At 63.5% G+C, this 57551-nt stretch carries 52 protein-coding genes and 3 pseudogenes (1 of these 55 only partly in view); 35 read left to right on the forward strand and 20 right to left on the reverse strand.

What is annotated here, in order from left to right:
• From E3N85_RS03850 to E3N85_RS17080, 6 genes are all read left to right on the forward strand, one after another.
• Positions 1-184: the end of a LacI family DNA-binding transcriptional regulator gene (locus E3N85_RS03850; RefSeq protein WP_134459574.1), read on the forward strand. It extends 449 nt beyond the left edge of the window; only the last 184 of its 633 coding nucleotides appear in the window; its start codon lies beyond the left edge, outside the window; the stop codon is at positions 182-184.
• 544 nt (positions 185-728) lie between these two features.
• Positions 729-1304, forward strand: a complete 576-nt coding sequence (locus tag E3N85_RS03860; protein WP_198412048.1) for an RNA polymerase sigma factor — start codon at positions 729-731, stop codon at positions 1302-1304.
• Positions 1291-1899 (forward strand): hypothetical protein, encoded by a 609-nt coding sequence (locus E3N85_RS03865; protein WP_134459580.1) that lies wholly within the window; start codon positions 1291-1293, stop codon positions 1897-1899. Before E3N85_RS03860 ends, E3N85_RS03865 begins: the two co-directional genes overlap by 14 nt.
• 772 nt (positions 1900-2671) lie before the next feature.
• Positions 2672-3175, forward strand: coding sequence for a hypothetical protein (locus tag E3N85_RS03870; RefSeq protein WP_134459582.1), 504 nt, complete (start codon positions 2672-2674; stop codon positions 3173-3175).
• A 1049-nt stretch (positions 3176-4224) separates the two neighbouring features.
• Positions 4225-6213 carry an aconitate hydratase gene (locus E3N85_RS03875; protein WP_134459584.1) on the forward strand — a complete coding sequence of 663 codons (1989 nt, stop codon included), beginning with the start codon at positions 4225-4227 and terminating at the stop codon, positions 6211-6213.
• Positions 6214-6580: 367 nt separating this feature from the next.
• Positions 6581-7234 (forward strand): DUF2249 domain-containing protein, encoded by a 654-nt coding sequence (locus E3N85_RS17080; protein ID WP_166783847.1) that lies wholly within the window; start codon positions 6581-6583, stop codon positions 7232-7234.
• 414 nt (positions 7235-7648) lie between these two features.
• Here E3N85_RS17080 and E3N85_RS03885 read toward each other — a convergent pair.
• A pseudogene (locus E3N85_RS03885) lies at positions 7649-7776 on the reverse strand (transposase); the annotation flags it as partial.
• 152 nt (positions 7777-7928) lie between these two features.
• Here E3N85_RS03885 and E3N85_RS03890 point away from each other — a divergent pair.
• From E3N85_RS03890 to E3N85_RS03900, 3 genes are all read left to right on the forward strand, one after another.
• Positions 7929-10406 (forward strand): molybdopterin oxidoreductase family protein, encoded by a 2478-nt coding sequence (locus E3N85_RS03890; RefSeq protein WP_134459587.1) that lies wholly within the window; start codon positions 7929-7931, stop codon positions 10404-10406.
• A gap of 275 nt (positions 10407-10681) precedes the next feature.
• Entirely contained in the window at positions 10682-11005 is a 324-nt protein-coding gene (locus E3N85_RS03895) for a hypothetical protein (protein WP_134459590.1), read from the forward strand.
• A 474-nt stretch (positions 11006-11479) separates the two neighbouring features.
• Positions 11480-11956, forward strand: coding sequence for an N-acetyltransferase (locus E3N85_RS03900; protein ID WP_134459593.1), 477 nt, complete (start codon positions 11480-11482; stop codon positions 11954-11956).
• A 484-nt stretch (positions 11957-12440) separates the two neighbouring features.
• On the opposite strand, the gene E3N85_RS03905 is transcribed toward E3N85_RS03900, so the two are convergent.
• Positions 12441-12848, reverse strand: a complete 408-nt coding sequence (locus E3N85_RS03905) for a MarR family winged helix-turn-helix transcriptional regulator (RefSeq protein WP_134459751.1) — start codon at positions 12846-12848, stop codon at positions 12441-12443.
• Between the two features lie 123 nt (positions 12849-12971).
• Between E3N85_RS03905 and E3N85_RS03910 the strand changes: the two genes are divergently transcribed.
• Positions 12972-13781 (forward strand): TspO/MBR family protein, encoded by an 810-nt coding sequence (locus tag E3N85_RS03910; protein ID WP_134459595.1) that lies wholly within the window; start codon positions 12972-12974, stop codon positions 13779-13781.
• A complete protein-coding gene (locus E3N85_RS03915) occupies positions 13778-15436 on the forward strand; it encodes an MFS transporter (RefSeq protein ID WP_134459597.1) in 1659 nt (552 codons plus the stop codon). The genes E3N85_RS03910 and E3N85_RS03915 overlap by 4 nt, the downstream gene beginning before the upstream one ends.
• Positions 15437-15882: 446 nt before the next feature.
• On the opposite strand, the gene E3N85_RS03925 is transcribed toward E3N85_RS03915, so the two are convergent.
• The gene (locus E3N85_RS03925) at positions 15883-16719 is read right to left on the reverse strand and encodes a bacteriorhodopsin-like (RefSeq protein WP_198412049.1); all 837 of its coding nucleotides are present in this window, start codon (positions 16717-16719) and stop codon (positions 15883-15885) included.
• 232 nt (positions 16720-16951) lie between these two features.
• Here E3N85_RS03925 and E3N85_RS03930 point away from each other — a divergent pair, with 232 nt between their 5' ends.
• Entirely contained in the window at positions 16952-18157 is a 1206-nt protein-coding gene (locus E3N85_RS03930; RefSeq protein ID WP_134459603.1) for a lycopene cyclase family protein, read from the forward strand.
• A gap of 80 nt (positions 18158-18237) precedes the next feature.
• The gene (locus tag E3N85_RS03935; protein WP_166783848.1) at positions 18238-19116 is read left to right on the forward strand and encodes a Brp/Blh family beta-carotene 15,15'-dioxygenase; all 879 of its coding nucleotides are present in this window, start codon (positions 18238-18240) and stop codon (positions 19114-19116) included.
• Positions 19117-19286: 170 nt separating this feature from the next.
• On the opposite strand, the gene E3N85_RS03940 is transcribed toward E3N85_RS03935, so the two are convergent.
• Positions 19287-19760, reverse strand: a complete 474-nt coding sequence (locus tag E3N85_RS03940; protein WP_134459608.1) for a hypothetical protein — start codon at positions 19758-19760, stop codon at positions 19287-19289.
• 551 nt (positions 19761-20311) lie between these two features.
• Here E3N85_RS03940 and E3N85_RS03945 point away from each other — a divergent pair.
• On the forward strand, positions 20312-21226 hold the full coding sequence (locus E3N85_RS03945) for a hypothetical protein (RefSeq protein ID WP_134459611.1): 915 nt from the start codon (positions 20312-20314) through the stop codon (positions 21224-21226).
• Positions 21223-21612, forward strand: a complete 390-nt coding sequence (locus E3N85_RS03950; protein WP_134459614.1) for a GntR family transcriptional regulator — start codon at positions 21223-21225, stop codon at positions 21610-21612. Before E3N85_RS03945 ends, E3N85_RS03950 begins: the two co-directional genes overlap by 4 nt.
• Positions 21613-22036: 424 nt before the next feature.
• Here E3N85_RS03950 and E3N85_RS03955 read toward each other — a convergent pair whose 3' ends face one another.
• A complete protein-coding gene (locus E3N85_RS03955) occupies positions 22037-23014 on the reverse strand; it encodes an ornithine cyclodeaminase family protein (RefSeq protein ID WP_134459617.1) in 978 nt (325 codons plus the stop codon).
• Positions 23011-24021 (reverse strand): proline racemase family protein, encoded by a 1011-nt coding sequence (locus E3N85_RS03960; RefSeq protein WP_134459620.1) that lies wholly within the window; start codon positions 24019-24021, stop codon positions 23011-23013. Before E3N85_RS03960 ends, E3N85_RS03955 begins: the two co-directional genes overlap by 4 nt.
• Before the next feature lie 94 nt (positions 24022-24115).
• Here E3N85_RS03960 and E3N85_RS03965 point away from each other — a divergent pair, with 94 nt between their 5' ends.
• From E3N85_RS03965 to E3N85_RS04035, 15 genes and pseudogenes are all read left to right on the forward strand, one after another.
• Entirely contained in the window at positions 24116-24787 is a 672-nt protein-coding gene (locus E3N85_RS03965) for a GntR family transcriptional regulator (RefSeq protein ID WP_134459623.1), read from the forward strand.
• A 126-nt stretch (positions 24788-24913) separates the two neighbouring features.
• Positions 24914-26089 (forward strand): branched-chain amino acid ABC transporter substrate-binding protein, encoded by a 1176-nt coding sequence (locus tag E3N85_RS03970; RefSeq protein WP_134459626.1) that lies wholly within the window; start codon positions 24914-24916, stop codon positions 26087-26089.
• A gap of 79 nt (positions 26090-26168) precedes the next feature.
• Complete coding sequence (locus E3N85_RS03975; RefSeq protein ID WP_134459629.1) at positions 26169-27062, forward strand: branched-chain amino acid ABC transporter permease; 894 nt, start codon at positions 26169-26171, stop codon at positions 27060-27062.
• Between the two features lies 1 nt (position 27063).
• Positions 27064-28104: a branched-chain amino acid ABC transporter permease gene (locus E3N85_RS03980; RefSeq protein WP_134459632.1), complete on the forward strand. Its 1041-nt coding sequence runs from the start codon at positions 27064-27066 to the stop codon at positions 28102-28104.
• Between the two features lie 44 nt (positions 28105-28148).
• A complete protein-coding gene (locus E3N85_RS03985; RefSeq protein WP_241978291.1) occupies positions 28149-28895 on the forward strand; it encodes an ABC transporter ATP-binding protein in 747 nt (248 codons plus the stop codon).
• Positions 28888-29592, forward strand: coding sequence for an ABC transporter ATP-binding protein (locus tag E3N85_RS03990; RefSeq protein ID WP_174722458.1), 705 nt, complete (start codon positions 28888-28890; stop codon positions 29590-29592). The genes E3N85_RS03985 and E3N85_RS03990 overlap by 8 nt, the downstream gene beginning before the upstream one ends.
• 12 nt (positions 29593-29604) lie before the next feature.
• On the forward strand, positions 29605-30897 hold the full coding sequence (locus E3N85_RS03995) for an aconitase X catalytic domain-containing protein (RefSeq protein WP_134459641.1): 1293 nt from the start codon (positions 29605-29607) through the stop codon (positions 30895-30897).
• Positions 30878-31342, forward strand: a complete 465-nt coding sequence (locus E3N85_RS04000; RefSeq protein WP_134459644.1) for an aconitase X swivel domain-containing protein — start codon at positions 30878-30880, stop codon at positions 31340-31342. The genes E3N85_RS03995 and E3N85_RS04000 overlap by 20 nt, the downstream gene beginning before the upstream one ends.
• A 52-nt stretch (positions 31343-31394) precedes the next feature.
• Positions 31395-32588 carry an FAD-binding oxidoreductase gene (locus tag E3N85_RS04005; RefSeq protein WP_134459647.1) on the forward strand — a complete coding sequence of 398 codons (1194 nt, stop codon included), beginning with the start codon at positions 31395-31397 and terminating at the stop codon, positions 32586-32588.
• 49 nt (positions 32589-32637) lie between these two features.
• Positions 32638-32934, forward strand: coding sequence for a (2Fe-2S)-binding protein (locus E3N85_RS04010; protein WP_241978292.1), 297 nt, complete (start codon positions 32638-32640; stop codon positions 32932-32934).
• Entirely contained in the window at positions 32931-34391 is a 1461-nt protein-coding gene (locus E3N85_RS04015; protein ID WP_134459653.1) for an NAD(P)/FAD-dependent oxidoreductase, read from the forward strand. The genes E3N85_RS04010 and E3N85_RS04015 overlap by 4 nt, the downstream gene beginning before the upstream one ends.
• Positions 34388-35323: a dihydrodipicolinate synthase family protein gene (locus E3N85_RS04020; RefSeq protein ID WP_134459656.1), complete on the forward strand. Its 936-nt coding sequence runs from the start codon at positions 34388-34390 to the stop codon at positions 35321-35323. The genes E3N85_RS04015 and E3N85_RS04020 overlap by 4 nt, the downstream gene beginning before the upstream one ends.
• Positions 35324-35353: 30 nt before the next feature.
• Positions 35354-36355 carry a proline racemase family protein gene (locus tag E3N85_RS04025; RefSeq protein WP_134459659.1) on the forward strand — a complete coding sequence of 334 codons (1002 nt, stop codon included), beginning with the start codon at positions 35354-35356 and terminating at the stop codon, positions 36353-36355.
• 7 nt (positions 36356-36362) lie between these two features.
• Positions 36363-37892 carry an aldehyde dehydrogenase (NADP(+)) gene (locus E3N85_RS04030; RefSeq protein ID WP_134459661.1) on the forward strand — a complete coding sequence of 510 codons (1530 nt, stop codon included), beginning with the start codon at positions 36363-36365 and terminating at the stop codon, positions 37890-37892.
• Between the two features lie 119 nt (positions 37893-38011).
• A pseudogene (locus E3N85_RS04035) lies at positions 38012-38167 on the forward strand (IS3 family transposase); the annotation flags it as partial.
• A 55-nt stretch (positions 38168-38222) separates the two neighbouring features.
• Here E3N85_RS04035 and E3N85_RS04040 read toward each other — a convergent pair.
• Both E3N85_RS04040 and E3N85_RS04045 read right to left on the reverse strand, forming a co-directional pair.
• Entirely contained in the window at positions 38223-38639 is a 417-nt protein-coding gene (locus tag E3N85_RS04040) for a Rho termination factor N-terminal domain-containing protein (RefSeq protein WP_134459664.1), read from the reverse strand.
• A gap of 129 nt (positions 38640-38768) precedes the next feature.
• Positions 38769-39524: a ParA family protein gene (locus E3N85_RS04045; protein ID WP_134459667.1), complete on the reverse strand. Its 756-nt coding sequence runs from the start codon at positions 39522-39524 to the stop codon at positions 38769-38771.
• Between the two features lie 137 nt (positions 39525-39661).
• On the opposite strand from E3N85_RS04045, the gene E3N85_RS04050 reads away from it, so the two are divergent.
• Complete coding sequence (locus tag E3N85_RS04050) at positions 39662-39940, forward strand: hypothetical protein (protein WP_134459670.1); 279 nt, start codon at positions 39662-39664, stop codon at positions 39938-39940.
• A 129-nt stretch (positions 39941-40069) separates the two neighbouring features.
• On the forward strand, positions 40070-41092 hold the full coding sequence (locus E3N85_RS04055) for an arsenic resistance protein (RefSeq protein ID WP_370289025.1): 1023 nt from the start codon (positions 40070-40072) through the stop codon (positions 41090-41092).
• Positions 41093-42433: 1341 nt separating this feature from the next.
• Here E3N85_RS04055 and E3N85_RS16910 read toward each other — a convergent pair.
• Positions 42434-42562, reverse strand: a complete 129-nt coding sequence (locus E3N85_RS16910) for a hypothetical protein (protein ID WP_255453856.1) — start codon at positions 42560-42562, stop codon at positions 42434-42436.
• Positions 42563-42700: 138 nt separating this feature from the next.
• Between E3N85_RS16910 and E3N85_RS04075 the strand changes: the two are divergent.
• Positions 42701-43275, forward strand: a pseudogene (locus E3N85_RS04075) (transposase); the annotation flags it as partial.
• Between the two features lie 43 nt (positions 43276-43318).
• Here the strand turns inward: E3N85_RS04075 and E3N85_RS04080 are convergent.
• The 9 genes from E3N85_RS04080 to E3N85_RS04120 all read right to left on the reverse strand — a co-directional run bounded on the left by E3N85_RS04080 (position 43319) and on the right by E3N85_RS04120 (position 54933).
• The gene (locus tag E3N85_RS04080; protein WP_134459676.1) at positions 43319-44740 is read right to left on the reverse strand and encodes a rhamnulokinase family protein; all 1422 of its coding nucleotides are present in this window, start codon (positions 44738-44740) and stop codon (positions 43319-43321) included.
• 106 nt (positions 44741-44846) lie between these two features.
• Positions 44847-46886, reverse strand: coding sequence for a bifunctional aldolase/short-chain dehydrogenase (locus E3N85_RS04085; protein WP_134459679.1), 2040 nt, complete (start codon positions 46884-46886; stop codon positions 44847-44849).
• 53 nt (positions 46887-46939) lie between these two features.
• The gene (rhaI, locus tag E3N85_RS04090) at positions 46940-48106 is read right to left on the reverse strand and encodes an L-rhamnose isomerase (protein ID WP_166783849.1); all 1167 of its coding nucleotides are present in this window, start codon (positions 48104-48106) and stop codon (positions 46940-46942) included.
• Positions 48103-48483 (reverse strand): L-rhamnose mutarotase, encoded by a 381-nt coding sequence (locus E3N85_RS04095; protein WP_134459682.1) that lies wholly within the window; start codon positions 48481-48483, stop codon positions 48103-48105. The genes rhaI and E3N85_RS04095 overlap by 4 nt, the downstream gene beginning before the upstream one ends.
• Before the next feature lie 106 nt (positions 48484-48589).
• Positions 48590-50074, reverse strand: a complete 1485-nt coding sequence (locus E3N85_RS04100) for an L-fucose/L-arabinose isomerase family protein (protein ID WP_134459685.1) — start codon at positions 50072-50074, stop codon at positions 48590-48592.
• A gap of 102 nt (positions 50075-50176) precedes the next feature.
• On the reverse strand, positions 50177-51241 hold the full coding sequence (gene rhaS, locus E3N85_RS04105) for a rhamnose ABC transporter substrate-binding protein (RefSeq protein WP_370289029.1): 1065 nt from the start codon (positions 51239-51241) through the stop codon (positions 50177-50179).
• Positions 51238-52365, reverse strand: coding sequence for an ABC transporter permease (locus E3N85_RS04110; RefSeq protein ID WP_134459688.1), 1128 nt, complete (start codon positions 52363-52365; stop codon positions 51238-51240). Before E3N85_RS04110 ends, rhaS begins: the two co-directional genes overlap by 4 nt.
• Positions 52358-53401, reverse strand: a complete 1044-nt coding sequence (locus E3N85_RS04115) for an ABC transporter permease (RefSeq protein WP_134459691.1) — start codon at positions 53399-53401, stop codon at positions 52358-52360. The genes E3N85_RS04110 and E3N85_RS04115 overlap by 8 nt, the downstream gene beginning before the upstream one ends.
• A complete protein-coding gene (locus E3N85_RS04120) occupies positions 53398-54933 on the reverse strand; it encodes a sugar ABC transporter ATP-binding protein (RefSeq protein WP_134459694.1) in 1536 nt (511 codons plus the stop codon). The genes E3N85_RS04115 and E3N85_RS04120 overlap by 4 nt, the downstream gene beginning before the upstream one ends.
• A 230-nt stretch (positions 54934-55163) precedes the next feature.
• Here E3N85_RS04120 and E3N85_RS04125 point away from each other — a divergent pair, with 230 nt between their 5' ends.
• A complete protein-coding gene (locus tag E3N85_RS04125; protein WP_134459696.1) occupies positions 55164-56174 on the forward strand; it encodes a LacI family DNA-binding transcriptional regulator in 1011 nt (336 codons plus the stop codon).
• On the opposite strand, the gene E3N85_RS04130 is transcribed toward E3N85_RS04125, so the two are convergent.
• A complete protein-coding gene (locus tag E3N85_RS04130) occupies positions 56135-56743 on the reverse strand; it encodes a hypothetical protein (RefSeq protein ID WP_134459699.1) in 609 nt (202 codons plus the stop codon). The two genes, E3N85_RS04125 and E3N85_RS04130, sit on opposite strands and share 40 nt — an antisense overlap.
• Positions 56689-57132, reverse strand: a complete 444-nt coding sequence (locus E3N85_RS17085; protein ID WP_370289032.1) for an IS30 family transposase — start codon at positions 57130-57132, stop codon at positions 56689-56691. The genes E3N85_RS04130 and E3N85_RS17085 overlap by 55 nt, the downstream gene beginning before the upstream one ends.
• Positions 57133-57158: 26 nt before the next feature.
• On the opposite strand from E3N85_RS17085, the gene E3N85_RS16490 reads away from it, so the two are divergent.
• Positions 57159-57527, forward strand: a complete 369-nt coding sequence (locus tag E3N85_RS16490) for a nidogen-like domain-containing protein (protein WP_174722457.1) — start codon at positions 57159-57161, stop codon at positions 57525-57527.
• The last annotated feature ends 24 nt before the right edge of the window (positions 57528-57551 follow it).

Below are 57551 nucleotides of genomic sequence, written 5' to 3' on the forward strand. Positions count from 1 at the left end.
CACCACGATCGATCAATTCGCAAGCGAACAGGGCAAAAAAGCAGTCGGAACCCTCTTGGCACGTCTTGGCGAACACCCCGATCAAAACACCGCAACAGAGTCGACGACGATCAGCATGCCGATCAAAATAGTGGCACGTTCATCTACTGCTGCACCTGGATGCACCGGGCCATCAGGTCGGTGACACTCGCTTGAGGGGGGGTAGTTCCGATGCCCGAGTGGTGAGCTTCCGCGAGCATTTCGGACAGGGAGAATGAGTGGATTCTTCTGCCCAGCCAATGCTGGGCAGCCGAACACGCGCTGAAGTGTCCTGGCGGATCTCGGACCACTTACCGTTGTGGGCGGAGTCGCAACTGCCTCGGGAAGTCATTCCCTTTAATGCAGCCTGGGCGGTGCGGACAGGTAGACCCGTCTGGGCACCAACTCGTCGACCGTGTCGACGGGCGGTGCTCCTGGCCAGGCGGTCTGCCGAGTCGGCCGGTCGCGCTCCAGCCGCGTTCCCGATGCGGCCACCCAGCCGCGGAGGTGGCGGGCATCCGCGAAGCCACCCGAAGGGGCTGACCCGTGCTGGTCGGGCCAAGGGGCTGCCCAGGCCGCTCTTCGCCGCAAGGCCCACGTCGAGAGGCATTGACGTTGCCACGCGCGGGAAGCTGACAGGGTAAAACGGTGCGAGAGCATTTCGCATGAAATCCCCGCGCCCCTGCCGGACATGCCTCAGTATGAGAGTTGTGACCGACACCGACACCGAGCGCGAGAAGCGGATGCGCAACCTCGTCGTGCTCGTCGTCGACCCTGTGCGCCGCTACCTGCACCGCCGCACCGACGCAGCGACGGCCGATGACGTGATCGGCGACACCCTGCTGGTGTGCTGGCGCCGCCTCGACGAGGTGCCCGACGACGCCCTCCCTTGGGCGATCGTCGTCGCTCGACAGTGCCTCAGCAACGCCCGACGCGCCGAGCGTCGTCGCACCCGTCTCATCGGCCGCATCATCGCCATCGACCCGCCGCCGCCGGTTGCTGCGGACGAGAATGCCGCAGCATCCACTGTCGATGGCACCGCCGAGGCGGCCCGCGTGACCACAGCCCTGGCCGGCCTGCGTCGAAACGACGCCGAGATCCTGCGGCTGTGGGCGTGGGACGAGTTGAAGAGCCCGCAGATTGCCGTTGTGCTCGGCATCAGCGCGAACGCAGCGGCGATCCGCCTTCACCGTGCGAAGGCTCGGCTCAAACAGGAGCTACTGAAATCCGACGCCCCGACCGGACATGTAACTCACGACGAAGGGAGCGAAGATGCACGACGATGACCGTGCACTGCGCGATCAGCTGCGCGCCGCCGATCCGGCCCGTGCGCTGCCCCCTGCCTCGCCGACGTGGCTCGACCACAGAATGGAGCAGATCATGACCAATCAGTCCGCTACCACCACGACCCGCACCCCCGAGGCGCCGCGAGGCACCTTCCGGCGGTGGATGCCAATGGTCGGTGTCGCCGCCGGCCTTGCCATCGCCGCTGCAATCGTCGCGCCCCTCGTCCTCGGCGGCCCGGAACCCACCGTCGAGGCGCTGCAACCTCCCATGGGCGACGGCCTCGCGAGTGGCAGCTGCCTCGCGCTCGAGCCGGCGACCGTCGCAGCGCAGGAGCAGGCGTTCGCCGCGACGGTGCTGCCGACCCAAGGTGACACCGTGATGCTGGAGGTCACGGAGCGCTTCACCGGCGACGTCGCTGACCGCGTGGAGGTCGCGCAGGGCGACGCGATGACCTCCGACTCCTCGGGCGTGCTCTTCACGGTCGGCCAGAGCTACCTCATCAGTGCAGTCAATGGAACGATCACCGGCTGCGGCGTCACCGGGGCCGACAGTGCCGAGCTTCGCGCGGTCTACGACGCAGCGTTCCCCGGCTGATCGAGGCCCGCGAGAGCGGCTGGCGGGAACAGTGCGTGGAATCGTCCCATCTGGTCTCGGAACGCCACGGTGGTCAGGGCGACCGCTGTGGCGCTCCCCAGAAGCACCACGATGTCGGCGCCGTGCCCTGGCGGCTGGTCGTTTGGAGTTGTGACGCTGACACAGGATGACAACGGAGGCTATATCTTCCTTACCCTCGCCGGCAAGTGAGGCTTATCTGTCCCAAAATCGCCAGGCCGGCGCCGTCGTCGGACGCCAACGTGACGGTGTGCCGCGGTACAGCATCGGTCGCTGACTATCGCAGCGATGTCTCGCAAGTGTTCGGATGTTCGTCGTTGGTTCTGCTGGTCCCAGGGGATCAGTGGTTGAAAAGTTGGGTGTTGATCACGGCCAGCGATCAGCACCAGGTTCCAAATGAGAAGGAAAAAGTGGAGGGGTGTTTCCAGCGCTACTTCGAGGTTTGGCATCGCTCATCTGGTCAGTGAAAAGGTCAGAGCGCCACTCTGGCCGTGCTCCGCAGAACAAGTTGCACAGCCGTTTCAGCAGCAAGTATCGGAAGGGTTGCGAGCGGAACCGGTCACGTTCTTTGCGGGGACGCCGGTGCGCTTTGTGATGATGTGTCGGCCTTGAATGAGTGGCCAGCGCAGGTCAAGATTTCGTCACAAAAAAACCTGGGGCGTTTTTTTGTGAATTTTCATGACATTTCAGGACGAGGAAACGTCTTACTGATGACCGCGTGACACGCACACCCGACGATTCAGAGGAACACATCTTGTCGCAACGTAACACTCTCGTTCGAAGCTTGCATGACATCGGATTGGCTGCCTGGTTCGGCGGTTCGCTCATGGGTGCGGTCGGGCTTAACGGTGCAGCTGCAACGGTCAAGGATCCGAAAGAACGTATTCCGGTGGCTACGGCGGGTTGGAAACGCTGGGCTCCCGTGCAGTTGGCAGCATTTGTTGCACACGGTGTCGGCGGTGCGGGGCTAATTTTGGGCAACGAGGCCCGTCTCGCCGGTCAGCCGGAAGCGCGAGCGAATACCGCGGTGAAACTCGCCTTCACGTTCGTCGCCGTCAGCTCATCCGTCTATTCGGGCTTCCTCGGCGCCCAAATGGCCGCGCACGCGGGCCAGGGAGCCCAAGGCGTTACCGAGCCGTCGTCAGCTTCGTCGTCGGAACTGGCATCCGCGCAGGCGCAGCGGCAGCGTCCGGTTGCAAGCTGGATGAAGCGCACTTCACAAAGCCAACCGCCCCGCTCCAGCCGCCGTTTCGGATGATGGTCCGTACCTTTTTAACGAATAGAGCCGTGATGTTAGCTGACACCCGCAACACCAAGAAGTCGGTCGAGGTAGGGCCGGTCCAAATCGCTCACAACGATGGGGACGCAGCGTCGATTCACTATCAGGATCCGTGCGCGATGGACGATCTCGAGGTCCGCAATCTGTCCGATCATGAGTGGCGTGTCGGCGATCGGCGATGCCACGAGAGGTCGCCAGCGAAGGTGCTGGGGTACATTGAGAAACGTGGTCCTGTTTTTGAAGTCCTGAATATACGAGAGCCACGACTACTTCTCATATTCGATCGGTTTCAAGCCGCGGTCGCATCGTTTGCGGCACCCTTCCCGACATAAATTTTGTCCGCGGCATTGACGCCAATTCACCGATGCATTTGTTCGAGTCGAAATTCATGACCACGCCCTCAGTAGCTGCGCCAAACCGTGTCACTTGGCTGTTTGCATCCGTCTCGTCTTCTGCGGCGGAATGTCTCACTGAGGTCGGACCCGGCAGTGGGTTTGCCCGCCCTCACGTTGGTGACGGGGATCTGTGCGCCCGGCGGCGCGTCGGACACGGCGATTCCCAAAGCCGAAGAGAGCTCGAGCGGAACGTTTTGCGTCCAGAAGCTGTAGTAACTGTAACTATGCCGGAATTGACCGGCAGCGCCTCCCGCTGGTCGAGGGATGGTGTTATTCCGTCCGGCAGTCAGCCAACTGGCGTGCTGGCCGGTGACGTTGGAGCCGTAGGCTACGGCCGGGGTTTCCGTGGTCACGCCGGTGCTGCGGGTCACGGCCGCCGTGTTGCCCGTTGCTGGCTGTATCGACGTCGTGCCGGCCGTCCGAGCCTCCGTGTTACCGTCTCCTCGCGGTAGCTCGCCTGTCCCAGAGCTCCGTCTTCCCGGTCCATCTTTTCGGTCCGCGGACGTCCATTCGCCCTGAGAAGGCTAGCACCGACGTCACGAGTGGCCTACCGTGGTATCAGTTGCATGCCCCGGAGGCCAATTCATACCGACGAATGCCGACGGGCACCGCTATCGAGTAAGGAAGCTCACCGTGGGATACAACGTCGCACAGAAACTCATCGCATCGCACCTGGTCTCAGGGGAGATGGTGCCGGGGACCGAAATCGGCCTGCACATCGACCAGACCCTCACCCAGGACGCGACCGGGACCCTGGTCATGCTGGAGTTGGAGGCGTTGGGACTGGATCGCGCGCGCACGGAGGTTTCCGTGCAGTACGTCGACCACAACCTGTTGCAGGCCGACAGCAAGAATGCGGAGGACCACGACTTTCTCCGCTCCGCCTGCCAACGGTTCGGCCTGTGGTTTTCGAAGGCCGGCAATGGGGTGTCACACCCCACGCACATGCAGAGGTTCGGCATCCCCGGCAAGACCATGGTTGGCTCCGACAGCCACACCCCGGCCGCTGGCTCGCTGGGGATGCTGGCCATCGGCGTCGGCGGCACCGAGGTAGCCCTAGCCATAGCCGGTGAGCCTTTGTACATCAGGATGCCTGAAATTTGGGGCGTGAAGCTCACCGGACAACTGCCGCCGTGGACCAGCGCCAAAGACATCATCCTCGAACTGCTGCGCCGGCACGGCGTCAAGGGCGGCGTCAATCGGATCGTCGAGTACTACGGCCCCGGCCTCGCCGCCCTGACCGCGATGGATCGGCACGTGATCGCCAATATGGGCGCCGAACTGGGCGCGACCACCACCGTTTTCCCGGCCGATGATCAAGTGCGAACATTCCTGCGCGCCGAACAGCGCGAGCAGGATTTCACCGAACTGCTCGCGGACGAGGATGCGACCTACGACGTGACCGAGGAGATTGACCTGGCTGAGATCGTGCCGTTGATCGCGCTTCCCAGCTCGCCCGGCAACGTCGTGCCGGTACGCGAAGTGGCTGGGCGCCCGGTGGAACAGGTCGTGATCGGGTCCTCCGCGAATCCGGGCCTGCGTGATTTCGCGATCGTTGCCGCGATCACGAAGGGGCGGCAGGCGTTCCCCGGCCTGTCCCTCGACGTCAATCCCAGCTCCCGGCAGATTCTGCAAGACCTGACCATCATGGGGGCCACCCTGGATCTGATCGGGGCGGGCGCCCGGCTGCATCAGTCCGGCTGCATGGGCTGCATCGGCATGGGCCAAGCCCCCGCGAATGGCAGCATCAGCCTGCGCACGATGCCGCGCAACTTTCCCGGTCGCTCGGGCACCCAGGAAGACTCGGTCTACCTGTGTTCGCCGGAGACGGGAGCCGCCGCCGCGCTGACGGGACAGATCACCGATCCGCGGGACCTGCCCGGGCTCTTCGGCTTGGAATATCCCCAGATCACACTTCCGGCAGTGTCGAGCGTGAACCTGGCGATGCTCGAGAAACCTCTACCGCCGGAGGAATCCATCGGGGTACATCTGGTCAAGGGTGAAAACATCTCCTCGCTGCCGGTCTTCGGACCGCTCTCCGAGCACATCGAGGCACCCGTCGCCCTGATCGTGGGCGATGACATTTCGACGGATGAGATCCTGCCGGCGGGTGCGCGCGTGCTCCCTTTCCGCAGCAACGTCCCCAAGCTCGCCGAATTCACCTTCGACCAAGTCGACCCGACCTACCCGACTCGCGCCGCCCTAACCCGAGATACGACCGGCCATATGATCGTCGCCGGAGCCAATTATGGGCAGGGCTCCTCTCGAGAGCACGCCGCGATCACCCCGCGCTTCCTCGGACTGCGGGTGGTGCTGGCGGTCTCGTTCGCACGCATCCACTGGCAGAACCTGGCCAACTTCGGCGCGCTGGCGCTCCAGTTCGCGGATGCGGCCGATCACGATCGCATCTCGCAGGATGACGTGCTCGTGCTCGACGGGATCCGGGAGGCTCTCTCGAACGGAACGGAGATCCTCGTGCGCAATACAACCCGTGATGAGGTCTATCCCGTGCGCCACGAACTCTCGACCCGGCAGATCGAAATGCTCCTCGTCGGTGGCCTCATCCCCTGGCTGCGCAACCGGAGCGCGCGCGAAGCCGCCATTCCTGTGGAAACCAAATAGGCCCGCGCCGTTTCATTTTGCGGCGAAATTTCGTTCTGTGACGGTAACCGTCTCGGCGCGCGCGTGACGGAGGGCACCAGACGATCCTCGTGAGCGTATTCGTCACCGGTGAGACGCAGCCTGCCCCGTCCGGTCAGGCCAAGGGACCATCCTTCGTCAGCTAACGGACCTTCGACTGAATCGCGGCCCTATGCGCCTAGACCGCCCGGAAAACGGAGATCTACCCATATGAGATGCTCAAAAATCAGCGGACTCCACGCGCTGGCAGCGTAGCCGACTCCGAACTGCGAACGGGCGCACCGACCAGCCACGCGCGGCACTCACAGCACCGTTGACACGCGCGCAGCCGTAGCGGAGCATGAGGGAAATGAAAGTTGAGATCGACATGCAAAAGAAGTCGCTCCCCGCACTCGTGCGTCACCATCTCAATCACGCACGGGACGCCTCCAGTGGTCGCAGCGCGGAGACCGTGTACGGCGGCCACGTACACGTCCTCCGGCAAACGCTGATCGCTCTCCGTTCCGGGCAACGCCTCGGAGAACACGACAACCTGGCTGAAGCGACCGTGCAGGTCCTCGAGGGGCGGGTCATTCTCACCTCGGGTGGCGCATCATGGTCTGGATGGCGCGGGGACCTGATCACGATGCCGCCGGGCCGCAACTCGCTGGAGGCCGTCGAGGACGCGGTCATCCTGCTCACCGTAGCCAAACTCATCGCTCCGGCGCGTCGTTCTGAGCCGATTGCACTCGGCCGGCCGACGGCAGATGGAGCCGTTGACGGGACGACCGCGGGGACGGAAACCATCGTGCTCGACGCCCGCACTATCCCGCACGCTATCCGGCACGCGGCCGTCTTCGGGGCGCTCGACGCCGTTGTGCCGGGATTCGCCCTGGACGTGATCGAACCGCACGACCCCCAACGGATGCTGGCGGAACTTCAGCAGAGCCGGCCCGACACTTTCGACGTGAGCTACATCGAACAAGGCCCGGAGTTCTGGCGGGTGCGCTTCAGCCGCGCCTGACCCTCAGCAGGACGGCTGCGAGGGACTGCTCCGCTGGTGTGACGTGTCCGAGGCAGCCTAAACGGGTGATGCAGGGTCGCCACGAAAGGTTTGTTTCGTTCCCGGAAGGGAAACCGCGGATTTTAAGAGTCGGCGCAGCATTATTCGAGCATGCGGTTATGCGACGCAGTTATGAGAATCGGTGCGCCGCACGACTCCGGCGAACCCGGCGGGAGCCAAGACACGGACGTGAGACGACGCATATCCCTGGGGATGGGCGACAGGTTGGCGGGCTCCTGGGATCGCTGCATGTTTCTCCACAGGTTTCGTCCGTACTCCACCTGCTCAGGCCGCCGTGAGGGCCATTTTTATTGTCGCAAACTCGATCGGGGTGAGTTTGCCGAGGCGGCGTTGCCGGCGCATGACCTCGGTTTTCTTCAGCCAGTTCGCCAGGCAGGATTTGAAATTCCGAAGTCTTTCGCGATCTGATTCAGCGGGGCGTCGTACTTCCGGGCGACCGCGACAACATCACGGCGGAACTCGGGTGGGTAGGGCTTGGGCAGGATGACATCTTTCCAGCGAAGACGAATTTCCGCAGGCCAGGAGTCAACCACACCCGGGGCGGTCCCGATCACTTGAGATGAATCCCGTCGTGACATTGATCTGGACCGCTCGCGGGCGCAGACTACCAATCAGAGCGGAAGAGGGCAGTGTCATGGTGGACAGGATCGGCGACATCTGGGGTACCAGGACGCCCTTTGCCCGAGGCGAGAAGTGGCCGGTGCGTGTTGATCAGAAGTTGGCTGATGGCCTCGGTGAGGACGACGTTGATCGTTGGGTGCAGTCGGCTTGCACGCTGTGCAGCAATGGCTGCGCGTGCGACATCGCGGTGAAAGACGGGCAGATGGTCGGAGTGCGGGGTCGAGCCATCGACACCGTCAATCATGGGCGACTCGGGCCGAAGGGCCTCTTCGGCAGTTGGCAAGGTATGTCGAACGGCGACCGTCTGACTCGTCCGCTCATCCGGATGGGTGGCGAGTTGGTCGAGACCGACTGGGACACAGCGATGTCCCGGATCGTCGAGCGAAGCAGGCAGCTCTTGGCGGACAAGGGTCCGCTGAGCCACGCGTTCTATACCAGCGGCCAATTGTTTCTCGAGGAGTACTACGCGCTGGCAGTTCTCGGCAAGGCTGGTATCGGTACCCCGCACATGGATGGCAACACCCGATTGTGCACGGCGACCGCGGCGGCGGCGATGAAGGAGAGCTTTGGTGCGGATGGCCAGCCTGGTAGCTACGCCGATATCGACGAGTGTGACGCGATGTTCCTGTTCGGGCACAATATGGCTGAGACGCAGACGGTGCTGTGGGCGAGGGTGCTCGATCGGATCGCCGGGCCCGACCGGCCACGTATTGTCTGTATCGACCCGCGTGAGACTGAGGTGGCGCGGGTCGCGGACGTGCACCTTGCGGTGCGTCCAGGGACGAACCAGGCGCTGATGAATGGTCTGATCCGGGAACTGTTCATGAACGGATGGATTGATGAGGCCTACATCGCGGCCCACACCATCGGAGTCGACACATTGCGGGCCGTCGTGGAACCATGGACGCCAGAGGCAGTAGCTGAGACCTGCGGTGTCTCGGTCGACGATGTGCGAGAAGCTGCACAAATTTTCGGCACGAGCGCCCGGGTGCTCTCCACCGTTTTGCAGGGCTTTTACCAGTCGGCGCAGGCAACCGCGGCATCTTGTCAGGTGAACAATATGCACTTGCTGCGAGGAAAACTCGGCGCGCCAGGAAGCGGGGTGCTGCAGATGAACGGCCAGCCCACCGCGCAGAACAACCGGGAGTGCGGGGCGGACGGAGACCTTCCCGGATTCCGCAACTGGGAGAATTCGGAGCACGTCCGCGATCTCGCGACACTGTGGGACGTTGATATTTCGATCATTCCGCACAAGGCTCCACCAACCCATGCGATGCAAATCTTTCGCTATGTCGAGCAAGGCAGCATCGAGTTTCTCTGGATCTCGGCGACGAACCCGGCGGTCTCGATGCCGGAATTGGAACGTATCCGCGCCATCCTCGGCCAAGAGAGCGTCTTCCTCGTCGTGCAGGACCTCTATCTCACCGAAACAGCGCTGTATGCCGATGTCGTGCTGCCGGCCGCGGGCTGGGGCGAGAAAACAGGAACTTTCACCAACGCGGATCGTACGGTGCATCTCTCCGACAAGGCCGTCGAGCCGCCCGGTGAGGCAAGGAGCGACCTGGACATTTTTCTTGATTACTCGGTACGGATGAATTTCCGCACGAAGTCGGGCGCGCCACTCCTCGACTGGGCCGGGCCGGAGGATGGATTCCGCGCTTGGCAGGACTGCAGCCGAGGCCGCCCGTGTGACTACACTGGCATCACCTACACGCGACTTCGAGGTGGAAGCGGCATTCCGTGGCCGTGCAACGACGAGCATCCGGAAGGAACAGTTCGACTTTATGGTGACGGCGTCTTCGCCACCGAGCCAGACGATTGCGAAACGTTCGGCCATGACCTGCTCACCGGTGCCTCGGCCGGTGAGCAGGGGTTCCGTGTGCTGGAGACTCACGGGCGCGCCGTTTTGAGGGCTGCATCCTACGCGCCACCATTCGAAGAGCCGGATGCCGACTTCCCGTTGCGCTACACGACCGGTCGCACGGCGTACCAGTTCCACACTCGCACTCGCACCGGTCGTGCCCGGCAGCTAAACAACGCGGCACCGTCGGCGTGGTTAGAAATCTCGGTGTTGGATGCTGGCCGTCTCGATATCTTGGAGGGTGACACTGTACGAGTCACCTCCCGTCGCGGTGAACTCGTCGTTCCCGCCCGCGTCAGCAATGTGCGCGAGGGGACGGTATTCGCACCGTTTCATTACGGCTATTGGGATTTGGGACGTCCCGGCCCGGATGGTCACCCCACCGCAGCCAACGAACTGACGATGACGGAGTGGGATCCGGTATCCAAGCAGCCCCTGTTCAAAAACGCGGCCGTGCGTGTGGAGAAAGTAGCGGACGGTACCGGGCCGTCCCCGGCTCCAACGACCGCAGCATCCCGGCCTGCAGATTCCGGCGGCGTGCCGGTCACGGTCGGCGGCGAGGACGCCGAGGCACACGAATCAGTATCCCCGATCAAAGTGACCGCCGTCGCACCCGGGCAAGGAAACTGATGCTGTTCCCTGCGTGCCCCGGAATACTGGCGACACCTGATGGGCAAGTCGCAAGTCGCAAGTTCGATTCGGAGGGCGCATTGATCTCGTCTGCTGGCGGTGCGTTTTCCACGTCACGGTGAGCACGCAGACCCTCGTCGATGCCTTCGTTTTCTGGATTAGTGGTAGCCACCTGTTTCGCTAGCGGTGGGGCGACTAATGTCGTGAATGCGAACGTAGTCACACAGGGCTGGTGGCATGGCCATGAATGCTCTGATGGAAGGAACGGGTCGTAGGTGTCCGAAACCGTATCTCAAAAGCGCACCTGGTCCCACCTGCTCTGGGCTCTTCCGATTCCAGTGGCTGTGAGTTCGGTCCTGCTAATCAGCGCGCTGTGGGACTTCTGCGGAATCAACGGATGCACAGGTGGCGGATTCGGAATCAGTCGGGATATTGGCGGCACGATCGGTAACCTTGCGCCGATCCCATTTCTGATCGGACTACCCATCTTCCTCGTGCCCTGGTCGCCCAAGCGCGGAGTCCGAGTGGTTGTCGCACTCCTGATCGGAGTCGCTTTCGCAGGACTCGGATTCGCAATTCTCGTGTCGATGGCCTCATAACCCAGCGGCACAGATAGCGTCGGGCCGCGACGAGCGTCGACAGGCGGCAGGGAACAGTTTGGCGTGAGCGGCCACGGACCGGTGGTTGGTCTCCACCACGCTGCTGCAGACGGATAGACCTGCGATGTGGGCGGCGGCTCCGGAGCGTGGCCCCGTCGATTCGGGCTGGCCCGGACGACAGCGTCTTCTCGAGAGGATGGCCAGTTTCTGGCGGTTGCATTGCAAAGAGAGAATGGGCTCATTCAAGATGAATGCTCAGCTTGGGCAATCTCGAGTGCCGTTTTGCGATAGCGAGATCGCCAGTTGGCGCGGTCGGCCGCTCTCCTAGCCACCTCGCAGTCATTGAACGAAAGTGTCTCATTGCCAACGTGCCTTAAAACCCATGGGTTGCGAGACATCTCAGCCATCAGAACCACGGCAGGAGAAGAGCGTCAGTGAACCCAAATTGTTCCCAGCCACATTTAGGGTAAGCAAATGAGTGTAAAACTGAGCGCCATGCCGAATGATCGTCTCGGTTCCTGGATCATGAATTCCAGGAAGGCTTACGAGCAGTCACGGCGGAAGGCTGGTGATTCTGCAGAGGTCGCCGCCGAGAAGGCTCGCACATCGTTCGAGACGTCCTTCCCAGAAGGATCACCCGCACTTGGTCACCGCGTCTACGACATTGTGGCGACCGAGACGGAATCGGCAGCTCAGGTCGTGGGTTTCCTCTGGATCGCCCCTCTGGCGGAGGGATCAGACGCTTGGTGGGTCTTCGATATTGCTGTTGACGAGTATCATCGCGGTGCCGGCTACGGCCGGGCTGCCATGCAATTAGCGGAGAAGGCTGCCTCAGAGAACGGTGCTGCCACTCTTGGCCTGAACGTGTTCGGCTACAACACGGTTGCTCGTGGACTCTATGACTCGCTCGGCTACGAGACCACCGCCGTACAAATGCGCAAAACCGTTTAGTGCTTCTTACCCTTGCACTTAGCCGTCAGGACAACATTCACGAGACACAGGGTTGGCCGGTCCACATGGGCGTCTGCAATGAAGCTTTGGATAGCAGCGGCAGCAGGCAAGCTCAGGTTGAGCATCCTCGTCGTCGCCCCAATCGTGCGCGCCTACCTGCAATCCCGGAGCGGTCGTCTTCACGATGGTGCTCGGGGTTTGTCTTGGACTAATATCATCAGTGGTCTGGGCAGTTGGCGTACGTATCATCTACGCCATGGACAAGCCCAGCGTGGCATCTCCGAGCATTGGACTTGAACTGTACGTTGCCACAGTCGGTGGCCTTTTGTTGAGTGTGGTCGCCGTTGTCGCCGTGAGCGGTGAAATAGCGTGGCTGGCCCTGGACCGGCCAGGCCGCCGTTCAGGGGACTAGTAGTTCCGCAAGTGATCCCTATTGGCGCACGCATCTCGAGCACACTACGAGGCGGGTGTCGGACGGCCCGGGTTACCAGCGGCGGGCTGAGGAGGCGGAGATGATCGTGAGCAGCGCGTCCCGCATCGCGTCCGCGTTCTCGAGCTCGGGAAAGAGGTCGGCCTCGAGCGTGCGGGACTTCTCCCAGACGGCGGTGCCGGCATCCGTTCTGACCACGGAGTGTCGCCGGGCGTCGTGCTCGTCCCGGGTGCGCACGACGTAGCCCTCGCGCTCGAGTCGTTCGAGGGTGCGAGACATGGTCTGCGTCTGCACGCGGGCGGCATGTGCGAGTTCGGTCTGGCTGAGCGGCCCCGAGCCGAGCAGGTGCAGTGCGACCATGCCGGCGTGGGTAAGTCCCAGCTGGTCCAGCGCCTCCACCCAGGCGTGTTCGACCAGCCGCGCGGCGGTCGAAAGCAGGCGTCCGGTCGGCCAGCTGGCCATGGACTCCTGCAATGGCGCCGGTCTCGGCCTCTGGTCCGCCGGGGGTTTCGGATCAGGTGTGGTCATGCCCCTAATCTAGTGCTAGCGTCAACTAATCAGCTAGCTGATTACTAGGAGACTGAGATGAAACTGAGCAACGATCGTCTGCGCCAGACCGTGGTGCTGGTCAGTGCGATCCTGGCCATCGTGGGATCGTTCATCGGTTCGGGCGCCGCCGGCGGAACCCCGATCCAGAACGCGTCGGGCGGGGCCTTGGCCGCCGACGCGACCCCGATCGCCCCCGACGGCCCGGCATTCGGCATCTGGACGCCGATCTACCTCGGCCTTATCGCCTACGCCATCTGGCAGTTCCTGCCGGCGCAGACAACGGATGCCCGGCAGCGCACCCTCGGCTACCCGGTCGCCGCGTCGCTGGTCCTGAACGCGGCCTGGATCCTCAGCATCCAGTTCGATCTGCTCGCACTCAGCGTCCCCGTGATCGTGCTGCTCCTGGCAGTGCTTATCCGGGCGTTCCAGCTCACCCTCGCCTCGCGGCCGAAGAACCTGGTCGAGACGATCGTCGCCGACGGCACGATCGGCCTGTACCTGGGCTGGGTCAGCATCGCTACCGCGGCGAACGTGACGGCCGTGCTCGTCGCCGCCGGCTTCGGCGGCTTCGGCGTCAGCCCGGACGTCTGGGCAGTCGCGGTGATCGCGGTGGCCGGTCTGGTCGGCGTGCTGATCGCCCTCTCCGGGCGTGGCCGGCTCGCCCCCTCCGCATCCCTCTGCTGGGGACTCGCCTGGATCGCCGTCCCCCGCCTCACGGGCACTCTTCTTTCCACCCCGGCCGCGATCGCGGCCCTCGTCGCGGTGGTCGTCATTCTCACGGTCACCGTCACCATTCGCATCCGAAGCTCCTCCACCACGTCAACGCGAGGATTGGTAGCCGCATGACCAGCACCGCCCCCACCGCACCCTCGGCCCGCCGTCGCTGGGCCGGCCTCGTCTTCATCAGCATCGCGGTCGCCCTGATCATCGTCGACTCGACGATCATCAACGTCGCCATCCCCTCGATCGTGGATGACCTAGGCATCACGTCGACCCAGGTGCAGTGGGTGCAGGAGAGCTACACGCTCGTCTTCGCCGCGCTCCTGCTCGTGTTCGGCACGCTCGCTGACCGCTTCGGGCGCCGCCGCATCCTGGTGCTCGGCGTGATCGTCTTCGCCACGGCATCCGTCTTCGCCGCGTTCTCCCAGTCGGGCGACCTGCTGATCCTGGCCCGGCTGATCCAGGGCGTCGGCGGCGCGATGGTGCTGCCGACCACCCTGTCGATCATCAACGCCACCTTCCGTGGCCGGGACCGCGGCATCGCGTTCGCGATCTGGGGCTCGACCATCGGTGGCATGGTGGCCGTCGGCCCGCTGCTCGGCGGCTGGCTCACCACTTACTTCTCCTGGCGCTGGGCGTTCGGCATCAACGTGCCCCTCGGCATCGTCATCATCGTCGGCGTGCTGGTCTTCGTAGTCGAATCCCGGGATGCCGGGGAGCCCCGCCGCGTCGACGTGGTCGGTGCCATCCTCTCGGTCATCACCAGCGCCTCGCTCGTCTTCGGGTTGATCGAGGGCCGCACCTACGGCTGGTGGCTCACCAACAACGCCCCGACGTTCGGCGACTGGACCTGGCCGTACTCCGGATCGATTATCCCGTTCGTCTTCCTGCTCACCATCGTTTCCGGGATCGCCTTCGTCGCCTGGGGGCGCTACCGGCAGCGGGCCGGGCAGACCACCCTGCTCGCCTTCTCGCTGTTCGCGATCCCCTCGTTCCGCAACGGCAACATCGCCGCCATGATCGTGTCGCTCGGCGAATTCGGCATCATCCTCTCGCTGCCGCTCTGGTTGCAGAACGTGCTCGGCTATGACGCACTGCAGACCGGTTTCGTGCTGCTCGCCCTCGCGCTGGGCTCGTTCGTGGCCAGCGGGCTGTCGGGCGCGTTCGGCAATAAGACCTCGCCGGAGACGATCGTGCGCATGGGCATCGTCGCGGAGATCATCGGTGTCACCGGGCTCGGCATTGTCATCACCGCGGAAGCCACCTGGCTGGTGGTCGTGCCGTTCCTGTTCGTCTACGGGATCGGCGTCGGCCTGGCCACCGCGCAGCTGACCGGCGTGGTGCTCAAGGACGTCCCTGTGGCGCAGAGCGGCCAGGGATCCGGCACCTCCAGCACCGCCCGGCAGATCGGGTCCGCGCTCGGAATCGCGGTGCTCGGCACTGTGCTGTTCACCGCGGTCGGCGCATCGCTCGACGCGAAGTTGTCCTCCGTGCCGGGCCTGCCGGCCCAGACCCAGACGCAAATCGTCGACGCGGTCGTGAACAGTGCCGGCTCCGCGATCCCTGCTTTGGAGGCGCAGAGCCCGGCTGTGGCGGATGCCGCGCGGGAGGCCTTCAGCGACGGCACCCGGTACTCGGCCTTCGCCGCAGCCGGGTTCCTCGTGCTCGGCTTCCTAGCGACGCTGCGGCTCTCCGGAACGGCGCCGCACCACGAGCAGCGCGAAGAGGAAGCGGCCGGCGACAACGTCACGACGGCCCGGACGTCGGGGGAGCCGGTCTAGGTCGTGTCCCCTCAAGTCGGGTGAGGGTTTTTGGCAGAATTGGCACCTGTCTCGTATTGCCGTGTTGTCTGATTCTGAGTGGTCTCTGATTGAGCCGTTGGTGCCGTCGTCGTCCGGTCGTCCGTTTTAAGACCACCGGCGGGTGATGGAGGGCATCATTTACCGTTATCGGGCAGGGAATCCGTGGCGGGATCTGCCGGAGGTTTCAGATATATCGAAGGGTTTCACAACAGTCGGTGCCGGCATTCCGCACTCGGTTGTCGCTAGCCTAAAGACGTCCATTTTGGTTATCACCAGCCAGCATAGGCAGCGAATGAACATCTTTGTTCGGTCTGCCGTCCGAGTATGACATTGCGTAATACCTTGCGGGGAGCATTCACGTGGAGCGGGGCCTGCGCGACCGGTTTCCGGTCGTGCAGGCCCCGCGACAGGTGATTCTCTGTGGACTAGCTCTTTGTGGTGGTGGATCGTTTGAGGCCTGTTATGTTTTCCAGTGATAGTTCGGAGTCGGCGAAGGTCTGATCGTCTGAGAAGGACTTCATGCGCGCGATGCGGTAGATGATCAGGCCGTAGAGGCACTTGGCGAGGATGTCGGCCACGGAGTAGCCGATTTGCAGGCCTACCCAGGCGTCGGATCCGTCAATGCCGATGCCGGGCAGTAGGTAGGCGATCGGGTAGACGCCCCAGGTGGCTAGCAGCAGCAGTCGCAGCAGGCTGATGGTCTTGCGCACCGTGGCGGGCTGACGTTCCAGCGATCGAGTGAGTTCGACGAAAAGCACGTAGAGGATGTATGCGAACGGGATCGAGGACAGCAGGCCGAAGATGCCGCGGGTGAGGTTGTCGCCGGCCATTTCGCCGGGGTAGCCGAGGGCGATCATGAGGGCGGCGGCGGGAATCAGCCGTGTGAGCAGGCTGGTCTGCACTTTACGCGCCAAGGCCAGAACGGCCACGAGCTCAAGCAGCAGCAGCGGCACGGTCAGCAGCCAGTCGACGTAGCGGTAGCCCTCGTTGAAGGATGCTCCGGCGACTTGGGCATAGTTCCCGCGGCCGCCGACGGCTTCTGTAACGAACGCTTCGGTGAAGGAGTTGAAGATGCGGAAGTAGTGGTACGCCGCAATGCCACAAACGATGGCCGCAACGGTCATCGCCTGGCGGTAGCGCGGAAGTACTCGCGGTAGGCAGATGACCAGAAAAAGAGACGTGAACAACTGCGAAGCGATCACGAGGGAGAACATGTTGTAGATGGTGTCGTACTGGGTCTGGGTCAGGGAGTCAGGTATCAAGTTGTCCTCTGCTGTTCACGAGCATTCGCTAAAATTAAGACGTTTAGACTGAGAATAAATAAATAAATAACTAACCAAGTTATGCATCACAACATACTCCCGCTAACGGCAGTTTTCCAACAGCTCCGGACGGATTCTTAGAAATCCTAGCCAGCGTCGGGTTTCTCGCTAGGCTATTTTGTAAATCACTTAATCTGCACCCGTGCACGAAATCGAGTGCGAAGGAGCACGGATGATTGATGCCGCGGACGCTGACCTCGTAATATTGGGCGCGGGCTTGTCCGGGCTCACTTTGGGGGCCCGGTTGGCTCGGGAGCGTTCCGGCCCGCGCGTCGTGCTGCTAGAACCTCGCACGGCCTATCGAGACGATCGCAGTTGGTGTTTTTGGCGACCGGAACAGCATGATCTGTCGCATTTGGTCTCGCGACGTTGGAAAACATGGACTTTTTCCGATGCGGCGGGCTTGACCGTTCGACACCAGGTGCCGGGGCTGGCTTACCAGTACGTCCGGGGCAGCGATTTTTACGCGAGCGCGCAGGCCGACATTGCCGAGTCGCCGCGGGTCGATCTGCGCCTCGGGGTGCGTGCCAGCACGGTTACGGCGGTTTCGGGCGGCGTTCGGGTGGAGACCAGCGCGGGCACGCTGTTGGCGCGTCAGGTGATTGATACCCGGCCCCGGCCCTCCGCGGCGATGCTGTACCAGAGCTTCGTGGGCCTCGAACTGGAACGTGACCGTCCGCTGCCATTCGACCCTGGCGAGGTGACGCTGATGGGGTCCCTCGCGTCCGACGCCGAGGGCTTACGTTTTGTGTATGCCTTGCCACTGGGACCGAACCGCGCGATCGTGGAGTGGACGCGATTCGGCACGGCGCCGATCAACCGGGACCGATTAATCCTCGAGCTGGATCAGGTGCTTACCGAGCTCGGCTTGGCTGACGCCCGCCGGGTGAGAAGCGAGGGCGGCGTGTTGGCCATGGGACTAGGCCGCCAGGCCGCGCCGCCGATCGCTGGCGTGGTGCATGCGGGAAACGCTGGCGGTGCGCTGCGGGCCGCTTCGGGCTACGGGTTCTTGCGCATTGCACAATGGGCCCAGCTGTGCGCGGAGCGCCTGCTCGCGGGACGAGAGGCCGTGGGACACCCGGAAGAACCTCGACTGCGACGCACCTTCGATCGCATTTTTCTGCAGGCCGTTCGGGCGCACCCGGAACGCACCGCAGAGTATTTTCTGGCCCTCGCCCGCGGCGTTCCCCCAGCCGCACTCGTGCGTTTCCTCAGTGACGGTGCGCGGGCCGAAGACTACGCGCGCATCATCTCCAGCCTGCCGTGGAGCCCCTTCATCGCCCAGCTGGCCGCGCCCACCGTATTCAGCCCGGCACCGACCGCGCCGGTGGCCGCGGCCGCCACCGCGACGCCAGGCACGAGCACGAGCGGGCAGTGATGGCCGGCCAAGCAGCTCCGTCTCATGCGAGGTCCGCCCGCGTCAGGCCGCGGCGGCGTCGGGCGCCCGTCGAGACGGTCGTGTTCGCCAGCCTCGCCCTAGTCACCTTGGTCGTGCTCGGGTTGGGCCTACCACTGCCCTCGCTCACGGTTCAGGTCGTGCTCCTGGGCGTGCTGGTCGGAATTCTGGGCCTGCCCCACGGCGCCCTCGATCCGCTGATCGCGCGCCGTGCCGGACTGTGGCGCACCCCACTGGGCTTCGCAGGGTTCAACATGGCCTACATTCTCGTCGTGGTCGGCGTTGTGTTGCTTTGGCTGATCGCTCCAGTGGCGAGCCTGGTCACGTTCCTGCTCGTGTCTGCTTTGCACTTCGGGTCCGATTGGAATGCCGATCGGGCGCCCTGGCTGCGGTTTCTCGCCGGGTTCGGACTGCTCAGTGTCCCGGCGCTGTCCCATCCCGCGCAGGTGAGTGCCGCCTACGTGGTGCTGGCCGGAGACGGAGGCGCGATAGTGGCCAACGTGCAAGAGTGGCTGGGGCCGCTCGCCCTGGCCAGCTTGCTGCTCGCAGCCTTGGTCGCCCTGCGACGTCGGGCGCACGAAAGCATCGAAATTCTGCTCGCGACCGTTCTCGCCCTCGCAACAGAGCCGCTGGTCTTCTTTCTGCTGTACTTCTGCGCGCTGCACAGTTTTCGGCACCTGAAAGCGGGGTTCCACGCCGAACGTGACGGTGGACGGTTGTCGGCCCTGATTGTGGTGGTCTATACCGTGGTGCCCATCCTCATGGTGAGCGCGGTGCTGGTCTGGCTCGGCCCCGACGGCACCCTGAGCGAGCAAATTCTGCAGGTGGTGTTCATCGGTTTGGCGGGGCTAACCGTGCCGCACATGATCGTGGTGACGCACGAAAATCGTCACCGCCGGGTGTCAACTGCGGGTCAAGCCTTTCACTTTCGCAACCCGTGACGACATCGAGCGGCACCTCACGGCCATCACAGACGACACGGACCTAACGCGCAAAGTTCGGTCAGTCCAGAAGACGTCGAGCAATTCGATAGTCATATCGGACGAGCTGATAGCTGCCATTCGTCGCGGGGTCTAAAGGCTCTACCCCCGATAAGGTGATGCCGCGCTCCTCAGCCTCCCTGAATTAGATCAACGATCTCCTGGACGTTGTCGTCTGGCGAGAGAGCGATTTGTACCTGATCGCCCTCTAACGCTTCCATGACCACGACCGCAGCTTGTAGCTCACCCCCAATGCTTATAACCAGGCGCGCCGAATCTCCGGCTCTGGCAGCCTTCTCCGTGAGCGCGTGAAGGACCTCCGCCCCGTCTGCGTTGAACGTCACGTCGACCGCATTCTGTCCACCCCCGGTGACACTGGACTCCTCAACGCCGGCTTGTTCGAATGCGGAGGGGAGCAAAACATTCTCACCGTTGACCGATACACACTGGGAATCCGACCCCTCAGCGCACGTTTCCGATATCGCCAACTCGATCGTTCCCCCGGTACCCGACGATGCCTCGTCGGCGCCAGCAGCAGCGGAGCAGGCACTGAGCGCCAACACGGCAAGTATGACCACAGAGAGCCTGGGTAATCGAGAAGTCATGAATGTCCTTCCTCGTGGCAGGAGCTGAATACTGACACTGCTCCTAGTTGCGACCCTAGGGGACAGGGCAGACAAGCACCAGCGTCTCGTGGTTGTGGGCTCAAGCTGCCACTGCGGTGTCGGCCACGTGTCTCGTGAAGTGTCTGCCCCGCCGTACAGGCAGGCTGCGTCCACTTTGGGCAGCCCAAGCGCACGGACCGAAAATCGCGAACTGTACCAAACCCTCCTCGAAGGTGCCGGTCTCGAAGAAGCCGAGGAGCAGGCTACCTCGGAAGCTCGTCAGTTCAGGCGCGTTGTGGGCGGAATGCCGTGACGCATCCGCGTTACGAATGCGTTCTTGCCTGGTTCAGGCGGTGACGAGATGCGTCAGCATTGCGTGGTCGCCGACGCCGGGGCCCGCCCTTTCGAGGACGGCGAGCGATGTACGCGTGGCCCACGCTGTGTGAATGACATGGTGCATTCGCACTGAGACCGGCCTCACCTGCAACTTGTGGCAATCAGATGATACATAAGTGTATTGTCTAGGTGATACAGAGTCGAGAGGTGTCGAGATGACTTGGTTTTACTTTGTGGTACTGGGCCCGGTGTTCGCGGTCCTTCTCGCCCTGGCGTGGTGGCTGATTTGGGGGCGTAAGAGGCAGCTATCCGGCGGCGGTGTGGGCGCGTTCACTGTGGCGGCCGGCTTGCTTCTTAGCGGCGGTAACGTTGTTTTGCTGCTGCTAGGTACCGGGCTGTTTCCGCTACAGCTGCCGCCTGAATACTGGGTCTGGTTTCAGGACTACCGATTCACGGCCCCACTCCTGCTCGGGATCGTCGGGATGGTGCTTCTCGCTTTTCCGGTTCAAGGTCGAAGCGGGCGGGGCGTTGCGGATCTCACTCCGCGGACGCCGCTAAGTTTTGCGCGAGGCTGGTGGTTTGTCGCCCCTGCCCTGCTTCTAGCGCTCATCCTCAGCGTCACCGTCACGGCCGGTGCCGCGTCCCAGCCGGACCCCAGCACAGGCCGCTACACGATGTACTTTGTGGAGCTTGGAAGCGAACGTGGAATGGGCTCGAGTATCTACGGGTGGTACAACTCCGTACCGTGTCTGATCCTGATCGGCGTCCTGATCATTGTCGCCAGCGTGGACCTGGTGCTCGTCGCGCGACCCACACTGGCCCCCAACCGCGAGCACGACGTTCACATTCGAAGGGTTCGCACAGGCAACGTTCTCGCGATCGGAACCAGTGCGCTGCTCACGCACCTCGGGTTCATACTCAGCTCACTCGCCGGGACCGTGTCAATAACATCCTCGTTCCCGACGTCGGAGGGAAGTGTGACGTTCTGGACGACGTTTGCTGGGCTACAGCCGGTGTTGATCGGCGCATCCGCTGTCGCCGCGGCGCTCGGGTTAGCGCTGTGCGTCGCTGTCGTCCTGTCAGCGATTCCGTCGCGGCGGTGGGCACCGGCCAGGGCCACAACACGATGATCATCTTGTCCGGATCTGCTCCGCCCACCGAGCAGATCCGCGATCAAATCCGCGGACTGGTCGCGTCGGGTCGACTCGCAGCCGACGAGCGCCTTCCCTCGGTCCGTCAGCTCGCGAAGGACCTCGGCGTCGCCCCCGGCACCGTGGCAAAGGCGTACAAGGCGCTCGAAACCGAGGGCTACCTCACAGCCCGTACCGGTGGAGGCACCCGTGTGAGCCGAAGCGCCACGACAATACCGCGGCCAGTGTTGGAAGCCGCCCGGCAACTCGCCGCGACCAGCACCCAGGCTGGCACGGGGCTGGACGACACCATCCGTATCCTCCGTGCAATCTGGCCCGAGCAGTCAATCCAGGCCGAAACACCGGACGCGTTGAGGGCGCCCTGAGCGAGCCACCCGGGAAATATCTCATGCCTCGTTGATCGTTCCCGATGCGGAATGAAGCCAGAGTTGTCAATTGACCGCTCGGATGTGGCGGTCGCCGGTTCCGGTGCTCGCCCGACTCTGTCGGTCGTGGCTTTCTCGCGTCCGGTCACAAGTGCGACGCAGCGATTCAGAAGCACGTGACGCAGGCCCACCATGCGGTGTTGGCCGAAGTTCTTGCCTACAGGAAGCGCGAGGTTGCGGCGACGAGGACCGGCACAACAGCGCAGGGCGGCGCCGTTGAAAGTTGATGTGACCGGCCTGATCGCGTTCGTGTCGCTGCGGAAGCCGTTTCCCCCATGCGAGCATCCAAATCTCTTGGTTTGGAACCGGGAGTTGGTGACGCGGACTAGCAGCACTGGGCAAACTCGATCAGATCCAATCTGCCTTATCTCGTGGCCCAGGCTCGCGAGAAAGGGAGCCGCTGCGTTTTTCCCCCCCGCCCGGTTTTGTAGACTTCTGCCGCAATAGTCAGGTCCTCCCACGACATTCCAGAGCTCTTGAATATACGTGGTCGGGTGCGATCGACCTCAGTTTCCCGGACGATGATCTGCCGCATTGAGACGAGCGAGTCGGCGAGGGCCAGACCTTCTCCGATTGGAATTATCAAGTCCCCCGCCTCGCGCAGGGCAACCGTAGCGTCTTCAACCACGATCTGTCCGCGAGCGACGAGTGCAGAAGGCAACTCGCGAGCGTCAGGTTCGTGCGAGCCGACGGCGATCGTGCATGAATCGTCAGGAACCAGCAGGCCGTCAAACAATGGCTCCCTGGCGGTTGTCGCGCACACGATCATCTGGGCGTCGCGTACGTCGTCCGCGGTGCCGACGCAGGCGGCGAGACCAGTCGCCTCGATTCTCGCCATCAGCTGGTCGGAACGCTCCTGGTTGCGGGCGACTATGGTGACTTCGCCTATCGAACGGATCGACCGGAGGGCTTGGATATGGCCCCAGGCCTGCGGGCCGGACCCGAAGACCACGAGGTTCTCGATCACGGCGGGCGCGAGAAGGTCCGCGGCCGCGGCGGAAACTGCTGGAGTGCGCAAAGTCGTTAGCGCTGAGCCGTCGAGGAGGGCAACCGGGCTGAGTGTCTCAGCATCCATCAGCACGTAGATCCCCTGGATGCGCTGCCTTCCTATCGCTGGGTTGTTGGGGGCGACGCTGGCTATCTTGACGCCGACGAACTCAGGAGATTCAGTCGGCATGAGGAGCAGTTGACCGTTCTTCAGATCCAGGATGCCGCGGTCGAAGTCGGCCGCCGGGTCGAGTCCGGCTAGTAAGTCGCGCTGGATAGCGCGAACGGCCGCGCCGTAATCGACGCGGGCGAACACCTCGTCGGAGGAGATCCAAGGGGGCGTGCTGGCACTCATCGCAACACCAATCCCGTTCCAACCGGGTCCGACTGGTCAAGGGTGAAGATGTGTTCGCCGGTCTTGTATGCCATTCCTTCTACCTCCGGGATGATCGCGCCGGGTTTTCCGGCAGGGTCGACCGGACGTGCACGGCCGAGGAATCGGGTGCCTACGATCGAGTCGTGGGTGAGCGTCTGCCCGGTGCCGAGACGACCGGAGTCGGCGAGAAGTGCCAGCCGCACCGCGGTGCCTGATCCGCAGGGAGAGCGGTCCACCCGTCCGTCCGCGAACACCGTCACGTTCCGCTGATGGGGACCATCAGCGGTATCACCGAGGTCGTCGAAGATTATCGTGCCGTAAATTCCGCTCAGTCGATCGTCATCCGGATGCTGCGCCAGGTCGATGTCGTTCAGGGCCCACTTGATCTCGCGACCAATTCCGAGCAGCGCGTCATAGTGCTCTGGTTCGACGGACAGGCCGAGCGCCGACGCCTCGACGCAAGCGTAGAGGGCTCCGCCGAAGCCGAGGTCGACTGACACCGACCCGCGGGAGGTCTGCAGCACGACATCGCGGGCGACCGGATACGACGGCACGTTTTCGAAGACCACGCCGGTGACCGCCCCAGCGGTCTGCCGCACGTGAGCGACGACCCGGCCGGAAGGAACGTCGATCGTGACCGGTGTCACTCCTTCCGCCGCCGCCGGGACCCGGCCTGTCGTAACTGCCCAGACGCCGAGCGCGATCGTGCCGTGACCGCAGGCGGTCGAGAACCCATCCCCGTGCCAGAAGAGAACGCCGAAATCGGCTCCGTCGTCGTCCGGTGGCACGATGAACCCGCCATACATGTCTGCGTGACCGCGTGGCTCCCGGCAGAGGAGCTGTCGGAATGCGTCGATCTCGGTGGAATTCTGCGCAAATATGCGTCGTTCGGCGACCGTTGTACCTTTGATTTCCGGCATTCCGTCCAGCACGATTCGGAAGGGCTCCCCGGCCGTGTGGTAATCAATTGCCCGGACAATTGTCATAATATGGCACATACCATGATCGTAACGAGGCCGAGCAGACGTCGCGAGTCCTCCGCGAAGGTCTTGGCCGATCCGCGATGAGAGCGAGTGCACAGTGACCGTCTCCGCCATTCACAAGGTTGAGCAGGGGGTAAGCCTGCGCGGTCGCATCGGTGAATCCCTGTCTGCAGCCATCATCTCCGGCGAGCTTGCACCAGGCACCCTCGTCTCCGTGCCCACCCTCGCCGCCCAATTCGAGGTGTCTGCCACGCCCGTGCGTGAGGCGATGCTCGACCTCGAGCAGCGGGGATTTGTCACCTCGGTTAAGAACAAGGGTTTCCGGGTTACCGAAGTCAGCGAACATGACCTTCGGGAAATCGTCGAACTGCGCCAGCTCCTCGAAGTTCCGGCGATGCGCTCGCTCGCTTCGGACTTCCCCATCGCGACGCTTCCCACGTGGCGGACCATGGCTGCGGAGATCACTGATTATGCCGATAGCTCCAACCTCAGCGGATTCATCGAGCGCGACCGCGATTTTCACCTCGGCCTACTTGAGTTGTACGGCAACAAGCGACTCGTCGACGCGGTGCGAGAACTGCGGCAGCAAACCCGCATGGTCAACCTGGTCCGTATGCGGGAAAGTAATAAGCTGCACGATTCCGCTCAGGAGCATCACGAGATGCTCGATCTCCTGGAGAAGGGAGACGGCGAGGCCCTCGAGAAGCTCATCATTGTTCACCTTAGCCACGTCGTCAGTTGGTGGTCCGGGGCGATCGCTAGGCAGTGATCGGTCTTCTCCATTCCCCTGTGGGGGCGAGGCGCATTCGGGGAATTTTAGGTCGTTGACGGCGCGCTGTGTGCTATGTCATATTGTACTCGTTACCTGGACGTCACCATCAAAGAAGAGGCAGACATGAAATTCGGAAAACGCGGCTCGATACTGCTCTGCATGGCCACAGCGGTACTGCTCACAACTTCGGCCTGTAGTGGCGGCCTGCTCGGCGGTGGAGGCAACGGGGGTGACAGCACGGGCGACTCGGGCCCGATCAAGCTTGGCATGGTCATTCCGATCTCGGGCAGCAGCGCTCCGACCGGTGCGTATATGAAGAACGGCGCCCAGTTGGCCGTGGACGAGATTAACAAGGCCGGCGGAGTGCTCGGTCGTCAGCTCGAGCTAGACGTCGAAGACGAAGCCTGCGACGCTCAGCAGTCCGTGGCCGGCGCCAACAAGGCTGTCTCCAATGGTGTCGTCATCTCGGTCGGCGGATACTGCTCGGGCGCGACCTTGCCGGAGATCCCGATCTTCCAGAAGGCCAACATCCCGATGATCATCCCCGCGGCCAACTCGCAGGATTTGGTCAACCAGGGTGCTAAGAACGTCTTCATGATCAACGGTACGGGCAAGCAGCAGTCCACCGCCGCTCTCGCCTTCATCAAGAAACAAAAGTTCGCCACCGTTGCGCTTGTCGACGACAACACGAGCTACTCCAAGGACATCAACACCGAGACAAAGTCGCAGATAGAGGCAGACGGCGCCGTGAAGGTCGTCCTCAGCACCTCGGTGACCGCCGGGGAGAGCGACTACTCGTCAGTCGTGCGCGACATTATGGGCGCTAAGCCCGCACTCGTCTATTGGACCGGCTATTACCAGGAGGGTGGTCTGATCATCAACCAGCTGAAGAACGCTGGTTTCGCAGGCCAAATCATGGTGGCCGACGGTAGCGTCGACCCGTCACTGGCTCAAATCGCGGGAGCGGGAGCTGACGGTGTCTACGCCACGATGACGCAAACTCCCGACACACTCAAGGGTGCTGAAGACTGGATCGCCAGCTACAAGAAGGCGTTCAACTCTGACCCCGGGCCGTACTCGACCCAGTCCTACGACGCGGTCCGCCTCGCGGCCGAGGCGATCAAGCAGGCCAAGAGCACCGATGGTGCCGCTATCATCACGGCGCTTGAAGCCATCGACGGGTTTCAGATGTTCTCCGGCCCGCTCAAATTCACCGCGGAGCATACGCTGTCCAGCGGCGGATTCGTGATCCTCGTGATCAAGGACGGCAAGTTTAGTCTCGAGGACGACCTGTCCTAAATCCGTAGTGAAGGATGCCGCGGCCGGCTGCTCAATCTGGCTGCGGCATCCATCACCCACGCTCATGGAACGGATTGGCATGATTCAACTCATTTGGGACGGACTCTTCGTCGGTTCGTTCTACGCCCTGATCGCTTTGGGCTACAGCATGGTCTACGGCATCATCAAACTCCTCAACTTCGCGCACGGCGACATCTATATGCTTGGCGCCTTCATTGGTTTTGCCGCTCTCACCTCGGTGGGCGGAATCCCTGCCTCGCTCTCTATCGGCGCGCTGCTGGTCGTAATGTTGGTCAGCATGCTGCTTACCGGCACGGCCGGCGTCCTGATTGAGAGACTCGCCTACCGTCCGCTTCGGGGCGCGCCTCGCCTCGCGGTCCTGATCACCGCGGTTGGAGTCTCGTTCTCGCTTGAGTACGGCATTAGCGCACTTGCAGGGCCGAACCCGCGGGCGTTCCCCATCCGGCTCGAAGGCAACGTCTTCGTCCTGCTTGGGGCCCGCATATCGCTGCCGCAAATCATCCTTATGCTTATTGCCGCGATGCTCATGGTGCTGCTGAACTTTTACGTTGAGAAAACCTCGACCGGGCGGGCAATGCGCGCCATCTCGCTGGACCGCAATGCCTCGCTGCTGATGGGCATCAACGTCAACCAGGTGATCTCTCGCACCTTCTTCATCGGCTCGGCGCTGGCCGGAGCGGCCGGAGTTATGGCAGGCGCCTATTACGGCAAGATCGATTTCCTGATGGGATTCATCATCGGGCTCAAGGCGTTCACCGCCGCGGTCATCGGCGGGATCGGCAACATCAAGGGCGCGATGCTCGGTGGGCTCGTGCTCGGTTTCGTTGAAGCGTTCGGCGCCGAGTGGTTCGGCGGCCAATGGCGCGACGTCTTCGCCTTCGCCGTACTCATCCTCTTCCTGACTCTGCGGCCCACCGGAATTCTCGGACAGCGCGTTACGGAGCGTGTCTGAAATGAGCGAAAACGTCGACACGACCCTCGCGCCCCGGACGACGAGGCCGCCCGCCTCGCCGATCTCTCGGCTTTTTGAAAGCAAGCAGCTCGGCTGGATTGCCCTTGCCATCGCCCTGCTCATCCCGCTTCTGATCGCGACACCGTACTCACTGAACGTGATGACAACTGCGGCGATCTTCGTGCTCCTCGCCTCGGGCCTGAACATCGTGGTCGGCTACTGCGGTCTGCTCGACCTCGGTTACATCGCCTTCATGGCGGTCGGTGCGTACACCGCCGGGATCATCGCCAAGGCCTTCGATTTGCCGCTGATCTTCACGATCCCCGCGGTGATCGTCATGACGGTTTTGGCCGGTCTCATCATCGGTGCGCCAACGCTGCGACTACGCAGCGACTACCTGGCCATCGTTACCCTCGGCTTCGGCGAGATCACCCGCATTACCGCCAACAACCTCTCGATCACTGGCGGTCCGTCCGGCATCTTCGGTATTCCCGGGCTGCTGAAGATTGGCGACTTCGACCTGCAGGAACCGGCCGTGTTCTACTACGTAACCGTTCTCGTGGTCGCCGCTTTTGTACTCGCGGCCGCTCGTTTAGGCAAATCACGACTGGGTAGGGCTTGGCGTTTTGTCCGTGAAGATGAAGACGCCGCGGAGGCTATGGGGATCCACACCTACAAGGTGAAGCTGATGGCCTACATCTTCGGCGCGGTCTGGGGCGGGTTCGGCGGCATCCTGTTCGCCGCGCATCTCTCAGCGGTCTCACCACAGAGCTTCGTTTTTCTCCAGTCGGCGCTCGTGCTGATGGCCGTGGTGCTCGGCGGCATGGGCAACATGCGCGGTGTGGTGATCGGTGCGTTGGTGATCAGCCTGCTGCCCGAGCTGCTGCGTGACCTTTCCACCTATCGGTACCTGGTCTTCGGATTATTGCTGGTCGTGGTGATGGTGTTTCGTCCGCAGGGATTTTGGCCAGCGCGCGGGTACGAGCCCGAACGCATGGGCGATGTCAGCGACCGCAGACTCGCGAAGGGAACGGTTCGTTGACCGTCGTTCTCGAAGTCAGGAACCTTCAGATTGCCTTTGGCGGTGTGAAAGCCGTCGACGGGTTGAGCTTCTCTGTCGACGCGAAGGAGATCATCGCAGTGATCGGCCCGAATGGCGCCGGTAAGACGAGCGCGTTCAACTGCATCACCGGCTTCTACAAGCCTTCCGGCGGGGCCGTGTTGCTCTACGGGCAGAACATTACCGGCAAGCGCCCGGCGGACATCGCGGCGGCCGGGGTGTCGCGTACGTTTCAGAACCTGCGGCTATTCCCTGACTTGACGGTTCTTGACAACGTGCGCGCCGGGATGCACCTGTACGGTGGGCAGAATTGGCTGGACGCTATTCTGCACACCCCTCGCTTCAAACGCAGTGAGGCCGCCTATACGGAGGAGGCCCACCGCTGGCTCGATTTTGTGGGCTATTCCGGCGCCCGCGGGGTCCCCATTCGCAATCTGTCCTATGGTCAGCAGAAACACGTGGAGATTGCCCGGGCGCTCGCGCGCAAGTCTGGGCTGTTATTGCTGGACGAGCCAGCGGCCGGGCTGAATTACACCGAAAAGCGGGATCTGCTTGACCTGTGCCAGCGAATCCGAGAATTGGGTACCGCGATCGTGCTGATCGAGCACGACATGGGCCTGGTGATGGAGCTCTCGGAGCGCATCGTGGTGATGAACTTCGGCAAGGAGATCGCGGACGGCACCCCGGCCGAGGTCAAGGCGAACCCCGCCGTGATCGAGGCGTATCTCGGTAAAGACGATGACGAGGAGGTACCAGCTCGTGGCGATGCTTGAGTTTGACAATGTCGCGGTGTACTACGGCAAAGTGCAGGCGTTGCGCGGCATCAGCCTCACGGTTGAGGAGGGTGAAATCGTCGCCCTCCTCGGCAACAACGGCGCGGGTAAGACCACGACCCTGTCCACGGCCTCCGGGCTGGTTAAGTCGCACAGCGGCCGTGTCTCGTTCAATGGAACGGACATCACCAAGGCGATGCCGTGGAATGTCGTCGGCGCCGGCCTGATCCACGTGCCGGAGGGACGCCGTATTTTCAGCACCATGACCGTGCTCGAAAACCTGCTGCTCGGCGGCTACCTGGTGAAGGACCGCGCCCTCGTCGCGAAGCGGATCGCGCGGGTTTACGAGCTACTGCCGCTTTTGGCCGAGCGCAGCGCCCAGCAGGGCGGAACGCTATCCGGCGGTGAGCAGCAGATGCTCGCCATTGGGCGTGCGCTGATTGCCGGACCAAAGATGCTCATGCTCGACGAACCGTCGATGGGACTGGCCCCGTTGATTGTCGCCCGGGTGATGCAGGTCATCTCCGAGATTCGTGACCAAGGCACGACGGTGCTGCTCGTTGAGCAGAACGCGCGCGCCGCGCTCAAGGTGACCGACCGGGCGTACGTCATCGACGGGGGAACGACCACGATCGAGGGTCGCGCGGTCGACCTCTTGGGCGATTCCCGCATCATTGATGCCTACCTGGGCGCCTGAGGGATGGTAGCCATGTCTGGACAGACTGGGCAATCGGTCGAACTGCACCTCACCGTCGAAGATCAGGCGAAGCTCTCCGGCGCGCTCGGGCCCGGCATGGCAATGGCCATGCGCATCGTCGTGGCGCTAGCGCGCCTCTCGCTCGCGCCGCAGTTGATCGACGTGGAGTCCGCGCACATCGACGGATGCCTCTACCACGGCCAGGCCGGGCTCGACTTTGCCGAGAAACTGGTCGAACTGGGTGCCGTCGTGACCGTGCCAACCACTCTGAACGTCAGTTCACTCGACCTCATGCATCCGGGGCTCGTCCGGCAGGGCCCGGCCGAGACGGCAGCAGCTCGTCGGCTGATGGATGCGTACGTTGCGCTTGGTGCCCGGTCTACCTGGACCTGCGCGCCGTATCAGCTGGGCGGGCGGCCGACGGAGGGTATCGATATCGCTTGGGCCGAGTCGAACGCGATCGTCTTTGCGAACTCGGTGCTCGGCGCCCGCACTGCTCGCTACGGCGACTTCGTCGACATTTGCGCCGCCATAACTGGCCGTGTTCCGCTGGCTGGTTTGCACGTGCCGGAGAACCGAGTTCCGACCATGCAACTGGATTGCTCGGGGATCCCGAGCCGGGTGCTCGACTCCGACGCGGCCTGGGCTGCGCTTGGGTTCGTCGTCGGCCAGCAGGTCGGCGAGAGCGTCTGCATCCTCACCGGACTCGCGCCGGAGATCGCCAACGAGGACCGCCTCAAGGCGCTCGGTGCAACCGCGGCATCAAGCGGCGGGGTCGCCCTCTTTCACATCAAAGGAGTAACCCCGGAAGCGGTCGCAGCCGGCGCCGCGTGGCCAGCCGAGGGGATACTGCGTGTGGAAATCACCCCGACGATGTTGCGGGCGGCCCGCGATGAGTTGACCACCGCCACCATCGGCGATCGCCTCGATGCGGTATCGATCGGTACACCCCACTTCTCGCTGACCGAGTTCGCCAAGTTGGCCGAGATCCTCGACGACGGCGTGCCGTTCCACCCATCGTGCACGGTATGGATCTCCACGTCGCGCGATGTTCTCGCGACGGCCCAAGCGGCCGGGTTCGCGCAGGTCTGCGAGGCGTCAGGCGCGAAAATCGTTGTCGACACCTGTACCTACCTGGTGCCGATCCTCGCCGAGACGGTGCGCACGGCCATGACCACCTCTGGCAAATGGGCCTGGTATGCGCCGGCCAACATGGGTATCAGCGTGATGTTCGGCTCCCTGGCCGAGTGCATTGACTCGGCGCGCGCGGGGCGGGTGATTCGCAGTGAGTCGGCGTGGCAGTGACGCGTCAGTTCGGCAGGTCCGCGCACTCACGCTCTGTGCAGGAGACGGGTTCGGGGAAATTCTCTGGCTCGATGAACCGCTGTCGTTCTGGGGCGGAACGGACCTCGCCAGCGGGGTCATCATCGACGTGCACCACCCGCAGCGCGGGCTCTCCTTGGCTGGTCGCGTGGTCGTTATGAGCGCATCCCGCGGGTCTAGTTCCTCCTCGAGCGTGCTGGCCGAGCAGGTGCGCGCGGGCGTCGGTCCTGTCGCCATCGTGCTGTCGTCCCGCGACCTGATCGTGACGCTCGGTGCGCTCGCGGCAGCCGAGATCTACGGAATCCGGATGCCAATCCTGCTCCTCGATTCGGCCGGGCTTGCCCTGCTGCCGCGGTCGGGACCGGTCGTAGTCTCCGCGACCGACGCCGCAGCATCCGTCAACTGGTCCGTTCCGAGCACGTTGTAGTGTGTAACATATTATTACTGGGCGAACCAGCGCAGAGCAAAGGCGGAGCGGAATGACCAACGACGTGATCATCGTCGGTGCGGGCATCATCGGCGCCGCCTGCGCACGGTCGCTCGCCGCCGCCGGCTGTGATGTCACCGTCGTGGACCGCGGAACGACCGCGGGCGGCACGTCCTCCGCCTGTGAGGGCAACCTTCTGGTCTCCGACAAGGGTCCGGGCTACGAACTCGTGCTCGCCCAATACGCAGCGACGCTGTGGAAGGCTGCCGCAGTCGACCTCACCGAGCAACTCGGCCCGCAGTTCCCCTCCGTCGAATACGACGCGAAGGGTGGCCTCGTCGTGGCCACGACGGAGGCCGGAGCCCGCGTACTGCTCGACTTCGCGGCGAGCCAACGTTCCGCCGGCGTCGACGCGTGCGTGCTGGACGCCGATGCGGCCCACGAACTCGAACCCGACCTCACGCCGGGGATCACGGCCGCGGTGCATTACCCGGAAGACGCGCAGGTACAGCCAACCATCGCTACCGAGGCCCTAATGGCCTCGGCCAGGCGCTATGGAGCCCGGCTCCTGGAGAATACGCCGGTGACCGGGGCCATCCTCGATTCGGCCGGTGCCCTCGTCGGGGTGAAAACCCCCGCCGGCGACCTGCGCGCGAGCCGGGTACTCATCGCGGCCGGCCCCTGGTCAGGTGACGTGGCAGCGCTTCTCGGGGTGCACCTGCCTGTGCGTCCGCGCCGCGGCGAGCTGCTCGTCACCAGCCGCATGCCGCACCGAATTTTCCATAAGGTCTACGACGCCGACTACGTGGGCGCCGTTGGCTCCGATGACAGTGCCCTGCAGACCTCCAGCGTGATCGAATCCACGGCCGGCGGCACGGTGCTGATCGGTTCCTCCCGTCAGCAGGTCGGGTTCGACGCGCGCCTCCGCGTAGATGCGCTCAGCGAGATCGCGGCGAAGGCCCTCCGCCTCTTCCCGTTCCTCGCGGGCGCCGCGGTGATACGTAGCTACGGCGGATTCCGCCCATTCATGCCAGACCATCTACCGGTGATTGGTGAAGACCCGCGGATGCCGGGACTCTGGCACGCGGCCGGCCACGAGGGTGCGGGAATCGGCCTCAGCCTCGCCACTGCTGAACTCCTCACCGCGCTCATGCTGAAGCGCCCCACGCACCTCGACGCTTCTCCCTTCTCCGCAGCACGGGCATCGCTCGCGCCTCACCTCAAGGCGGCCTCCTATGCCATCTAGACTGCTTCCATTTTGCAACGACTCGATCCGGCCCGCGTCGCCGACCCCAGTGACGATTACCGTCAACGGCGAACCGACGACCGGCGTGACCGGGCAGAGCCTCGCCGGGGTCATCCTCGCCGGCGGCACGCTCGGGTTCCGCCATACCTCTGTCGCCGGGCGTCCGCGGGGCGTATTTTGCGGAATCGGCGTCTGCTACGACTGCCTGGTCGAAGTCAACGACCAGCGCGACGTGCGCGCCTGCCAGCGCCGCGCGGCCGAGGGCGATGTCGTCAGATCTCAGCACGACCCACTTCCGGCCGGGCCCGGCGAGGCGACCCCAAGGCCGGGAGTAACAGCCTCATGATCCAGGTCCTCGTCATCGGCGCAGGGCCGGCCGGGCTCGCCGCCGCCCGCGCGGCACGCAGGCTGGGCGCCTCCGTTACGCTGCTTGACTCGTCCGACCAGCTCGGCGGACAGTTCTGGCGCCATCTCCCCGCCGCCCGGCCCGCCGCGCGAGAACGCATCCTGCACCACGGCTGGGACACGTTCCAGTCACTCAGCGCGACGCTTGAATCCGACGGCGGATGCCGCATCATCCGTTCCGCGAACGTGTTCGCCCTGGAAACGGCGGCGGCCGGACCCGGCACGGTGCACGTCATCGTCGGCGCCCCCGACGGTGTCGGCCGCAAACGCCTGAGCTTCTCACCCGATGCCATCGTGCTCGCCACCGGCGCGCACGACCGCACCCTGCCATTCCCCGGTTGGGACCTACCCGGTGTATTCACCGGCGGCGCGGCGCAGGCCCTCGCCAAGGGTGAACGACTCGCCGTCGGCCGCCGTGTCGTCGTCTCGGGCGCTGGCCCGTTCCTGCTTCCCGTTGCCGCATCGTTGGTCGCGGTTGGGTCCCGCGTGCTCGGTGTGTACGAAGCGAATCGACTCCCAGCGCTGGTACGTGGCTGGCTGCCGCGGCCCTGGCAGCTGCTCGGCGCGTGGAAAAAGGGCGCAGAACTCGGCGGGTACGCTCGCGGCCACCTGGCCCATCGCATCCCATACAAGCTCGGCCGAGCCGTCGTCGCCGCGCACGGAACCGACCGGGTCGAGTCGGTGACCGTGGCGGAGATCACGGCCGACTGGACGCCGATCCCCGGCACGGAGCGCCGCATCGCGGTCGACGCCGTGTGCGTAAGTCATGGCTTTACTCCCAGGCTTGAACTAGCCGTCGCTGCGGGCTGCGCACTCACCTTTGAACGGTTCGTCCGGGTCGACGACCGACAACACAGCAGCGCCCCCGGTGTTTACGCGGCCGGTGAAATCACTGGAATAGGCGGTGTCGATCTGGCCTTGGCCGAAGGCACCATCGCCGGCCACGCCGCTGCCGGCGGAACTATCGGCGACCGCGCACTGCGCACCACAGTGCGCGGTCGCCGCACCTTCCAAGGGTTTGCCGCGCGCATCGAGGCGGCCCATGGCATCCGCGCCGGCTGGCCGGAGATGCTGACGTCCGACACGATCGTCTGCCGCTGCGAAGAAGTGACCTATGGGCACCTGTGCGAAACGGCGGAGAGCACCGGCTCGCGATCGCTGCGCGCTATGAAGCTCAGCACGCGCGCGGGCCTCGGTATCTGCCAGGGCCGCATCTGCGGGCGCAGCGTCGAAGAGCTCCTCGCCTGCCGCGCCGGGGGCGGGTTGGTCGATGGCGTGAGCACAGATCGTCGACCCATCAGCGGCACGATCAGGCTCGGCGAACTTGCCGCCGCGGTGACCCCCGCAGATTCCTACCGTCTCACTAGCACGTCTGAATCCTCGAAAGGAACGTTATGACCAAGCAGGCCTTCGACCTCGGCGGCGTCATCGTCGCCACCACCCTCGCCTTCAAGAAAGACACCTCCGCGCCTGCCGGCCTCGCCGTCGACTACGACAAGTTCGCCGCGCACTGCGACTGGTTGATTAGCAACGGCTGCCGCGGAGTCGGTCCGAACGGTTCGCTCGGTGAGTACTCTTCCCTGACCGACGACGAGCGCCGCAAGGTGGTCCAGGTCGCCGTGGAGGCGGTCGACGGTCGCGGCCTCGTTATCGCTGGCGTGCACGGTGTCGGCTGGCACCAAGCGAAGCAATGGGCCCAGTACGCCAAGGATGACGGCGCCGATGGGGTGCTGCTGCTTCCGCCGACGATCTACCGTGCGAACGAGTCGGAGGTCGTTGAGCACTATAAGCGCGTCGCTGAGGTCGGTCTGCCGATCATGGCTTATAACAACCCGTTCGACACCAAGGTCGACCTCGTTCCCAGCCTCGTCGCGAAGCTCGCCGAGATTCCGGAGGTGGTCGCGATCAAGGAGTTCTCCGGCGACATTCGTCGGGTGCTGGAAATCAAGGAACTCTGCGACATAGACGTCATCTCAGGTGCGGACGACCTGCTCTTCGAGTCGCTCGTCGTCGGCGCGACCGGCTGGTTCGCTGGCTATCCCAACGCATTTCCACGTGAGGCTGTCGAGATTTATGACCTGGTCAAGGCCGGAAAAATTCCGGAGGCGCTGGAGCTGTACACCAACCTTGTCGCCGTGTTCCGTTGGGACTCGAAGACCGAGTTCGTGCAGGCTATTAAGCTGTCGGTCGATCTCGCTGGCGGCAGCTACGGCGGGCCGACTCGCCCGCCGCGCGGACCGCTCAACGCGGCGCAGGAAGCTCAGGTGCGGGCGGACACCAAGAAGGCGCTCGACTATTTAACGACCCGCCGCGTCATCGTAGCCGCATAGCTCAGCCATCACTTTTGAGGGGACTGCACCATGCGTTCGAAACAGATGTTCACAGCCGTCGATTCCCACACCGAAGGGATGCCCACCCGGGTGATCACCGGTGGTGTGGGCGTGATCCCCGGCGCGACCATGAACGACAAACGACTCTATTTCATGGAGTATCTGGACGACATTCGTCTGTTCCTGATGAATGAGCCCCGTGGCCACAAGGCGATGAGCGGCGCGATTCTTCAGCCCTCGACCCGACCCGACGCCGACTGGGGCGTCGTGTACATCGAGGTCTCCGGATGCCTGCCTATGTGCGGCCACGGAACCATCGGCGTCGCCACGGTCCTAGTCGAAACCGGCATGGTCGACGTGCAGGAACCGGTCACCACGATCCGGCTGGACACTCCGGCCGGGCTGGTGATCGCCCGTGTCGCCGTCAGTGACGGGCACGCCGACTCGGTGACCATCGAGAACGTCCCGTCGTACAGCGTACGACTCGATGACACGGTGGACGTTCCCGGCTATGGCACCCTGCCATACAGCCTGGCCTTCGGCGGCAACTTTTATGCGATGGTCAACCTCGACGCGGTGAACCTGTCGTTCGACCGTGCCAGCCAGGAGGAGATTTTGCGGGCGGGTCTGGCCATCATGAGCGCGATCAACGCCACCAACCCGCCACGGCATCCGGAAATTGACGGTCTCGACCACTGCCATCACGTCGAATTCATTGCCCCTGGATCGACCGCGCAATATTCACGGCACGCGATGGCGATCTACCCCGGATGGTTCGACCGCTCGCCCTGCGGCACCGGCACGTCGGCGCGGATGGCCGAACTCTGGGCACGCGGCGAACTTGCCCTCGACCAAGACTTTGTCAATGAATCCTTCATCGGGTCGAAGTTCACGGGCCGCCTGGTCAGGGAGACCACCGTAGCCGGCATCCCCGCGGTCGTTCCCACCATCACCGGCCGCGCGTGGGTAACGGGGATCGGCCAGTACCTGCTCGATCCGTCCGACCCCTTTCCAACCGGATTCCAGTTCTAGGAGCACTATGACGTCTTTTGTTAACTCTCCCTCCACGCCGGCCCCGGCGCCGACTTCGCCCGCCGAATCCGGACAGGTCGCGCAGCGGGCGACGGATGCCTCACCCGTCTGGGCGGCATTGCCGCCGCGTGATCGCGCGCGCGCCCTCGTTGCCGCAGCGGACGCGCTGGAGGCCAATCGGGCGGAGCTGGTTACCGTCGCGATGAGCGAGACCGGCCTCAGCGAGGCTCGCCTCACCGGCGAACTGACCCGAACGGCCGTCCAGCTTCGACTGTTCGCGGACACCATCGTCGATGGGACATACCTTGACGTGCGCATCGACGACGCAGACCCCCACTTCGCGCTCGGCGTGCGGCCCGACCTCCGCCGCTATCGCATGCCCGTTGGTCCCGTCCTGAACTTCGCGGCGAGCAACTTCCCGTTCGCGTTCTCCGTGGCCGGCGGCGACACCGCGGCTGCCTTGGCGGCCGGTAACCCGGTGATCGTGAAGGCCCATTCCGGGCACCCCATGCTGTCCGAGCGCACGGGCGCGATCGTGGCCGCAGCTCTGGAAGTTGCGGGAGCCCCGGTCGGAACCCTGCAACTCATCTATGGACAGGCGGCCGGCGTCGACCTGTTGAAGGACCCCCGCATCGCAGCTGCCAGCTTTACGGGATCAATCCGCGCCGGGCGCATCCTTGCGGACATCGCGGCAGCCAGGACTGCACCGATCCCATTTTACGGTGAGCTGGGCAGCGTCAACCCGGCTTTCGTAACGCGGGCGGCACTTTCCGAGAGGGCGGACACGATCGCTGACGGATACGTCGCCAGTGTCTCCGGTTCGGCTGGCCAGCTTTGTACAAAACCCGGTTTTCTTTTCCTGCCCGTTGGGCACGGGCTCGCCGACGCACTCGCTGGCCGCGCGGATACCGTTGCTGAGCATCGCCTGCTGAATCCTGGAATCGCCGCGGGGTACCGCGCTCGGCGAGCCAGTATCCTTGCCGCGCCCGGTGTCACTCCGATCGCGGAGGGCTCATTGCGCTTCGATAACGAGGGGCAAGGTTGGGCCACACCGACAATCGTCAGCGTTCGCGTGGACGATTTGATCGCCCAGCGTGACGCCCTGCTTGACGAGGCCTTCGGACCGCTGTCTATCGTGGTCGAGTATGAAAGTGAAGACGAGCTGGCCGCTCATGCCGAAGATCTGTTTGAGGGTAACCTCACCGGAACTGTGCACGCGGGTGTTGGGGAGGCCTCGCCGTCCCTTCGCGCGCTGATCAGGTGGATCGCCGAGCACGCCGGACGGGTGCTCTTCGGCGGCTGGCCGACCGGGGTGGCAGTCACCCCGGCAATGCAGCACGGGGGGCCGTGGCCGGCGACCACCAACGACACCAGTACCTCTGTTGGCAGTGCAGCGATCGACCGGTTCCTGCGCCCGGTCGCCTACCAGGACATGCCACAGGTACTGCTCCCCGAACCACTTCGTGACGAAAACCCCTGGGATGTTCCGCAACAGCGTGGCCTTGAGGGGGAGTCCCTCACGTGGGGTCATTTATAGGACGACGTGCTTCGCTTCGGTGAGGAACACCCTCCTTCCCCGCCGCACACCGTGACGTCGACGTACCGCACCGTGACTTCGACGTACCGCACCGTGGTTTCACGGAAACCACCCAGAATTACCTGCAGAACCGCACCGAGAAAGGCACAAGCAGGCGAGACTTCATCCGGTATATCGAAGGGTTCTGCAACAGCCGACGCCGGCCTTCTGCGCTGGGTTATCGCCGGCCCAATGAGGTGCACTATGGCTATCGACTGCCAGCATTGGCAGCGTAGAAGAATCCATTAATCCCGCTGTCCGAAATGCCCGCAGCAACGCACTCGATTGTGCTTAGGGTCGCGCGGACTCCAGTTTCGCCATCAAGTCGGCCTTGTTCAGGCGGGTGTAGCCAACGATCTTGTGCTTCTTTGCCTCTTGCCGGAGCTCGGCCAGGGTCGGCGCGGAGGGCCGGGGGAGGGCCGCAACCAACGGGGCTCCCGGGCTGGACTTCTTTGCGGGCGTCGCCTGGAAGCGAGCATTCTCGGTCGCGGCAGCAAGCTTGCCGGCCGCTTTCTCGTGTTTGGCCGCCAACTTCTGCGTCTGCTTTGATAAAGCCTTCGCTTCTTTGCGCAACTTTGCGCTGGAATGGGCGACGGCTTTACGGGCGGCTTGCACAGATTTTTCAGCGCGTGCTAAAGCCTTTTTCACTTTCTTCTTATCGCGGCTGGCCGAAACGGACGTGGTCTTACCATTCTGTGTCTGCGCCATTCTGCGCACCTCCCTGAGTCGTCGGAACTTGGCCGTTGTCTACACAGTAGCGATACCAGTGACCGGTGCATATGCCGCTGCATCACGACGACTTCGGTGACGCTGCTGGCCAAGACGCCAGTGTTCGTACTACAGAGAGCCCCGCTTGACCTTCGACGATGACCGAACGTAGTCCCACAGTTGGGCAAAGACTCGAGCGGCTTCGGATCCCGGTGCGTATGCTCCGATCGGGGCACGCTCGGCACCCATCCGTTCGATCACGACAGTTGCGGGAACGACGATGTCGATCACCTGTGGGTGTTCCCGCGGCAGAAGCTCGGCAGCAGAACGGTGCACAAGTTTGCGGCGATCCACCATTGACAGGAAGGCGAAAACCTTGGGCGGCCGGTCCGATACTTCGATGATCTCGTTGACCTGCACCAGCGACCGGAGCGACAGCGGCGACGGAACGAGCGGGACCACGGCGAGGTCGGCGGCGTGGAGCGCGTTCGTGGCGACGAGAGAAGCCCCGGGCGGGCAATCGAGGATCACGACATCGTAGTGATCTGACACCGATTCGAGCATCTTGGCGAAACGCTGAGTCGACTTCTTCGCCGCGTCCAGGGCAAGTTCGAGACGCCGATAAGTCTCGTCAGCCGGGAGCACGTCGAGATTCGGGTACGCGGTCGACCGGATGGCAGCATCCATCTCCGTCTTCCCGCGAATGAGAGAATCCACGCCCCCCTTCACCCGGGCCTTCACATTGAGGACATACGTCGAGGCGCCCTGCGGGTCTAGATCCCACAGCAGCACCCGGCACTCTCGGGACGCCTCCCAAGCAAGATTGACCGCCGCAGTTGTCTTGCCGACCCCACCTTTGGTGCTGTACACCGCAACCGTTTTCATAGCCCCATCCTAGAAGCCACCAAGTCCTCGTCGCGAACACCGCTGACGATGTTCGCCACGGCATCGGCGGGTGATTCCCCGGGCCAAGCGGGCTCTGGCACCGGCGAGAATGGGTGGCCGGGAAGTGCTAGGGAAAGGTGGCCCGGGTCGCCCTTGCGCCGGAGCGCGATCGGCGCGCTCGTTCCGAGCTGCTGCTATTCGCTCGGCCAGTCGACGTCATCCGGGGTCAGCAGGCGCAGGTCGTCACGTTCCATGTCGGCCAGGATGCGGTGGATCTGACCAGGGTTGCTGCGCGGGTCGAGTCGCCGCCGTCAAAGTTCGCCCGTGGGTGGGTCGATGCCGTTGGGCAGGCGAACGTCGGAGGTGATGAACTGAACGGTCTCCGTTGCATCGAGCCGGGCGACCAGGTTCCGTGATTGTGTCGCCGAGCTCGGAAAGCGCTGCGAGTGTCATTCTCGCTTCTCGTTCTTATCCATGGCCGGGCTTCTTCGATCTGAATACAAAATGCGCCTGCGATTCCGACCAAGACTGCGAGGATGGGGAGCGTGCGAGCGGGCGTGGAGTGGATGGAGCGGCAGCAAGTGCCGCTGTACCTGGCCGCGCTCGTGGCCGGCGCCGGGATCGGCCTTCTGATCTCTGGGGTCGCCGGCCCGGCAGAGCTCGCGATCAACCCCGTCCTCGGGATGCTGCTCTATGCGACGTTCCTCGGGGTGCCGTTCGCGAAGATGGGGTTGGCATTTCGCGACTGGCGGTTTCTGACCACGATCCTCGTGATCAACTTTGTGGCCGTCCCGGTCGTCGTGTTCCTACTGTCTCGGATCGTCGCCCACGACCAGGTCTTGCTCATCGGAGTGCTGTTCGTGCTGCTGACGCCGTGCGTCGACTACGTCATCGTGTTCACCGGCATCGCCGGCGGCGCCAAGGACCGTCTTCTTGCTGCCGCCCCGCTACTCATGCTCGCCCAGATGCTGCTGCTCCCGCTGTATCTGTGGCTGTTCGTCGGTTCCGAATTCGTCCAGGCCGTCGACCTTGCACCGTTCGTCGACGCGTTCCTGCTCCTGATCGCCCTGCCCCTCGCAGCAGCAGCGCTCACGCAGTTCGCCGCCGCCCACACCCATGCCGGGCGGATCGTGCAGGACGTCGTGCTGGGGGCAATGGTGCCACTGATGATGCTCACCCTCGCCGTCGTGGTGGCGTCGCAGATCACCGGCGTCGGACAAAAGCTGGCCGCGCTGCTACTCGCCATCCCCGTCTACGTGCTGTTCGCTGCCGTCATGGTGCCGATCGGGGCCGTGGCGGGACGGATCGCGCGACTCGACGTGCCGGGACGACGGGCGATCGTGTTCAGCGGCGTCACCCGAAACTCCCTCGTCGTCCTGCCCCTCGTCCTGGCCCTGCCCACAGCGTTCGACCTTGCCCCACTCGTTGTCGTCACCCAGACCCTCGTTGAGCTGATGATCATGGTCGTCTTCGTCCGACTCATCCCACGACTCCTCCCCACACCAGCGAGAAACCACGCCGCCACGAAAATGCCGCTCCACTCACGAGCCCAAATACGCGAGCCGTGAGTTGTCGTCTCAGCTCAGAATCGCGAGCTGGGGACGTCATCCGCACCGTCATGTCGAAGGTCGCGAGCTCGTGGGGGACTCGCTGTCGTTATCGAGGTCGCTGAGCTTGTCGAGAACGTACGCGCGATATCGAAGTGGCGGCGCTGCGCTACAGGGCACGGGGCAACGCCGTCCGTCACGTTCTACCCGGTGCTGCTCGGTGGTGGTATTACGTTCTTCCCCAAGCGTGGGCGCCGAGTAGATATTGAACTCGTCGAAAGCCGCACCCTCGGGTAGGTGTCGACGACGGTTGAAAATTGAGCCACTATCGACGGTGACACTGGTCCACTTGTTGTGTGTTTTATAGCGCCGCGTTTTCGGCGCGGACTGAAGGTAGAGATTCGATCCCGGTGTTGTACAGCCGGTAGCTGGCGCCTTTGAGGGTGAGTACGTCGGCGTGATGGACGATGCGACGGTTCGCGTTGCTGGGCCATCCAGGAGCGCACGCCGGAGATCGCGAATTTCAGATGCTTGCCGAACCGGTACGCAACGGGGCTTTGCCGTGCACGCGCCAGTCGTAGACGGTCGAGATCGGTATGCCCAGGGAGTTCGCCAGCTCGCGACATCCATCAGGGGTTCCAACGCCTCGGGGGAGATAGCGACTGAAGTTGATTCGTTCGTGGTCATATTCCGTAGGTGCGACCGGCGTACCAACGCAATCGAAGGGGACCGAATGTAACGTGGTCGCCTCGCACGGCCGAGTCGCCAAGAGGCGTTCTCGGAGGGGTTTTAGACGGGTTTTAGATGGGGTGATCAATCGTTCAACCTAAAAAGTCTCGGAAACCCTTGAGTTTCCGGGGCTTTTGGTCGGCTGTTCACGAAACCCATCAGGGCGCGGATCCCGAACTCCTCGCGGAAACCATTTCCTCTACATCTGGCACGATTTTCCTCCACTTTCCTCACGCGGCGCGAATCGCTGGCAGCGATCCACGACGGCAAACTTTTTGACGCCTGGCGTCTGCCGTCGGTGTGTCCAAATCACTCTGGTGCTTCCTAAGAAACGCTTGAGCTCGCGTGCGATGATCCTCAGGCCGAATCACTCGATACCACAACGCATAAATGGCGATCCCATGCTGTCACGGTGCCGGACGACGCAACAAGGTTCACGATCCACGACCAAAGAAGTCCCGAAAATTCTTGAGTTACCGGGACCTTGGGTTGTGAGGGACAGGCACGGGCACTAGGCCAGTTCGGTCCAGAATCCGATCAACCAGAAGAGGCCGGTCGATTAGCGCGAATACCCGCCGCTTCACGGTCGGTGCGACCCTTTCCAAAATCCGCCTATTCGTTTTTTTGTACGTTCTATAGGGCGATGTAATTGCCATCGTCGTAAAGCATAGAGCCGGCCGACGCCTCGGGTACGAGGAAGGTCATGTGGCCGGTGACAGCACTGCCCGGGTACAGGGTCGGGCCCTCGTACATCTTGGACATACCGTCGCCAAGTACGAGACTGGAATCCTCGTTGTACTGGTTACCCTCAGGGGTAGAGAGCGAGAGATCGAAGGGACTGCCCCCGGTTTGGTTGACTCTTGACCTGTGGAGATTCGTCTTCACTGGAAAGATGTCATCATGCCCAAGCCCTACCCACCCGAGTTTCGCCGTGATGTTGTCGCGGTCGCCCGGAAGCACGAAGCCCCGCTGAACCAGATCGCTAAAGACTTCGGAATTTCGGAGTCTTGCCTGATGAACTGGCTGAAGAAAGCCGACGTCGAGGAGGGCGTTAAGCCGGGTGTGACCGATAAGGAGTCCGCAGAACTGCGGGATGCGAAGAAACGTATCCGGCTGCTTGAGCAAGAAGCCGAGGTCATGCGCCGTGCCGTCGCCTATCTTTCCCGGGACGTCAACCCAAAAATGATGTACCCGCTGGTCCGTGAATTGGCCGTCGACGGTGTTCCCGTCACGGTGACCTGCCGGGTGTTGCGTTTCTCCAAGCAAACGTTTTACCAATGGAAGCGCAACCCCGTCTCCCAGCGCGACTGGGACGACGCCCACCTCACCAACGCCGCCTTGGACGCCCACCAGAACGACCCCGCGTTCGGTTACCGGTTCATCTCCGACGAACTGGGCCGCGCGGGCCTCGCGGCGGGTGAGAACCGAGTCTGGCGGCTGGCTCCCAGCAGCGGCTGTGGAAGCGGACTGCCAAGGCGCTCAGGTCGTGTACCAACTCGTGTCCTTAGCGCGTGCTTTTCAGGCGCGCGGGACGTAGCGCCTCGGCGCGAACGCCCGGGCGACCAGGGCGCGCAGGCTTTCGAGGCTTCCGGTGACCAGGCCCTGCGCGCGCGCCTGCACCAACACGTTGCCAATCGCCGTCGCCTCAACCGGACCGGCCAGCACGGGCAGCCCCGTGCGATCGGCGGTGAGCTGGCAAAGCAGTTCGTTTTGAGAGCCGCCGCCGACGACGTGCACGGTGTCGATGCTGGTTCCCGAGAGTTCGGCGGCGACCCGCAGCGTGTGCGCGTAGGCATCCGCGAGGCTTTCGACGATGCTGCGTACGAGCTCGACGGGCGTCGCCGGCTCGCGCAGATCGTGCTCCCGGCAATAGTCGCGAATGCGGCTCGGTATGTCGCCCGGCGGGAGAAAGCGCGGATCATCCACATCGAACACGATGACCGGCCCCCTCCACGCGCCGGCCTGGGCCAGCAGGCCGGGCAGATCGAAGGTCTGCCCGGCCAGTTCCCAGGTGCGCAGCGATTCGCTCAGCAACCACAAACCCATGACGTTGCGCAGGTAGCGCACCCGTCCGTCGACACCGCCCTCGTTGGTGAAATTCGCCGCCCGGCTCGCCTCGGTGAGCACCGGTCCGGCTAGTTCAACACCGACGAGTGACCAGGTCCCCGACGAAATATAGGCGGCATTACCCGAGATCATCGGCACGGCCACCACAGCGGATGCCGTATCGTGCGACCCGACGGTCATCACGTCGATGCTGTGGCCGGTTCCGATCTCGGCCAGTACCTCGGGAAGCACCGAACCCACCCGGTTTCCCGCATCGACCAACCGCGGAAACAGCCCGCGCGGCAGCCCGAGCCGGTCGATCAGCTCGTCGTCCCATTCTCCGCCCGCAACATCGACCAGCCCCGTCGTCGAGGCGTTCGTGCGCTCCGCGATCTTCTCACCGCTCAGCCAATACGTGATCAAATCTGGAATAAGCAGCATCGAATCGGCGTCGTCGAGCGCGCCGTCGAGTTGGTCGGCGGCCAGCTGGTACAGCGTATTAAAGGGGAGGAATTGCAAGCCGTTGCGTCCGTAGAGCTCAGTCGGTGGGGCGATCGCATGCACGGTGGTCACCCCTGCCGCGGTGCGGGTGTCGCGGTAGTGAAATGGGTTGCCGAGCATCCGCTGCCCGCGCAGCAGCGCGTAGTCGACCGCCCATGAATCCACGGCTACACCGAGCAACTCCGGTTCCTCGCGTACGGCCGAACGCAGGCCGCTGATGGCACCGCGATAAAGGTCGAGAATGCTCCAGTGCAGCCCATCGATCGTGCGCACAGGGGTGTTCACGAACCTCGCCACCGAGCGGATGTTCAGTTCGTTGTGTCCGACATGACCGAGAATGACCCGCCCGCTTGACGCGCCGAGGTCAATCGCCGCAACCGTGCCGGCGTTCATGCGCCACGTTCCTTACCGAGAGCGGTCGCAAGGAACACGATTGCCTTGCAGAATGACCGCTCTTGTTTATATCGGGCGCAGTTCCCGGCGAACATGGCCATTTCCATCAGCGCAAGAACGCGGCGGCCACACCGGCGTCGACGGGAATATGCAGCCCGGTTGTGTGGCTCAGGTCGCTCGTGCAAAGCACGAACACGGCGTTGGCGACGTTCTCCGGCAGCACCTCACGCTTGAGCAGCGTGCGCTGCGCGTAGTACTTGCCGAGGTCCTGCTCGTCGACACCGTATACCGCGGCGCGCTTGGCGCCCCAGCCGCCGGCGAAGATGCCCGAGCCGCGCACGACGCCGTCGGGGTTGATGCCGTTGACCTTCACGCCGTATTCACCGAGCTCGGCTGCGAGCAGCCGCACCTGGTGCGCCTGGTCGGCCTTCGTCGCGGAGTAGGCGATGTTGTTCGGGCCGGCGAAGACCGAGTTCTTCGAGGAGATGTAGATGATGTCACCGCCGAGCTTCTGGTCGATCAGCACCCGGGCCGCCGCGCGCGACACCAGAAAGGAGCCCTTGGCCATCACATTGTGCTGCAGGTCCCAGTCGGCGACGGTGGTCTCGAGCAGCGACTTCGACAGCGACAGCCCGGCATTGTTCACAACCAGGTCGAGCCCGCCGAAGGCGAGTAGGGAGGCGTCGACGCCGGCCTGCACCTGCTCTTCGTCGGTGACGTTGGCCTGCACGCCGATGGCGACGTCCGTGCTGCCGATCTCGGCGGCCACGGCCCGCGCCTTGGCCAGGTCGAGGTCGGCGATGACGACACAGGCGCCCTCGGCGGCCAGGCGGACGGCGATAGCCTTGCCGATGCCGGAGGAAGCGCCGGTGACGAGCGCGACGCGGGTGGCGAGCGGCTTGGCGGCGGGCATCCGCTGCAATTTGGCTTCTTCGAGCGCCCAGTACTCGATGCGGAACTTCTCGGCCTCATTGATCGGGGCGTAGCTGGAGAGTCCCTCTGCGCCCCGCATCACATTGATGGCGTTGATGTAGAACTCGCTCGCGACGCGGGCGGTTTGCTTGTTCGCGCCATAGCTGAACATGCCGACGCCGGGAATAAGCACGACGAGCGGGTCGGCGCCGCGAATCGCGGGTGACTCGGCCGTCTTGTTGCGGTCGTAGTAGGCCTGATAATCTGCGCGATATTCCTCGTGCAGGGTCAGTAGGCGAGCGAGCGATTCTTCAACGGATGCCCCGCTCGGCAGGTCCAGCAGCATCGGCTTGACTTTGGTGCGGAGGAAATGGTCCGGGCAGCTGGTGCCGAGGGTGGCCAGCCGCGGGTGCTCGGCGCGGGCGAGAAAGTCGAGCACCTCGGGGGCATCGGTGAAGTGCCCGACCTTGGGGGCGTCGGTGGAGACCAGCCCGCGAATCGTCGGCGCGAGAGCGGCAGCGCGCGAGCGACGCTCGGCCGGCTCCAACGTGGAAAATCCGTCGAGTAGCGGCCCGAACGGCTCTGGCCGCGAGTGCTCCTCTAGATAGGCGGCGGCGGTGTCGATGATCCAGAGCGAGTTCGCCTCGGTGGCCTCGCTCGTGTCCCCCCAGGCCGTGATGCCGTGACCGCCGAGAATGCAGCCGACGGCCTGCGGATTGGCCTCCTTGATCGCGGAAATGTCGAGTCCGAGCTGAAAGCCGGGGCGACGCCAGTCGACCCAGGCCACTCTGTCGCCGAAGATCGTCTGCGTGAGCGCTTCGCCGTCGGCCGCGGTCGCAATGGCGATGCCGCTGTCGGGATGCAGGTGGTCGACGTGCGCCGCGTCGACGAGGGCGTGCATGGCGGTGTCGATCGACGGCGCAGCGCCGCCCTTGCCGTGCAGGGTGTAGTCGAACGCGGCGACCATCTCGTCTTCACGGTCGAGGCCGGGGTAGACGTTCTTCAGCGCCAGCAGCCGGTCCAACCGCAGCACCGCGAGCCCCTTCTCAGTGAGCGTACCGAGGTCTCCGCCAGAGCCCTTCACCCACAGCAGCTCCACCGCCTCACCGGTGACCGGGTCGGTTTCCGTGCCCTTCGCGGAGGTGTTTCCACCGGCATAGTTCGTGTTCTTCGGGTCGGCGCCGAGGCGGTTCGACCGGGCAATCAGCGCGGCGGCTGCGGGATTCAAAGTCATGAGGTTTCCTTGCAGGGTGAGAGCGGATGTCGGGAGTGACGCTGAAGGGTTGCTTACGCTCCCCAGCCGGCCTGGCTTCCGCCCACGCGCTCGGCGGCGATTCTCGCCTGATAGCCAGAGGCGGTATAGGCGGACATCGGGTCACCGGCGAGGCCGCGGTCCTCCCGCCAGGCAGCGAGGCCGGGGCGTACGTCGGTGTAAAAGGCGTCCATCAGAATGCCGTTGGCGCCAAGCACATCACCGGCGTCCTGAGCCAAGGTGAGCGCATCCCGGTCGACGAGCAGTGCGCGGGCGGTCATCTCCTGCACGTTGAGTACCGAGCGAATCTGTCCGGGAATCTTGTCTTCAACGTTGTGGCACTGGTCGAGCATGAACGCCACCGTCGAATCGGGGCCGTAGCCGCCGCCCCGAACGACCTCGTACAGAATGCGGAACAGCTGGAACGGGTCGGCCGCGCCGACGATGAGGTCGTCGTCGGCGTAGAACCGGGAGTTGAAGTCGAAGGAGCCGAGCTTGCCCAGGCGCAGCAGCTGGGCGACGATGAATTCAATGTTGGTGCCGGGAGCGTGGTGACCGGTGTCGAGGCAGACGCTGGCCTTGTCGCCGAGCGCGGCGACCTGCGCGTAGCTGGTTCCCCAGTCGGGAACATCGGTGTGGTAGAAAGCCGGCTCGAAGAACTTGTACTCGAGCACGAGGCGGTGCTCGTCGCCGAGGCGGGCGTAGATGGCGGCAAGCGACTCGGCCAGGCGGTCCTGACGGCCGCGAATATCGCCCTGGCCAGGGTAGTTGGTGCCGTCGGCGAGCCAAATCTTGAGGTCGTTCGAGCCCGTTTGGTGCATGATCTCGATGCACTCAAAGTGATGGTCGATGGCTTTCTGCCTCGTCGCCGCGTCGGTGTGAGTCAGGCTGCCGAACTTGTAGGCGTCGTCCTGAAAGGTATTCGAGTTGACGGTGCCGAGCACGAGGCCCTGATCGGCCGTGAAGGTGCGGAGCGCCGCGTAGTCGTCGACCTTGTCCCACGGAATGTGGAGCGCCACCTTTGGCGCGAGGCCGGTGTAATGGTTGACCTGGGCCGCATCGCAGATCTTTTCTTCGATGGTGCGGGGGGTACCCGGGGTGCCAAACACTTTGAAGCGTGTTCCGGAATTACCGAACGCCCAGGAGGGCAGCTCGATGGCCTGCGCCTCGAGTTGGGTGAGTACGGCAGCGCTGATGGTCACGAGGTACTTCTTTCTGTAGCGGTTGTGGTGAGAGCGGCGAGCTGGTCTTCGAGGTGAAAGACTTCGGTCAGTTGCAGAAACCCGATGTCGGAGGAGCCGTTGAGTGCGACGAAAAATTCACTCATCTCGGCCTGCCAGCGCGCGTTGACGGCGGTTGCCGCCATGCCAGCCTGAGCGGATGCCAGATCCGCTGTTTCGAAATAGCCGATCAGCAGTCCGTCCTGCCGAAGAAACAGCGAGTAGTTGTTCCAGCCGGTGGCTTTGAGCGCCCGAAGCATTTCAGGCCAGACTGCCGCATGGCGCTCGCGATACTCGTCGATGCGTTCCGGCTTGACCTGTAGCGCAAAGCACACGCGGCGTGCGGCGGTGTTCGTCATCGGTGACTCCTCCAGGAGTAAATGAATCGTTTCAATTATGGAGCGTAGGATGCCGGATGGCAAGACCGGATCGAGCGGAGCCCGCTTCCGGCGCGCGGTTCAGACGCTAGACGAGCGCGACATGGCGGTGCTCGATTCCCAGCAGGCTCGCGGCAGCCTTGATGTCGGCGGCGCGGTGGCCGAGGCTAAGTGCCCAGTGGTGGCCGATGCCGCTTTGACTCCACTCGTCAACCCAGCGACCCGGATCGCCGCCGAAGTCGACGCGGGAGGTGGTGTTGCCGATCGTGAGCAGCGGACCGGGTATGACCGTGCCCTCTGAGGTCACGAAGACGTAGCGCCCATCGGGGTCTTGTCCGACACCGAAGGTCGTTACCGGTCCGGGCTGCACGTCGAATTCAACCGACACGCCCCAGCCGCGCTTACCGTGGTAGACGCCGAGCCCGCGCAGTAGGGGCTCCCGTGCGCTCACGGCGAGGTGGGCGGGCCCGTCGTGCCCCATCTCCACGACATTGTCGAAAAAATTTAGCGCTTGAATTTCGGTGAATGACCCGCCGGCTCCGATGGCCTGGCTGGCCAGCATCGCGATCGAGGTGCGCAGCTCGTATTCACCCGCCATCGGAATTCCGCGGGCGGTGAGCAGCGACGATCCGAGAATCATGCCGGCGCCGAGCCGTTCGTGCTGTTCGCCGGCTAGGCCGCGATGGTAGTAGGCGACGGAGTCGAGGTCGAAGTCTGCCACTAACCTGTCCAGCCCGACCGAGACTTTTGCGCCCCAGGCGAAGTCCTCCTGTCGGACCGAATCGTCGACCTGAAACAGTTGCGACGCGAGGTGCATGCGTTCCCGCACCGCGGCATCCGTCACCTCGTCGACCCGCACACGCAGATCGTCGAACTCGAGCACCTCGACGTGGGAGCCGAACGTGGTCGATACGCTGGTGAGATCGGTCGAGACATCGAGCATGCCGGGGTAGACGTGGCCCATGAGACCGTGACGGGCAGTGCGCAGCGTCGCTCGGACACCGGCCGCGTGCACCCATTGAATAATGCGGTCCCAGGCGCGCTCCTGCCGCAGGTATCCCGAGACCGACCGAAACGGAATCCCGGCCCGCCGAAATACGTTGGCGACCTCGGGAACAGGGCATTGGCCGCAGTAGGCGAGCCACTGGCCGGTATTGAAGGTGGTATGGTCCATCGCTTCGGTCGGTTGCAGATCGATGACCAGCACCGGGGTGTGCGACTTCTGAGCAATCGGCAGCACCATCGACGAGGTGAGGTAGGTGGCTAGAAAGACCACGATGAGGTCGCAGTCCGCAACCCGCAACTTCTCGGCAGCCATCTGGGCATCTTGGGCGTCGGAGATGAATCCGGCATCGATCACGTCGGCGTCAAGAGCTCTGAATCGATCGGTGACATACCGCGCGGAGTCCTGTAGCAGGGGGAGAAGGTCGGGAAATTGCGGCCAGTAGGCGCCAAGTCCGCCGGAGAGCAGGCCGATTCGGGTGCTGCGACGTGTTTTGGGCTCGAGCAGGCCGGTCGGCAGAGCGCGCCCACCGGTCACCGTAGCGGCGTTCGACGTCGTCGTGTTCGTCATGGATCACTCCTGCCTCTGAAGTTCGTTAAGTTGGGCGGTCGAGGGCTGTGGGACGGATGCCGCAGCATCCGTCCCACAGCATCCGCTCCCTGCGAGGACTACTTAGAAGTCGTAGTCATCAATGTTGTCGGCGTTGAACGTGGTCGGCGGGCCGACGATGACGATCCCGTCGGCACCCACCTCACGCTCACCGAGGTCGCCGGCTTCGAAGGTGTCGCCCTCGGCTCCGGTGATGGTTCCGTCGGCGAGAGCCTTGCCGGCGAACGCGGCGACGTAACCGAGCTGTGCCGGGTCCCAGAGGGCGAACGCGGTGACGGTGCCGTCCTTGACGAACGGGCGCATTTCATTGGGTAGCCCGAGCCCGGTCAGCGCGACGGTGCCCTTGTAGTTCGAGGTGGAGAGATAGCGTGCCGTGGCCGCGATGCCGACCGTGGTCGGTGAGATGATGCCCTTGAGGTTCGGGTAGGCCTGCAGCAGACCCTGAGCCTCCTGGAACGACTTGGTGTCGTCGTCATCACCGTAGACCTTGGCAACGAGGGAGATTTCCGCGTACTCCGGGTTGGAAGCGAGCTCCTCCTCGATGAACTTGATCCACTCGTTCTGGTTGGTCGCATTGGCCGTGGCCGAGAGAATCGCGATTTCTCCCGATCCGCCGATCTGCTCGGCGAGTAGCTCGATCTGAATCAGTGCGACGTCCTTGGCGACGACTTGGCTGATGAACACATCACGGTAGTCCGGATTGGTGTCCGAGTCGAACGCCACGATCTTGGCGCCGGCGGCGCGGGCTTCCTCGAGGGCCGGACCGACGGCATCCGGGTCGTTGGCAGCGATCACGATGACGCTGGTTCCGGCTTGGGTTTCAGCATTGATGAACGACACCTGGCTGCTCGCACTCGCTTCGAGCGGGCCAACGACCTCGGTCGCGGCGAAGCCGGCGGCGGTCGCGCCGTCCTTTCCGCCGCCGAGAACGACGTCGGTGTACGGGTTGTTGAGCTGCTTGGGAATGAAGGTGATGCTGAGATCTCCCTCGGCGGCGGTGCCGGTTCCGGCACCATTGCCTGCGGCGCAGCCGCTCGCGACGAGGGCAACGGACGCGGCGACTGCTGCGAGGGTGAGGAAGCGGCGAGTGCGCCTCGTCTTGGTGTGGCGAATGAACTGCATTGTCATTTCCCTTCCTGAACGCCGGATGCTGTGGCGCGGGTTGCTCCCGAGGCCGATGCCTGGGGAAGAGTGCGGCGGTGTCGCCGGGTATGTAGCCATTTCGTGATGCCGTCGATAATGCTGGGGGCCACCACGGAGGCGATGAGCAGGGTACCGGTAACGATGATGAGCACCACGTCGGAGGTGCGGCCCAGCCGTAACGTGAAGTTGATCGTTCCGATCAGCAGCACTCCGGCGATGGCACCGGGGATCGATCCCTTGCCGCCGAAGATGGAGACTCCGCCGAGCAGCACGGCAGCGATCACCGTGAGTTCGAGGCCGCTGGCGTTGTCGCTGCGGGCGCTCGAATAGCGCAGGGTCCAATAGATTCCGGCCAGGGCCGAGACGGAGCCAGACGCGACATAGAGCCAGAATTTGGCTCGCACCACCTTGATGCCGACGAAGATGGCCGCTTCCTTGCTATACCCGAGGGCGAACAGGCCACGACCAAACGGAGTGAGGTGCAGCACCACGCCGAAGATGATCGCGACCAGAACCACGCCGATCATGACCGTCGGTATTCCGGTGCCGCCCAATTTAGAGGTGAAGAAGCTCGTGAGTGCCGGCGGAAAATTGGCCACCGCGTTGTCGCCGATGACGACGAGCGCCAGGCCGCGAAACAGCGCTAAGGTGCCGATGGTCACAGCGAGGGAGGGCAGCCCGAGAACCGCTACGAGCAGACCGTTGAAAGCCCCGGCGAGCACTCCGGCGAGCAGGCTGATGATGAGCACAAGGCCGATATCGAGGCCAGCTGCCCAGAGTACCCCCATCAGTGCGCTTGTGAGACCGGCGATGCTAGCCACTGAAAGGTCGATCTCGCCGGTGATGATGATGAGCGTCATCGGTAGGGCGATCAGCAGGGCTGGAATTACGTCCAGGAGTAGAAAGCCGGTCGAGACAGGACTGTAGAACCGCGGAATGAACAGCGCGGCGTAGATGATGAACACGATGAGCGCGTAGATCATGACCGTGTCGCGGCCAAGCAGAATGCGGGCGATTCCGGTGCGACCGCGGGCGGTCGGTACCCCGGCCGAGCGGGTTCCGGATTTGTTCGTCTCGGTCGGGAGCAGTTCGGTCGGCGGATTAGACATCGCGTGCCTCACTGTGTCGGAGCTTCTTCGCTGTTCGAATGCGCGCGATTCGATCAATGACTATCGCGGCCAGGATGAGCAGGCCGACAATGGCCTGCTGCCAGAATTTGTCGACACGTATGGCGGTCAGGGCGCTTGTGATGGTGGTCAGCAGCAGCGCGCCGATGGCAGCTCCGACAACGGTGCCGCTGCCGCCGAAGATCGCAACGCCGCCGACGACGGCAGCGGCGATGATGTCGAATTCGAGGCCGGTTCCGGTCGTCGCTCCAACCGAGTTGAACCGGCTGGCGTAGAGCACGCCGGCGAGACCGGCTAACACGCCGTTGCTGAGAAAGGCGAGGAGCACGCGGCGAGTGACCGGGATACCGAACAGTTTGGCCGCTTCCGGGTCGGAGCCGATGGCGTACAAATCACGACCGGGTCGCGTGGACGCCATGAAAATTGCGATGATGATGACGACGACGATTGCGATCAGGGTGATCAGGGGAAAGCCGGCGATGGTGTCGACGGACAGGGCGCCGAAGCTGTCGGGCCGGTCTCCGGCGAAGTATTGCGTACCACCGGCCCACGCATTGTTGAGACCGCGGTAAATGTACAGGGTACCGAGGGTGATGACGAGCGACGGAACTTTGGCGACGGTGACGAGAAAACCGTTGACGCTGCCGAGCAGGGCACCGAGCGCCATTCCCGAAAGAAAAATCAGCACGATCGGAATACCCGGAACGGCCACGAACAGGGTTCCGGTGCTGAAGGCAACGATGCCGAGGATCGATCCCACCGACAAGTCGACGTTGCGGGTGATGATGACCATCGCCTGCCCGACGGCGAGGATGATGACGATCGTCGCGTTCAGAAGCAGGTCTTTCATGCCCTGCTGGCCGAGGAAGAGCGGATTGGCCAGATAGGTCAGGGCGACCAGGGCGATGAGGGCCAGCGTGACCGGAAGCTCCCGGAGGCGCAGCACGGAGGCCAGTACGCCCGAGGTGCGCCGCATCGCGGTGCCGGCCGTGTCGGGTGGCGAGGTGCCGATGGTCATCGTGAGCGCTCCAGTTTTGCGGTTGCCGCGTGCATGATCGACTCGGCTGTCGCATCCGCTCGGTCGAGTTGGGCGGTGAGACGACCCTCGTGCATGACCAGTACTCGGTCGGCCATGCCCAGGACTTCGGGCAGTTCGCTGGAAATCATCAGGATGGCAATGCCTCGCCCGGCGAGATCTGACAGTAGACGGTGCACTTCACTCTTGGTGCCGACATCGATGCCACGCGTGGGTTCGTCGACGATGAGGAACGTCGGCTCGGTGGCCAGCCATTTGGCCAACACGACCTTCTGCTGGTTGCCGCCGGAAAGGGTGGAGACCTTGTACTCCTGGGACCTCGTCTTCACCTGCAGGCGGGTCGTCCAATCCTCCGCCGCGCGGCGCTCGGTTGCAGCGTTGATGAGGCCGAAACGCGACAGGCGGTTGCGCAGCGTGAGAGCGGCGTTGCGTGCCACCGAGAGGTCCATGACGAGTCCCTGCTTCCGGCGGTCCTCGGGAACAAAACCCATGCCAGCGTCGATCGCCGCCTGCGGGTTGTTCGGTTTGACGCGAGCGCCGTGCAGTTCTACTGAGCCGTGATCGTAGGGGTCGATACCGAAAATGGCGCGAGCCACCTCCGTGCGACCAGCACCCACCAGGCCGGCCAGTGCCACGATCTCGCCGGCCTTGACCTCGAAGCTGATATCAGCAAAGACGCCGGTGCGCGAAAGGTCAGACACTTTCAGCACGGTCTCTCCGACCTCGGCGACCACCTTGGGGAATAGGGCGCCAATGTCCCGACCGACCATCTCACGCACGATCTGGGGCGAGGTCACCTCGTTGGTTTGGTGGGTCGTGATGTATTCGCCATCGCGCATGACCGTGATGCGGTCGCACAGCGCGAATACCTCGTCGAACCGGTGCGAGATGAACAGAATGCCCGCGCCGTTCGCGCGCAGGGCCCGTGCGACTTGAAAGAGTCGTTCCACCTCGAGGCCGGAGAGTGCCGCCGTCGGTTCGTCCATGATTAGCACGTTCGCATCGAGGGAGATCGCTTTGGCGATCTCGATGATCTGTTGGTCCGCGATCGAGAGTCCTTCGGCGATGCGGTCCGGATCGATGCGCACGCCGAGCTGCTCGAACAGGGCACGAGCCTCTTTGCGCATTGCCGACCGGTTGATCAGGCCGAGTGCGTGCTTGGGCTGTCGCCCGATAAAGATGTTTTCCGCGACTGTGAGATCGGGAAAGAGCGTCGGCTCCTGATAGATAACGGAGATGCCGGCAGCCTTGCTGTCGGCCACAGTGCGAAAGGTCACCGGCTTCCCCTGAACCAGAAATTCGCCGGCGTCCAGGCTGTAAAGCCCCGCCAGAATCTTGACCAGGGTGGACTTGCCCGCTCCATTCTCGCCGACCAAGGCGTGAATCTCACCGGGGAGTATCTCGACCACGCCGTCGGCGAGGGCGATGACCGGGCCGAATGCTTTGGCCGCCCCGCGCAATGACAGGAGCGGTGTAATCGACCGTCCGATGGTCGGTTCGGGAGTGTTGATCATTTCGAGGTCGTGCCTCCGCGTCGAGGAAATGCCTGAATGAATCGTTTCATTTCGGCTACTCAGTGAATACTAGGGTGGCGGCGACCTGATCGTCAACAGCACTTTCCATCATCGTTTCCCAATTGACATGAAACCCGACCACCTGTGTTGATTCGTTTCATTGTGGGCGCCTATGGCCAATAGGCTGAGGGCTGGGCCGCCGGAGGCGTCCCAGCGAAAAGGGAGTCAGTGTGGCATCGATCAGCGTCAACGACGTCGCCGCCGCCGCCGGCGTATCGGTGGGTACGGTGTCGAACGTGTTGAACCGACCCGAAAAAGTGTCGCCGGGCACGGTCGCGCGAGTTCAAGCTGCCATTGCCGATCTCGGCTTCGTACGCAACGACGCCGCCCGTCAGTTGCGGGCCGGTCGGAGTCGCAGCCTAGGGCTCATCGTGCTCGACGTCGCGAACCCATTCTTCACCGATGTCGCCCGTGGTGCCGAAGATCGAGCAACCGAAGAGGGGCTCGCAGTTCTACTCGGCAACACCGACGACAGTCTCGCCCGTGAGGCCGCTTACCTCGACCTGTTCGAGGAACAGCGTGTGCACGGAGTATTGATCTCACCGCTTGGTGACGTCGGCGACCGACTCACCCGATTGCGCGCTCGCGGTACACCGACCGTATTGGTCGATCGCCAGACGGAGGACCGTAGCTTTTCCTCCGTCGCCGTCGACGACGTTGCGGGCGGGCGCCTCGCTGCGCATCACCTGGTGTCCATCGGCAAGACTCGTATCGCTTTCGTTGGCGGACCAATCAGCATTCGGCAGGTGGTCGATCGGCTGGAGGGTGCGCGGGAAGCCGTTGCTAAACATCCGTCGGTGTCTCTGGAAGTCATCGAAACCGATGCCCTCTCGGTGCTGGCCGGCCGTGCCGCCGGCGAGCTGGTGCTGGAGCGGGCACCCGGTGACCGTCCCGATGCCATCTTTGCCGCCAACGATCTGCTCGCCATCGGTGTGCTGCAGGCGCTCAACATGCGCGGTGAGCTGCACGTGCCGCGCGATATTGCCCTGATCGGCTACGACGATATCGCTTTCGCCGCTGCGGCCGTGGTGCCGCTGTCGTCGATCCGTCAGCCGAGCGTGCTGATCGGCTACACCGCAGTCGACCTGCTGCTGCGCGAGGCCGAGGTCGGCGACACGTTTGAGCACGAACATATCGTGTTTCAGCCCGAACTGGTCGTTCGCGAGTCCACCGGGGCTTGAGGTCTGCATCGGGGCGGAATGGTTATGCCCAAAATTGGAGCGGGAGGACCTTGAAAAACGTGGGGATACTCCTTGTGACGTGCGATTTCTCTGCTGCGAACTTGAGCAAACACGAGCTCCCACATGTACTCCTCGACCGAGCCGTCGAGGTCTGTCGACGCGGAGGCATCGAAGCGGTACGTGGTGCCGGATCCGGAGGTTGTGAACGAGGCGGTCGGCTTGACGTTCGGGACTGGTTGGTCGGCGGCGGTATAGCTGACGGGCTCGCCGGCTGGATCCACGTCAGCGCCGAACATCGCCGCCGTCCAGGTACCCTGCTCGGGGTTGTCGATATCGAAGTACTCATAAGTGGGCCCGTTCCCGTGAACGGCTTCACGAGTGTTGGAGCGGTCGTACCGGACGCCACTTGGCGAGATGAGGGTCATGATCACGTCGCTTCCGGGCCACGCTGCGTTGAAATGCATTGAGCGCCCGGAAACGAACAGCGAGCGGGTCACGATTTGCTGCGGCTTGATCACGAAGGACGGCAGCACCGGCCTGCTGAAAAGCTCGACGATTTCATCCGCCATAATCCGGTGCCCCCGCGCCTTGGGGTGGAAGGACTCTGGCGACTTCGCTCCGAGGAAGCGCCGTTGGGCAGGTGCACCAACACGACGAACCGCGTCGTGCGTTCAATCAACGTCGCGATCGCCGATCCCGACGCCGAACCCACGATCAGATCACCCTCCCAATGACCGGAGACCAGCCTGTCATTGGCCTCTGTGGGCCGTTCGCTCAGCATCACTTTGTCGCGAATTTCACCCGCCGCGTTCAGCTGCGTGGCCCGCGGTTTCCGCGCTGACCGGCCCCGCCGCGGGTGCCGGTGCAGGTGAACTCCGACGTAACCACGGCTTTGAACGTAGAGGCTTTGATAGATCGACTCGTGGGAGACCTGCATCTCGCCTTGGCCGGCGAACACGACCGCGAGGTCGTCACTGATCTGCTGTGGACTCCTATGGCGAGACCGTTTTTAAAGGCCACAACGCGTTCTGTGTGAACTGGGTCAACGTCGGCTACTACTCCGGTGGCACAGACAAACTCAACTCGTTCCAGCTCCTTCTCGTCGATAAGTCGGACAAGGGGGCTGGTGCATTCGACATCGTGTTCAACTACGACAAGATCCAGTGGGAAGTGGGAAGTGGGAAGTGGGAAGTGGGAAGTGGGAAGTGGGAAGTGGGAAGTGGGAAGTGGGAAGTGGGAAGTGGGAAGTGGGAAGTGGGAATGGGAAGCGCGAGCGGCGGTTCGGCCGGCGAGGATTTGGGGTGTGAAAAAGCCCCATCGGAAGATTCCGGTGGGGCTTCATCAGGATATTGACATGGTCGCCGTCATCGGCTGACC

It is taken from the genome of Cryobacterium sp. Hz9, from assembly GCF_004402825.1.
Lineage (GTDB): Bacteria > Actinomycetota > Actinomycetes > Actinomycetales > Microbacteriaceae > Cryobacterium > Cryobacterium gelidum.

Excerpts from the sequence above, each read along its gene's own strand:
- E3N85_RS03960 (WP_134459620.1), bottom strand. The coding sequence starts at position 24,021 with ATGACAATTGTCCGGGCAATTGATTACCACACGGCCGGGGAGCCCTTC.
- E3N85_RS03910 (WP_134459595.1), top strand. The coding sequence starts at position 12,972 with ATGAAACTGAGCAACGATCGTCTGCGCCAGACCGTGGTGCTGGTCAGT.
- E3N85_RS03930 (WP_134459603.1), top strand. The coding sequence starts at position 16,952 with ATGATTGATGCCGCGGACGCTGACCTCGTAATATTGGGCGCGGGCTTG.
- E3N85_RS04095 (WP_134459682.1), bottom strand. The coding sequence starts at position 48,483 with ATGACGAACACCGCCGCACGCCGCGTGTGCTTTGCGCTACAGGTCAAG.
- E3N85_RS03890 (WP_134459587.1), top strand. The coding sequence starts at position 7,929 with ATGGTGGACAGGATCGGCGACATCTGGGGTACCAGGACGCCCTTTGCC.
- E3N85_RS03955 (WP_134459617.1), bottom strand. The coding sequence starts at position 23,014 with ATGAGTGCCAGCACGCCCCCTTGGATCTCCTCCGACGAGGTGTTCGCC.
- E3N85_RS04100 (WP_134459685.1), bottom strand. The coding sequence starts at position 50,074 with ATGACGAACACGACGACGTCGAACGCCGCTACGGTGACCGGTGGGCGC.
- E3N85_RS04030 (WP_134459661.1), top strand. The coding sequence starts at position 36,363 with ATGACGTCTTTTGTTAACTCTCCCTCCACGCCGGCCCCGGCGCCGACT.
- E3N85_RS03980 (WP_134459632.1), top strand. The coding sequence starts at position 27,064 with ATGAGCGAAAACGTCGACACGACCCTCGCGCCCCGGACGACGAGGCCG.
- rhaS (WP_370289029.1), bottom strand. The coding sequence starts at position 51,241 with ATGACAATGCAGTTCATTCGCCACACCAAGACGAGGCGCACTCGCCGC.
- E3N85_RS03905 (WP_134459751.1), bottom strand. The coding sequence starts at position 12,848 with ATGGCCAGCTGGCCGACCGGACGCCTGCTTTCGACCGCCGCGCGGCTG.
- E3N85_RS03975 (WP_134459629.1), top strand. The coding sequence starts at position 26,169 with ATGATTCAACTCATTTGGGACGGACTCTTCGTCGGTTCGTTCTACGCC.
- E3N85_RS04040 (WP_134459664.1), bottom strand. The coding sequence starts at position 38,639 with ATGGCGCAGACACAGAATGGTAAGACCACGTCCGTTTCGGCCAGCCGC.
- E3N85_RS03970 (WP_134459626.1), top strand. The coding sequence starts at position 24,914 with ATGAAATTCGGAAAACGCGGCTCGATACTGCTCTGCATGGCCACAGCG.
- E3N85_RS03995 (WP_134459641.1), top strand. The coding sequence starts at position 29,605 with ATGTCTGGACAGACTGGGCAATCGGTCGAACTGCACCTCACCGTCGAA.
- E3N85_RS04025 (WP_134459659.1), top strand. The coding sequence starts at position 35,354 with ATGCGTTCGAAACAGATGTTCACAGCCGTCGATTCCCACACCGAAGGG.
- E3N85_RS04085 (WP_134459679.1), bottom strand. The coding sequence starts at position 46,886 with ATGACTTTGAATCCCGCAGCCGCCGCGCTGATTGCCCGGTCGAACCGC.
- E3N85_RS04015 (WP_134459653.1), top strand. The coding sequence starts at position 32,931 with ATGATCCAGGTCCTCGTCATCGGCGCAGGGCCGGCCGGGCTCGCCGCC.
- E3N85_RS04080 (WP_134459676.1), bottom strand. The coding sequence starts at position 44,740 with ATGAACGCCGGCACGGTTGCGGCGATTGACCTCGGCGCGTCAAGCGGG.
- E3N85_RS04005 (WP_134459647.1), top strand. The coding sequence starts at position 31,395 with ATGACCAACGACGTGATCATCGTCGGTGCGGGCATCATCGGCGCCGCC.
- E3N85_RS03915 (WP_134459597.1), top strand. The coding sequence starts at position 13,778 with ATGACCAGCACCGCCCCCACCGCACCCTCGGCCCGCCGTCGCTGGGCC.
- E3N85_RS03940 (WP_134459608.1), bottom strand. The coding sequence starts at position 19,760 with ATGACTTCTCGATTACCCAGGCTCTCTGTGGTCATACTTGCCGTGTTG.
- E3N85_RS16910 (WP_255453856.1), bottom strand. The coding sequence starts at position 42,562 with ATGTCCAAGATGTACGAGGGCCCGACCCTGTACCCGGGCAGTGCTGTC.
- E3N85_RS03950 (WP_134459614.1), top strand. The coding sequence starts at position 21,223 with ATGATCATCTTGTCCGGATCTGCTCCGCCCACCGAGCAGATCCGCGAT.
- E3N85_RS04130 (WP_134459699.1), bottom strand. The coding sequence starts at position 56,743 with ATGGCGGATGAAATCGTCGAGCTTTTCAGCAGGCCGGTGCTGCCGTCC.
- E3N85_RS03900 (WP_134459593.1), top strand. The coding sequence starts at position 11,480 with ATGAGTGTAAAACTGAGCGCCATGCCGAATGATCGTCTCGGTTCCTGG.
- E3N85_RS04020 (WP_134459656.1), top strand. The coding sequence starts at position 34,388 with ATGACCAAGCAGGCCTTCGACCTCGGCGGCGTCATCGTCGCCACCACC.
- E3N85_RS04120 (WP_134459694.1), bottom strand. The coding sequence starts at position 54,933 with ATGATCAACACTCCCGAACCGACCATCGGACGGTCGATTACACCGCTC.
- E3N85_RS04045 (WP_134459667.1), bottom strand. The coding sequence starts at position 39,524 with ATGAAAACGGTTGCGGTGTACAGCACCAAAGGTGGGGTCGGCAAGACA.
- E3N85_RS04115 (WP_134459691.1), bottom strand. The coding sequence starts at position 53,401 with ATGACCATCGGCACCTCGCCACCCGACACGGCCGGCACCGCGATGCGG.
- E3N85_RS17080 (WP_166783847.1), top strand. The coding sequence starts at position 6,581 with ATGAAAGTTGAGATCGACATGCAAAAGAAGTCGCTCCCCGCACTCGTG.
- E3N85_RS03990 (WP_174722458.1), top strand. The coding sequence starts at position 28,888 with ATGCTTGAGTTTGACAATGTCGCGGTGTACTACGGCAAAGTGCAGGCG.
- E3N85_RS03945 (WP_134459611.1), top strand. The coding sequence starts at position 20,312 with ATGACTTGGTTTTACTTTGTGGTACTGGGCCCGGTGTTCGCGGTCCTT.
- E3N85_RS04110 (WP_134459688.1), bottom strand. The coding sequence starts at position 52,365 with ATGTCTAATCCGCCGACCGAACTGCTCCCGACCGAGACGAACAAATCC.
- E3N85_RS03865 (WP_134459580.1), top strand. The coding sequence starts at position 1,291 with ATGCACGACGATGACCGTGCACTGCGCGATCAGCTGCGCGCCGCCGAT.